General features: G+C 73.4%; 43 protein-coding genes and 1 pseudogene (1 of these 44 cut by a window edge). 27 read left to right on the top strand and 17 right to left on the bottom strand.

The window, feature by feature from the left end; all coding sequences use genetic code 11:
- Together H1A17_RS03575 and H1A17_RS03570 are read left to right on the top strand one after the other, a co-directional pair.
- A pseudogene (locus H1A17_RS03575) lies at nt 1-518 on the top strand (hypothetical protein); the annotation flags it as partial.
- Nucleotides 519-698: 180 nt separating this feature from the next.
- Nucleotides 699-1280, top strand: a complete 582-nt coding sequence (locus H1A17_RS03570) for a phosphatase PAP2 family protein (RefSeq protein WP_309236689.1) — start codon at nt 699-701, stop codon at nt 1278-1280.
- Between the two features lie 37 nt (nt 1281-1317).
- Here the strand turns inward: H1A17_RS03570 and H1A17_RS03565 are convergent, their stop codons facing one another.
- Entirely contained in the window at nt 1318-2004 is a 687-nt protein-coding gene (locus H1A17_RS03565; protein WP_145917267.1) for an NUDIX domain-containing protein, read from the bottom strand.
- Nucleotides 2005-2079: 75 nt separating this feature from the next.
- On the opposite strand from H1A17_RS03565, the gene H1A17_RS03560 reads away from it, so the two are divergent.
- A complete protein-coding gene (locus H1A17_RS03560; RefSeq protein ID WP_145917268.1) occupies nt 2080-3189 on the top strand; it encodes an SPFH domain-containing protein in 1110 nt (369 codons plus the stop codon).
- Nucleotides 3186-4097, top strand: coding sequence for a hypothetical protein (locus H1A17_RS03555; RefSeq protein WP_145917269.1), 912 nt, complete (start codon nt 3186-3188; stop codon nt 4095-4097). The genes H1A17_RS03560 and H1A17_RS03555 overlap by 4 nt, the downstream gene beginning before the upstream one ends.
- A gap of 15 nt (nt 4098-4112) precedes the next feature.
- On the opposite strand, the gene H1A17_RS03550 is transcribed toward H1A17_RS03555, so the two are convergent.
- From H1A17_RS03550 to H1A17_RS03540, 3 genes are all read right to left on the bottom strand, one after another.
- Nucleotides 4113-5339, bottom strand: coding sequence for a hypothetical protein (locus tag H1A17_RS03550; protein WP_145917270.1), 1227 nt, complete (start codon nt 5337-5339; stop codon nt 4113-4115).
- A gap of 117 nt (nt 5340-5456) precedes the next feature.
- A complete protein-coding gene (locus tag H1A17_RS03545) occupies nt 5457-7118 on the bottom strand; it encodes a GTPase (RefSeq protein ID WP_194821050.1) in 1662 nt (553 codons plus the stop codon).
- 17 nt (nt 7119-7135) lie between these two features.
- Nucleotides 7136-8989, bottom strand: coding sequence for a GTPase domain-containing protein (locus H1A17_RS03540; protein ID WP_194821045.1), 1854 nt, complete (start codon nt 8987-8989; stop codon nt 7136-7138).
- Between the two features lie 208 nt (nt 8990-9197).
- Between H1A17_RS03540 and dnaK the strand changes: the two genes are divergently transcribed.
- From dnaK to H1A17_RS03515, 5 genes are all read left to right on the top strand, one after another.
- On the top strand, nt 9198-11066 hold the full coding sequence (gene dnaK, locus H1A17_RS03535) for a molecular chaperone DnaK (protein ID WP_194821044.1): 1869 nt from the start codon (nt 9198-9200) through the stop codon (nt 11064-11066).
- A 36-nt stretch (nt 11067-11102) separates the two neighbouring features.
- Nucleotides 11103-11846, top strand: a complete 744-nt coding sequence (grpE, locus tag H1A17_RS03530) for a nucleotide exchange factor GrpE (protein ID WP_145917273.1) — start codon at nt 11103-11105, stop codon at nt 11844-11846.
- 81 nt (nt 11847-11927) lie between these two features.
- Nucleotides 11928-13115 (top strand): molecular chaperone DnaJ, encoded by a 1188-nt coding sequence (gene dnaJ, locus H1A17_RS03525; protein WP_145917274.1) that lies wholly within the window; start codon nt 11928-11930, stop codon nt 13113-13115.
- Nucleotides 13116-13143: 28 nt separating this feature from the next.
- Nucleotides 13144-13587, top strand: a complete 444-nt coding sequence (locus H1A17_RS03520; protein ID WP_145917275.1) for a heat shock protein transcriptional repressor HspR — start codon at nt 13144-13146, stop codon at nt 13585-13587.
- A 218-nt stretch (nt 13588-13805) separates the two neighbouring features.
- A complete protein-coding gene (locus tag H1A17_RS03515) occupies nt 13806-14015 on the top strand; it encodes a hypothetical protein (RefSeq protein ID WP_145917276.1) in 210 nt (69 codons plus the stop codon).
- Nucleotides 14016-14097: 82 nt separating this feature from the next.
- Here H1A17_RS03515 and H1A17_RS03510 read toward each other — a convergent pair whose 3' ends face one another.
- From H1A17_RS03510 to H1A17_RS03495, 4 genes are all read right to left on the bottom strand, one after another.
- Complete coding sequence (locus H1A17_RS03510) at nt 14098-14529, bottom strand: hypothetical protein (RefSeq protein WP_145917277.1); 432 nt, start codon at nt 14527-14529, stop codon at nt 14098-14100.
- A gap of 175 nt (nt 14530-14704) precedes the next feature.
- The gene (locus H1A17_RS03505; protein WP_145917278.1) at nt 14705-15910 is read right to left on the bottom strand and encodes a cation:proton antiporter; all 1206 of its coding nucleotides are present in this window, start codon (nt 15908-15910) and stop codon (nt 14705-14707) included.
- A gap of 5 nt (nt 15911-15915) precedes the next feature.
- Entirely contained in the window at nt 15916-16416 is a 501-nt protein-coding gene (locus H1A17_RS03500; protein ID WP_088641912.1) for a cation:proton antiporter regulatory subunit, read from the bottom strand.
- A 130-nt stretch (nt 16417-16546) separates the two neighbouring features.
- On the bottom strand, nt 16547-16777 hold the full coding sequence (locus H1A17_RS03495) for a winged helix-turn-helix domain-containing protein (protein WP_145917279.1): 231 nt from the start codon (nt 16775-16777) through the stop codon (nt 16547-16549).
- Between the two features lie 542 nt (nt 16778-17319).
- Between H1A17_RS03495 and H1A17_RS03490 the strand changes: the two genes are divergently transcribed.
- The 15 genes from H1A17_RS03490 to H1A17_RS03420 all read left to right on the top strand — a co-directional run bounded on the left by H1A17_RS03490 (nt 17320) and on the right by H1A17_RS03420 (nt 30301).
- On the top strand, nt 17320-17601 hold the full coding sequence (locus tag H1A17_RS03490; protein WP_194821043.1) for a hypothetical protein: 282 nt from the start codon (nt 17320-17322) through the stop codon (nt 17599-17601).
- A 124-nt stretch (nt 17602-17725) separates the two neighbouring features.
- Nucleotides 17726-20317, top strand: coding sequence for an ATP-dependent chaperone ClpB (clpB, locus tag H1A17_RS03485; protein ID WP_194821042.1), 2592 nt, complete (start codon nt 17726-17728; stop codon nt 20315-20317).
- A gap of 235 nt (nt 20318-20552) precedes the next feature.
- Complete coding sequence (locus H1A17_RS03480; protein ID WP_145917282.1) at nt 20553-20957, top strand: hypothetical protein; 405 nt, start codon at nt 20553-20555, stop codon at nt 20955-20957.
- 96 nt (nt 20958-21053) lie between these two features.
- Nucleotides 21054-21680, top strand: a complete 627-nt coding sequence (locus tag H1A17_RS03475; RefSeq protein WP_194821041.1) for a DUF4178 domain-containing protein — start codon at nt 21054-21056, stop codon at nt 21678-21680.
- A 2-nt stretch (nt 21681-21682) separates the two neighbouring features.
- Nucleotides 21683-22282: a DUF2617 family protein gene (locus H1A17_RS03470; protein ID WP_145917284.1), complete on the top strand. Its 600-nt coding sequence runs from the start codon at nt 21683-21685 to the stop codon at nt 22280-22282.
- A 114-nt stretch (nt 22283-22396) separates the two neighbouring features.
- A complete protein-coding gene (locus H1A17_RS03465; RefSeq protein ID WP_145917285.1) occupies nt 22397-22822 on the top strand; it encodes a DUF4247 domain-containing protein in 426 nt (141 codons plus the stop codon).
- Between the two features lie 40 nt (nt 22823-22862).
- On the top strand, nt 22863-23285 hold the full coding sequence (locus H1A17_RS03460; protein WP_145917286.1) for a DUF350 domain-containing protein: 423 nt from the start codon (nt 22863-22865) through the stop codon (nt 23283-23285).
- Entirely contained in the window at nt 23285-24037 is a 753-nt protein-coding gene (locus H1A17_RS03455; RefSeq protein WP_228542844.1) for a hypothetical protein, read from the top strand. Before H1A17_RS03460 ends, H1A17_RS03455 begins: the two co-directional genes overlap by 1 nt.
- Nucleotides 24034-25626: a polyamine aminopropyltransferase gene (locus H1A17_RS03450; RefSeq protein WP_145917287.1), complete on the top strand. Its 1593-nt coding sequence runs from the start codon at nt 24034-24036 to the stop codon at nt 25624-25626. The genes H1A17_RS03455 and H1A17_RS03450 overlap by 4 nt, the downstream gene beginning before the upstream one ends.
- A 34-nt stretch (nt 25627-25660) precedes the next feature.
- Nucleotides 25661-26644, top strand: a complete 984-nt coding sequence (locus H1A17_RS03445; protein ID WP_168222603.1) for a hypothetical protein — start codon at nt 25661-25663, stop codon at nt 26642-26644.
- Nucleotides 26645-26750: 106 nt separating this feature from the next.
- Nucleotides 26751-27611, top strand: a complete 861-nt coding sequence (locus H1A17_RS03440) for a hypothetical protein (RefSeq protein ID WP_228542843.1) — start codon at nt 26751-26753, stop codon at nt 27609-27611.
- Nucleotides 27612-27684: 73 nt separating this feature from the next.
- Nucleotides 27685-28353 carry a hypothetical protein gene (locus H1A17_RS03435; RefSeq protein ID WP_145917289.1) on the top strand — a complete coding sequence of 223 codons (669 nt, stop codon included), beginning with the start codon at nt 27685-27687 and terminating at the stop codon, nt 28351-28353.
- Nucleotides 28350-29159 (top strand): SDR family oxidoreductase, encoded by an 810-nt coding sequence (locus tag H1A17_RS03430; protein ID WP_145917290.1) that lies wholly within the window; start codon nt 28350-28352, stop codon nt 29157-29159. Before H1A17_RS03435 ends, H1A17_RS03430 begins: the two co-directional genes overlap by 4 nt.
- Before the next feature lie 167 nt (nt 29160-29326).
- Nucleotides 29327-29866, top strand: a complete 540-nt coding sequence (pyrE, locus tag H1A17_RS03425) for an orotate phosphoribosyltransferase (RefSeq protein ID WP_088641922.1) — start codon at nt 29327-29329, stop codon at nt 29864-29866.
- Between the two features lie 57 nt (nt 29867-29923).
- Nucleotides 29924-30301: a helix-turn-helix transcriptional regulator gene (locus H1A17_RS03420; protein ID WP_007454255.1), complete on the top strand. Its 378-nt coding sequence runs from the start codon at nt 29924-29926 to the stop codon at nt 30299-30301.
- Nucleotides 30302-30480: 179 nt separating this feature from the next.
- Here H1A17_RS03420 and H1A17_RS03415 read toward each other — a convergent pair whose 3' ends face one another.
- The 6 genes from H1A17_RS03415 to H1A17_RS03390 form a co-directional block, all read right to left on the bottom strand.
- Complete coding sequence (locus H1A17_RS03415; protein WP_194821040.1) at nt 30481-31416, bottom strand: VTT domain-containing protein; 936 nt, start codon at nt 31414-31416, stop codon at nt 30481-30483.
- A 142-nt stretch (nt 31417-31558) separates the two neighbouring features.
- On the bottom strand, nt 31559-33169 hold the full coding sequence (locus H1A17_RS03410) for a cell wall anchor protein (RefSeq protein WP_194821039.1): 1611 nt from the start codon (nt 33167-33169) through the stop codon (nt 31559-31561).
- 121 nt (nt 33170-33290) lie between these two features.
- On the bottom strand, nt 33291-35804 hold the full coding sequence (locus H1A17_RS03405; RefSeq protein WP_194821038.1) for a polynucleotide kinase-phosphatase: 2514 nt from the start codon (nt 35802-35804) through the stop codon (nt 33291-33293).
- Entirely contained in the window at nt 35801-37255 is a 1455-nt protein-coding gene (locus H1A17_RS03400; RefSeq protein WP_194821037.1) for a 3' terminal RNA ribose 2'-O-methyltransferase Hen1, read from the bottom strand. Before H1A17_RS03400 ends, H1A17_RS03405 begins: the two co-directional genes overlap by 4 nt.
- Nucleotides 37256-37336: 81 nt before the next feature.
- On the bottom strand, nt 37337-38119 hold the full coding sequence (locus H1A17_RS35460; RefSeq protein WP_194821036.1) for an LPXTG cell wall anchor domain-containing protein: 783 nt from the start codon (nt 38117-38119) through the stop codon (nt 37337-37339).
- Between the two features lie 2 nt (nt 38120-38121).
- Nucleotides 38122-38334 carry a hypothetical protein gene (locus H1A17_RS03390; RefSeq protein WP_194821035.1) on the bottom strand — a complete coding sequence of 71 codons (213 nt, stop codon included), beginning with the start codon at nt 38332-38334 and terminating at the stop codon, nt 38122-38124.
- A gap of 124 nt (nt 38335-38458) precedes the next feature.
- On the opposite strand from H1A17_RS03390, the gene H1A17_RS03385 reads away from it, so the two are divergent.
- Both H1A17_RS03385 and fbaA read left to right on the top strand, forming a co-directional pair.
- The gene (locus tag H1A17_RS03385) at nt 38459-38842 is read left to right on the top strand and encodes a phage holin family protein (protein ID WP_145917296.1); all 384 of its coding nucleotides are present in this window, start codon (nt 38459-38461) and stop codon (nt 38840-38842) included.
- 144 nt (nt 38843-38986) lie between these two features.
- The gene (fbaA, locus tag H1A17_RS03380; RefSeq protein WP_088641929.1) at nt 38987-40009 is read left to right on the top strand and encodes a class II fructose-bisphosphate aldolase; all 1023 of its coding nucleotides are present in this window, start codon (nt 38987-38989) and stop codon (nt 40007-40009) included.
- An 81-nt stretch (nt 40010-40090) separates the two neighbouring features.
- Here fbaA and H1A17_RS03375 read toward each other — a convergent pair whose 3' ends face one another.
- Nucleotides 40091-41296, bottom strand: a complete 1206-nt coding sequence (locus tag H1A17_RS03375) for an LOG family protein (RefSeq protein ID WP_194821034.1) — start codon at nt 41294-41296, stop codon at nt 40091-40093.
- Nucleotides 41297-41604: 308 nt separating this feature from the next.
- On the opposite strand from H1A17_RS03375, the gene H1A17_RS03370 reads away from it, so the two are divergent.
- The gene (locus H1A17_RS03370; RefSeq protein ID WP_145917298.1) at nt 41605-42033 is read left to right on the top strand and encodes a DUF3151 domain-containing protein; all 429 of its coding nucleotides are present in this window, start codon (nt 41605-41607) and stop codon (nt 42031-42033) included.
- A gap of 106 nt (nt 42034-42139) precedes the next feature.
- Here H1A17_RS03370 and H1A17_RS03365 read toward each other — a convergent pair whose 3' ends face one another.
- Together H1A17_RS03365 and H1A17_RS03360 are read right to left on the bottom strand one after the other, a co-directional pair.
- The gene (locus H1A17_RS03365; RefSeq protein WP_375372786.1) at nt 42140-43879 is read right to left on the bottom strand and encodes a chromosome partitioning protein; all 1740 of its coding nucleotides are present in this window, start codon (nt 43877-43879) and stop codon (nt 42140-42142) included.
- A gap of 1014 nt (nt 43880-44893) precedes the next feature.
- Nucleotides 44894-45269, bottom strand: the 3' portion of a protein-coding gene (locus tag H1A17_RS03360) for a hypothetical protein (RefSeq protein ID WP_145917299.1). Its footprint extends 638 nt past the window's final position; the window shows 376 of its 1014 coding nt (coding positions 639-1014); its start codon lies beyond the right edge, outside the window; its stop codon occupies nt 44894-44896.

Genomic DNA, 45269 nt, shown 5'->3' with positions numbered 1-45269 from the left:
CCCCCGCCGTCACCCCCCGTCCCGTCCGCCGGACGCACGCGCCGGCCGCCCCGGTCCGCCCCACCCCCACCCCCACCACCTCGCCGAGCGCCGGACCGAGCCCGAGCGCCGAACCGACGGCCACCTTCTCCGAACCGCCGCCGGACCCGTCACCGACCTCGGCCCCCTCCGACACCCCGACGCCGGTACCCACCCCCGGCCCGACGTCGACCCTGGAGCCCGACCCGACGCCGGGGCCCACCGTCGGACCGTGCCCCACCGTCACGGTCACCGTGGTCCCCACCCCGCGTCCCCGGCCCACCGTGACGGCCATCCCGACCCGCGCCCCCCGTCCCGCCCGGCTGCGGGACGACACCCGCCCCGTGCCGCGCGTCGGACCGGCCCCCGCCCGGGCGTCGGCCCCGACCGGCCGCCCGTCGGCCACCCCGGCCCCAGCGCCGCAGACGCCCGCGTTACCCGCGCCGACCAGCCACGACAGCACCGACCCGGACGGTACGGTGACGAACGACGCCGGCTGAACCGCCCACGGTGCGGACGCCGACGGCCGACCACCCCGGCGCGACGGACCGGCCGGCACGACAAGCGGGGGCGGAACGCTGAGTACGCGCGACGAGGGCGGTGACCGGCCGGCGGACGACCCCGGACCCTCCCCGACCCGCGACGGCCCGTCCTCCCCCGACCCGGCCCCCGTCGGGCCGGTGGGGGCGGCGACCCGGGTGGCCCGGTGGGTGACCGAGGTGACCGCGCCGGCCGTCCTGGTCACCGGGCTGACCGTGGTGATCGGCTGGCACGGCGCGGGTGGCGTACGGGGGCTGGCCTGGGGGCTGCTCGCCACGGTGTTCGCCGCCGGCATCCCGTTCGCGTACATCCTGGGCGGGGTACGCCGGGGCCGGCTCACCGACCATCACATCGGTCGACGTGAGCAGCGCCGGGTGCCGCTGCTGTTCGGGCTGGTGTCGGCCGCCGCCGGGCTGGCCCTGCTCGCGGCGCTCGGTGCGCCGCGCCCGGTGCTGGCCCTGGTCGCCACCGGGGTGGTCGGTCTGGTGGTGGCGGTGTCGGTCAGCCACTGGTGGAAGATGTCGATCCACTCGGCGGTGGCCGCCGGCACGCTGGTGGTGCTGGTGCTCACCTTCGGCCCCCGGCTGCTGCCGGCCGTTCCGCTGCTCGGCCTGGTCGGCTGGTCCCGGGTCCGGCTGCGCGACCACACCGTCGCGCAGGTCGTGGCCGGCGGGCTGGTGGGGGCCATGGTGGCCGGGCTGGTCTTCGCGGCGCTCTCCTGAGCACTCCGCCGCCCCGGGTGGCCGTCGGCGGGGGCCGTCAGGGCTCGGGGCGGAGCATCGGTGGGTGGAGCCGGGTCGCCGGACCCCGGCGGAACAGTTGGGCGGGCCGCCCCCGGTCGCCCTCGGTGGCGCGGCCGACGGGGCTGACGAAGCCGGGGGTGCCGGTGACCTTGCGGTGGAAGTTGCGCGGGTCCAGCCGGGTCCCCCAGACCGTCTCGTAGACCGCCCGCAGTTGGGCCACGGTGAACTCGGGCGGGCAGAACGCGCCGGCCAGTGGGGTGTACTCCAGCTTCGCGCGGGCCCGTTCCAGGCCGTCGGTGACGATCAGGTCGTGGTCGAAGGCGAGCTGGCCGGGAGCGAGCCGGGTGACCGGCACCCACTCGGCCGAGGCGGCGTCCGAGCCGGCGACCGGGGCGGGCAGGTCGGGTAGCAGCGCCAGCCAGGCCACGGTGACCACCCGCCCGCGCGGGTCCCGGCCGGGGCGGCCGTACGTGCCGAGCTGTTCCAGGTGGCCGGCCGGCTCCGGCAGCCCGGTCTCCTCGGTCAGTTCCCGGGCGGCGGCGTCGGGCAGGTCCTCGTCGATGCCGACGAAGCCGCCCGGCAGCGCCCACCGGCCCTGGTCCGGCGGGATGCCCCGGCGGACGAGCAGCAGGTGCAGCGCGTCGGCGCGCACGGTGAGCACCACCAGGTCCACCGTCACGGCGAAGGGCGGGTAGTCGGTCATCGCTTTATCACCACCTTGACGATAACCTACCAGAGCGGTTATCGTCGTAGCGACGAAAAAGGGGAGGGTGAAGCCATGGCCGACGTGACACGACGACTCTTCCTGCGCCACCTGCGCGGGACACCGACCAACTGGGTACGGCTCCACGTCGCCGGGCGGGTCCGGCGGGAGGGCACCGGCCAGTCGTTCTGGTACCGGCCGCTGACCGCCGTCCTGAGCGAGGTGCCGGTGGACGACCGGGAACTGCCGCTGCTCTTCCACGCCCGTACCGGCGACTTCGCCGACATCACCGTCCAGGCCACCGTGACCTACCGGGTGGCCGACCCGGCGCTCGCCGCCGCCCGGCTCGACTTCTCGGTCGACCCGCGCACCGGCCGGGCCCGCTCCCGCCCCCTCGACCAGGTGGCCACGCTGCTGGCCGAGCTGGCCCAGCAACCCGCCCTCGACCTGCTCGCCCGGGTGCCGCTGGCCGAGGCGCTGACCACCGTGGCACCCGTGCGGGAGGCGGTCTCCGCCGCGCTCGGCACCGAGCCCCGGCTCGCCGACATCGGCGTCGCCGTGGTCAGCGCCCGGGTCGTCGCCGTCCGGCCCGAACCGGAACTGGAACGCGCCCTGCAGACCCCCACCCGGGAGGCCGTGCAGGTGCAGGCCGACCGGGCCACGTACGCCCGCCGGGCCCAGGCCGTCGAACAGGAACGCGGCATCGCCGAGAACGAACTCCAGAACAAGATCGAGCTGGCCCGTCGGGAACAGCAGCTCGTCGAGCAGCACGGGGCGAACGCCCGCCGCCGGGCCGAACTCGACGCCGCCGCCGAGCTGGCCGCCGCCCACGGCAAGGCGGAACGGGAACAGGTCGCCAACACCGCCGCCGCCGACCGGGCCCGGGTGCTCGCCACCGCCGAGGCGGAGAAGGAGCGCCTGCTCGCCGCCGGCACCGCCGACAAGGAACGGACGCTCGCCCTGGCCAAGGCCGAGACGGTACGCGCCGTCGGCGCCGCCGAGGCCGAGGCGGAGGCGGCGAAGCTGGCCACGTACGCCGAACTGCCGCCGGCGGTGCTCCAGGCACTCACCGTGCGGGAACTCGCCGGCCAGCTCCCCCCGATCGGCCAGCTCACGGTCACCCCCGACCTGCTCGCCGACCTGCTCGGCCGGCTCACCGGCCCGACCGGGACGGTCGACCGGTGAGCACCACCCTGGCCCCCCGGGTGGTGGTCGTCCGCCGCCCCAGCGAGCTGGACGAACTGCTCGCCCGGCACGGCACCCGCGCGGCGGCCCAGTGGTACCTGCGCGCCCGGGGGCGGGACCTGGCCGAGGTGGTGGACCGGCACGAGGCACTCCAGTCGGCGCTGACCGCCGTCGGGGCCGCCGTCCCCGCCGACTGGCGACGCGGCACGGTGGACCGGGACGACCTGCCCCGGTTCCTGTTCGGGCCGGAGGACGTCGTCGTCGCCGTCGGGCCGGACGGACTGGTCGCCAACGTGGCGAAGTACCTCAGCGGGCAACCCGTCCTCGGCGTCGACCCGGAGCCGGGCCGCAACGCCGGGGTGCTGGTCCGGTGCACCGGCGACCAGGTGGCCGCCCTGCTGCCGGCGGTGGCGGCCGGGGCCGCGCCGCTGCGGCACCGGGCCATGGTCCGGGCCACCCTCGACGACGGCCAGGAACTGGTCGGCCTCAACGAGGTGTACGTCGGGCACCCCTCCCACCAGTCGGCCCGCTACCTGCTCGACGTGACCTCCGACGGCCCGCCCCGCCGGGAACGGCAGTCGTCCTCCGGGGTGGTCGTCGGCACCGGCACCGGGGCGACCGGCTGGTGCGCCTCGATCGCCCGGGGCCGGCCGGCCGCCGTCGCGCTCCCCGCCCCGCAGGAGCCGGCGCTGTGCTGGTTCGTCCGGGAGGCGTGGCCGTCCCCGGTCACCGGGGCCGACCTGGTCGCCGGCCGCCTCGACGGCACCGGCACGCTGGAGCTGACCGCCGAGTCCGACGGCCTGGTGGCCTTCGCCGACGGCTTGGAGACCGACCGGTTGACGCTGCGCTGGGGCCAGCGCATCCGCGTCGACGTCGCCCCCGGCCGGCTGGCCCTGGTCGAGCCCTGACCGGCGGCCGGCCGGTCAGGGGGTGTCGTCGCCGAGGCGCTGCCGGTTGGCCTCGATCCAGGCGTCCAGCGCGACCGGGTCGTCCGGGTCGACGCCGTCGGCCATCAACTGGGCCACCGCCGCCGTCGCCGGGCTGCGCCGCTCACCTGTCGAATAGAGCCGGGCGAACTCCGGCACCAGTTCCTCGATCGCCTCGTCGGTCTGGGTGACGGCCCGCTCGGGCAGCCCCCGTCGCCGCGCCGCGAACGCCGTCCAGGCGCGCAGCACCCGGGGCAGCAGCGCCGCGTCGTCCATGTCCAGCACCGCCCGCCGGTGCACCCAGTCGAGCAGGAACAGCCCGGCCACCGCCGGACTCCAGCGCAGCGGGTCGGCGTCCGGGAAGCTCGCCGAGTGGTCGAAGAGCAGCCCCAGGCAGAAGTGCAGCGAAGCCAGCTCGGCATCGCCGTCGAGGGTGTTCAGCCCGTACCGGGCCGCCTCGGGGGCGGCCAGGAAGGCCCGGACCAGCGCGGTGCGCTCGTCGGTGGAGAGCGGTTCGGCGGGCCAGCCGGTGGTGTCGGCGCTCGCCTGCGGCAGCACCGCCAACCGCGCCCCGACCAGCGCCCGGTCGGTGGCGAGCGAACCCTCGGCGGGCAGGTCGCCGAGGTCGTCGGTGATCTCCAGGTGGCGGCCAACCTCGCCGTGCATCCGGGCCGGGTCCTCCTCCCGGAACCAGGTCAGGTCGTCGTCGGCGCACATCTGCCGGACCTGCGCGAGGATGCGCTCGGCCGGACCGCCGACGAAGACGTCCTTGGTGATCCCGATGTTGTGGTCGACCAGCGCGACCAGGGCGTGCTCCGGGCCACCCGACTCGTCGTCGTAGGCGAAGGTGGCCAGGTAGGAGGTCTGGTCGCCGTACACGTCGCCGTAGGACCAGGTGCCGGTGAGGTGGACCCGGCCGAGCTGGCCGGCCCAGGCCGGCGCCTGCGCGCCGGGGCGGACCTTCGCCGCGCCCTCGGCGGTCGGGACCAGCGCGGCGAAGACCTGACGGATGGTGGTGGCGGCGGCCGTGCGGCGGCGGGAGGTGGCGGCGAGGAAACCGGAGACGAATTCCCGGACCGCCGCTTCCCGGTCGGTCTCGGCGATCGCGTAGACGCTGCCCAGCAGCGCCGTGCCGAGCATCTCGGCGTCGAGCGCGCAGTCCAGCCTGGTCACGTCGCGGGCGGCGGACAGCACCGCGTCGTAGGGGGTCTGTGGCGTGGCCATGGCACGACCCTACGCCGCCGCGCCGCCCCGGACACCCGTGCCGACGCCCGCGTTCACCGGCCGGTGGCCGGGCGTCCGTCGATGGCCGCCGGGGCGGGCCACGTTTCCCGCCGGAGGTCAGCCGGCGGCGTCCTGCCAGGCGCGGCGGGCGAGGGCGTACCGGTCGATCAGGTCCCGTACGGGGGTGAGGACGTACTCCGCGCCGACCCGGGCGACCTCCTCGGTGAGCCGCCGTTCGGCCCGCTGCCGGGCACTTCGGGCCGCCCACCGGATCACCGGCCCGGTCACGGCCGCCACCAGCAGGCCGGCGAGCAACCCGCCGAGCAGCAGCACGGTGGGCAACGGCGTCTCGCCCACCCGGGGGTACTCCAGCGCCGGCAGCCCGAGGGCGCGCAGCGCGTACCCGAGCACCAGCCAGCCCAGCCCGACCACGGCGGCGAGGGTGACCAGCCACTGGACGCCGCCCACCAGCCGCCACCACAGCGGCCGGCGCTCAATGCCCAGGTCGGTGCCGGCGACCGCCGCGTCCAGCGCGTCCGGCAGGTCGGCCAGGCGGGACCGGGCGGCGGCGGTCACCGCGGCCGGCCAGGGGGCGGGCAGGCCGTCGCCGGAGCGGTCGCCGACCGCGCGGATGGCCAGCCCGAGGGCGGACTGCTGGGCGACCGTCGGTTCGGGCACCGACGTCGCGGCGAGCGGGGTGTGCGCCGGCTGCTGCGGGTCGGTCGCCGGGCCGGGCAGGTGCAGCCGGCGCAGCGGGTCGGGGCGCAGCCGCCGCCAGCCGCGGACCAGCGGCCAGCCGGTCGCGGCACCGGCCCGCTGCCGGTACGCCCCCTCGACCGCGCCCGTCACCGTGGGCACCCCGGCCGCGTCGGCCAGCGCCCGGTCCAGGGTGCGGATCGTCTCCGCGTCCGGGGTGTGCCCCGGGGCCTCGACGGCGACCAGTTCCCCCAGCGCGGCCGTCACCGTGTCGGCGTCGCCCCAGAGCCGGCGCAGCGCGGCCTGCCGGTCCGACACCGCCCGTTCCAGCGCCTCCCGCAGCCCGGTCATCCCGTCCGGCTCGACCGCCGTGGTGGCCAGCAGCGGCACCCCGTCGAGCCCGTCGACGTCGAGCAGCCGACGCAGGTCGGCCAGCACCCGGGGCAGCTCGGCCGGGGGCAGTCGGTCGGCCTGGTTGAGCACCACCACCGTCACGTCCCGGTGCCGGTGGAACTCGCGCAGGTAGCTGGTGTGGATCACCCGGTCGGCGTACTTCTGCGGGTCGACCACCCAGACCACCAGGTCGACCAGGCCGAGCAGGCGGTCCACCTCCAGCCGGTGGGACCGCTGCACCGAGTCGAAGTCGGGCAGGTCGAGCAGGATCAACCCGTGCAGGGCGGACTCGTCGTCGCCGTCGAGCGCGCTCTCCCGGACGAACCGGTGCCGGGGCAGCACGCCGACCCAGTCGAGCAGCCGGGTGCCGCCGTCCAGCGGGCCCCACACGCAGGCGTGCGCGACGCCGGTGGTGGGCCGGCGCACCCCGACCGGGGAGAGTTCCAGCTGGGCGAGGGCGTTGAACAGGCTGGACTTGCCGCTGCCGGTGGCCCCGGCCAGCGCGACCACGGTGTGGTCCCGGGACAGCGACAACCGGGTGCCGGCCCGCTCGACCAGGGTGTGCGCGCCGACCAGTCGGGTGTCGGGCACCTCGCCGTCGACCGCGTCGAGGAAGCGGCGCACCGCGTCGAGCCGGGCCACCAGGGCATCGGCGTCGACACGCTGGTCACCCCGGAGCGCCTCGCGCATCCGGCCGACGATGTTGGTCACCGGATGCCGTCCTCGGGGGTCGGGGTCGGGGTCGGTAGCGCCGGGCCGGCCCGGTCGGCGAGGCCGCTGCGGTGCCGGGCCACCTCGACCCGGCCGGCGGCCCGGCGCAGGCCGGCGGCGGCCTCCGGGCCGGACCGGGCGGCGTCGGTGCGGGCCAGGTAGCGGGCCGCCTCCTCGTCGAGCAGCGTGCCGACCCGCTCCAGCAGGTCGGCCCGGGCCTTCGCGGCGAGGGTACGCACCGCCTGGTCGCCGAAGATCGCCTGGAGCACGGCCTGCGCGGCGACGGTGGTGCCCGCCCCCGTGGCCACCTCCAGACCGGTGGGGATGAACGCGGTGGAGGCGAAGACGGCGATCATCACGGCCAGCCCGGTGGCGTTGACCGCGTACGCGGCCGTACGGGCCACGAACCGCCGGTCGCCGCCCTCGTCGCGGACCAGCTCCAGCACGGCACGCTGCCAGTCCCGGACCAGCCGTTCGGCCCGTTCGGGCAGGTCGGCCGAGGCGTGCGCCAGCGGTGGTTCGAGCAGCGCGGCCCCGGCCGGGTGCGCCTTCCAGGCGGTGTACGTGTGCTCCGCCGCCTCGGCGGCGACCCCGCGCAGCAGGGTGACCAGTTGCGACTCGATGGCGTTGCGCAGCTCGGTGGCGGGGGTGGCGGGCCGGCCGGTGACCGCGGCGACGAGCCGGTCGCGCAGCCGGCCGATCCGGGCCTCCAGCGTCCGGAAGAACTCGCCGGTGCCGACGAACTCCTGCCAGCGGGCGAGCACCTCGCCGCGCAGCAGCCGGCCGTCCTTCAGCCCCTCGGTCACGGTGCGTTGCGCGCCCTGGTAGGCGGCCCGGACCCGGTCGTCCAGCGCGTCGGCGGCGGCCACCTGCTCGTCGGCGGCGTCGGCGAGCGCCTCCACCGTGGGGTGCAGCGAGGCGAGCGCGCCGTCCAGGGTCTGCCGGACCACGGCGGCGCGGGCCTCGGCGTCGGCGGCGAGCCGGGCGAACCAGCCGCCCAGCGGCGCGGTCACCCGGTCGGGCAGCAGGCCCTGGCCGTCGACCCAGGTCTCGGGCAGGACGAACAGCGGCGCTGCGCCCAGTTCCTGGGCGGCGAGCATCTCGGACAGGTGGGCGGCGATCTCGTCGGCGGCCTCGGGCGGCACCCGGTCGAGCACCATGGCGATCGCGGCCCCCCGGGAGCGGGCGGTGCGCAGCAGTTCCCAGGGGACGGCGTCGGCGTACCGGGCAGCGGTGGTGACGAAGAGCCAGAGATCGGCGGCGGCGAGCAACTGACCGGCGAGGGCGCGGTTGGCGTCGACCACCGAGTCGATGTCGGGGGCGTCGAGGAAGGCCAGCCCCGGTGCGAGGGCGGGGGCGGTGACCAGGTGCAGGGTGCCCGGGTCCTCGCTGGGCTCGTTGGTGCGGGTCAGGCCGGGCAGCAGCTCGCCCTGGCGGAACCAGGCGGCGTCGGCGGGGTTGCAGACCAGCACCGGGGAACGGGTGGTGGGGCGGAGCACCCCGGCGGCGCTGACCCGGGCCTGGACCAGGCTGTTGACCAGGGTGGACTTGCCCGCGCCGGTGGAGCCGCCGACGACCACGAGCAGCGGGGCGTCGAGCCGGGCCAGCCGGGGCAGCAGGTAGTCGTCGAGCTGGTCGGTCAGCGCCCGGCCGGTGTGCCGCGCCGGCTCGGCCGAGGGCAGCGCCAGCGGGAACCGGGCCGCGCCGATCGCGGCCCGCAGGCCGGTGAGGGCGGCGGGCAGGCCGTCTCCGGTGGGGCCGGGCGGCGTCTCGTCGGTCTCCGACGACCCGGTGCGGGCGGCGACGGTGGGCGCGCCGGACCGGGTGGCGGGATCGCCGTGCGTCGTCACCGCTAAAGCGTGCCCGACCGATGCAACAGAGACAACCGGAGGGTAGTAACGGTCAGGTTGCGTCGGGTCGGCTCAACTCGACTTGCGCTTTGGCGATCGCGTGGCACTATTGAGTCAAGTTCACTCAACTTGTGGTGCGGTCGCTCCGGGCGGCCCGCCGGGCAGGCCCTCTGACCTGCCCCATCCGTTACGAAGCGAGGAAGCGAAGATGGCACGTGCGGTCGGTATCGACCTCGGCACGACGAACTCCTGCGTCAGCGTTCTCGAGGGCGGTGAGCCCACCGTCATCGCCAACGCTGAGGGCTCGCGGACGACCCCGTCGATCGTCGCGTTCGCCCGCAACGGCGAGGTGCTCGTCGGTGAGGTCGCCAAGCGCCAGGCGGTGACCAACCCGGACCGGACCATCCGCTCGGTCAAGCGGGAGATCGGCACCAACTGGACCGTCGACATCGACGGCAAGAAGTACACCCCGCAGGAGATCTCGGCGCGCACGCTGATGAAGCTCAAGCGGGACGCCGAGGCCTACCTGGGCGAGCAGATCACCGACGCGGTGATCACCGTGCCCGCCTACTTCAACGACGGCCAGCGCCAGGCCACCAAGGAGGCCGGCGAGATCGCCGGCTTCAACGTGCTGCGGATCGTCAACGAGCCGACCGCGGCGGCCCTGGCGTACGGGCTGGACAAGGGCTCCAAGGAGCAGACCGTCCTGGTCTTCGACCTGGGTGGCGGCACCTTCGACGTGTCCCTGCTGGAGCTGGCCGAGGGCGTCGTCGAGGTCAAGTCGACCAGCGGTGACAACCAGCTCGGCGGCGACGACTGGGACCAGCGCATCATCGACCACCTGGTGAAGACGTTCCGGGGCGAGCACGGCATCGACCTGGGCCAGGACAAGATGGCGCTCCAGCGGCTGCGCGAGGCGGCCGAGAAGGCCAAGATCGAGCTGTCGGCGGCCACCACCACCAACATCAACCTGCCGTACATCACCGCCGGGTCTGCCGGCCCGCTGCACCTGGACGTGACGCTCAGCCGCGCCGAGTTCCAGCGGATGACGCAGGACCTGCTGGACCGCTGCAAGGGCCCGTTCGAGCAGGCCGTGAAGGACGCCGGCATCAAGATCGCCGACGTCGACCACGTGATCCTGGTCGGCGGCTCCACCCGGATGCCGGCCGTCACCGACCTGGTCAAGCAGCTCACCGGCCGCGACCCGAACAAGGGCGTCAACCCGGACGAGGTCGTCGCCGTCGGCGCCGCGCTCCAGGCCGGTGTGCTCAAGGGCGAGGTCAAGGACGTCCTGCTGCTCGACGTGACCCCGCTGAGCCTGGGCATCGAGACCAAGGGCGGCATCTTCACCAAGCTCATCGAGCGCAACACCACCATCCCGACCAAGCGCTCCGAGGTCTTCACCACGGCCGACGACAACCAGCCGTCGGTGCTGATCCAGGTGTTCCAGGGCGAGCGGGAGATCGCGGCGTACAACAAGAAGCTCGGCACCTTCGAGCTGACCGGCCTCCCGCCGGCCCCGCGCGGCGTGCCGCAGATCGAGGTCACCTTCGACATCGACGCCAACGGCATCGTCAACGTGCACGCCAAGGACCTGGGCACCGGCAAGGAACAGAAGATGACGATCACCGGCGGCTCCTCGCTGCCGAAGGACGACATCGAGCGGATGCGCCGGGACGCCGAGGAGCACGCCGACGACGACAAGCGTCGCCGGGAGGAGGCCGAGACCCGCAACGTGGCCGAGGCGCTCCAGTGGCAGACCGAGAAGTTCCTCGCCGAGAGCGGCGACAAGCTGCCCTCGGAGAACCGGGAGCAGCTCAACGAGGCTCTCGGTGAGCTGCGCGGCGCGCTCGGCGGCCAGGACATCGAGAAGATCAAGTCGGCCCACGAGCGGCTCGCCCAGGTCTCCCAGCAGGCCGGTTCGCTGCTCTACTCGCAGCAGGCCGAGCAGGGGGAGCAGCCGGGCGCGGCCGGTGCGGGCGCGGGTGCGGGTGCCGCCGGTGCCGCCGGGGCCCCGAAGGCGGGCGGCCCGGACGACGTGGTCGACGCGGAGATCGTGGACGAGGACAAGAAGTGACGGTCCGCGCCACCGCACAGGGAACGAGGTAGTCGTATGACGGAGAAGCCACGAGCCGCCGACCCGGGCACCTCCGGGTCGACGCCGGGTGGCTCCGCGCCCACCGACGACGGGCCGCGGGTCGTCATCCGGGACAACCGCAAGCTCGGCAAGACCGAGGAGACGCCCGCCGCCGCCGACGCCGGGGCCGACGTCCCGGCCGAGGGGCTGGTCGAGGAGTCCGAGGTGGTGGTCGACGAGATCGAGGCCGAGGCCACCACCCTCGACGACCCGGCGCCGACCGGTCCGCCGGTGGTGGACGCCCCCGCGCAGCCGGTCGACGGCAGCGCCACGGGCTCCCCGCTGGGGGCCGAGCTGGAAGCCCTCCGGGCCGAGCTGGACGAGCGGACCCGGGACCTGCAACGGGTGTCGGCGGAGTACGCCAACTACCGCAAGCGGGTGGACCGGGACCGGGGCGTGGTCCAGGAGCAGGCGACCGGTTCGGTGCTCGCCGCGCTGCTGCCCATCCTGGACGACCTGGACCGGGCCCGGGAACACGGCGACCTGGTCGGCCCGTTCGGCACGGTGGCCGAGCAGCTCACCACGGCGCTGGGCAAGTTCGGCCTGACGCCCTTCGGTGAGCAGGGCGACCCGTTCGACCCGACCCGGCACGAGGCGGTCGCGCACCAGACCTCACCGGACGTCGACGAGCCCACCTGCGTGCAGGTGATGCGTCGGGGTTACCTGCTCGGCGAGCGGCTGCTGCGGCCGGCCATGGTCGCGGTCGCCGACCCGGAATAGTGCACGGCCATCCGGTCGCCCCGCCCGCCCGCAACGGTGGGCGGGGCGACCGGGCCACATCTCACGGAAGGGGGTGGACCGGTGAGTTCCAAGGACTGGATCGAGAAGGACTTCTACGCCACGTTGGGCGTGGAGAAGTCCGCCTCCTCGGACGAGATCAAGAAGTCGTACCGGAAACTGGCCCGGGAGTCGCACCCGGACCACAACCCCGGTGACCCGAAGGCCGAGGAGCGGTTCAAGGCCGTCTCCGAGGCGTACGCGGTGCTCGGCGACGACGCCAAGCGCCGCGAGTACGACGAGATGCGCTCGCTGTTCGGCTCGGGCGCGTTTCGTCGGGGCGCGCGCGGCGCGGGTCAGCCCGGCGGGGCCCCGTTCGACGTCTCCGACCTGTTCGGCGGCGGTGGCGGCGGGGACAGCCGGTTCGGTGGCGGCGGCTTCACCGACCTGTTCAGTTCGATCTTCTCCGGTGGCGGTGGCGGTGGCGCCGGCCCGACCCGGGCGCGTGGCCCGGCCCGGGGCCGGGACGTGGAGGCCGAGGTCGCGCTCGACTTCGGCGACGCCGTCCGGGGTGTCACCCTGCCGTTGACGTTGCGCGCGCCGGGGGTGTGCGACACCTGCCACGGCAACGGCGCGAAGCCGGGCACCCAGCCGACCGCCTGCCCGGTCTGCCACGGCGCCGGGGTGACCACCCGGGACCAGGGGTCGTTCAGCTTCTCCGAGCCGTGCCGCAACTGCCAGGGTGTCGGGACGGTCGTCGAGGAGAAGTGTCCCGAGTGCCAGGGCACCGGCGGGGTCACCAAGACCCGCACGCTCAACGTCCGGTTCCCCGCCGGGGTGGCGGACGGCCAGCGGATCAGGCTGGCCGGGCGGGGCGAGCCGGGGCAGCGCGGTGGGCCGGCGGGCGACCTGTTCGTGCAGGTGAAGGTCCGGCCGGACGACCTGTTCGGGCGTACCGGTGACGACCTGACGCTGGCCGTGCCGATCACCTTCGCCGAGGCGGTGCTCGGCACCGACCTGCGGGTGCCCACGCTGGACGGCGCGGTGACCCTGCGGGTCCCCCCGGGCACCCCGTCCGGGCGGGTGCTGCGGGCCCGGGGCAAGGGTGTCGTACGACGGGACGGGCGGGCCGGTGACCTGCTGGTCACGCTGGACGTGGTGGTGCCGGCGACGGTGTCGGACGAGGCGCGGGCGGCGCTGGAGTCGTTCGCCGGGGCGACGCCGCCGGCGGCCCGGGAACATCTCGACGCGCGGGTGCGTCGGGTCGGTTGACCGGTGGACGGGTGCGGAGGTGAGTGGGATGTCGGACGGGTTCGTCGGTTCGGGTGACCCTGCCTACGAGGCCAAGGTGCTGATGATCTCGGTTGCGGCACGGATGGCGGGAATGCACCCGCAGACGCTGCGCCAGTACGACCGGCTCGGCCTGGTGCAGGCCGGCCGGGCGGCCGGTGGCGGTCGACGCTACAGCGTGCGGGACGTCGTCCTGCTGCGCGAGGTGCAGCGGCTCAGCCAGGACGAGGGCGTCAACCTGGCCGGCGTGAAGCGGATCATCGGGCTGGAACGCCTGGTGGAGGAGGCCCAGCAGCGGGTGGCCCGGCTGGAGGCGGAGCTGGACGCCGCGTACCGGCGGATCGCCGAGCTGGAGACGTTGGCCAGCGGCTTCTCCCGGGGCGACCTGGTGCCGACGAACCGCACCTCGACGGCGCTGGTGGTGTGGCGTCCCCGCCGTGCCCCCGGGCGCTGACCCCCGGCGTTCCGCCGCACCGTTCGGGGCCGGCCCGGCATGATCAACACTTCTGGCCGCGAATAGCGGTGTCCCCTCGACGGGATGCCGCTATTTGGCGTATCTAGTGCGAATTCCCTGCGGGGATTACGCATTCCCCCGCCGTGGGGAGGGGTGTCCCGTTAACCTGTGAATCAGGCGTAAGCGGACCAATCCGGACTCCGAGGGTGGGGGGAACCGTGGCGGAATCGGCGAAGAAGGTGGCCCGGCAGGCGGAGGAACGGCTCGACCGGGTGGCCGAGAACGTCCGGGAGAAGTTCGACCGGGTCACCGAGGGCAAGTTCTCCGACACGGTGAAGGACGGCAGGTTCGCCGATCGGCCCACCCCCGGGAAGGACCGGGAGCAGACCGAGGCGAAACGCCGTGAGCAGGGCGGATCGCAGCGCTGACGATCCGCCGACGTGCGGGCCGGGACCCACGGGGGGTCCCGGCCCGTTCGCCGTCCGGGCGGGTCCGGCGCGGACCGTGACGTCAGCCGAGGCGACGGTTGTCCCGGACCAGGCCGCCCTCGCACCAGTCGTGGTAGGTGAAGAGTTCCTGCCGGGCCAGCAGCATCCGGCTGTTGTGCGCCCAGTTGCGCACCAACTCGTCGCCGTCGCGCTCGGCCTGCTCCACCAGCTTGCGGAACCGACGCCGGGGATGGGCGCGGAACTTCGTCCGGATGCCGTCGGCGGCGTAGATGTAGAGGCAGTGCAGGGCGAAGCGGCGGGCCGGACAGGCCGGGTCCCGGGCCAGCTCGAAGAGGGTGAGCACCAGGTGGTCGCCCGCCACCAGCAGGTCCCAGTCCTGCGGCAGCGAGGTCAACGGCACCGAGTCGGGTTGGTACGCCCAGGCCCGCAACTCCGCCGGTGACGGATCGACGGGGTTGGCGAAGCCGCGGAACGTCGGACCGTGCGCGCTCACCGGCAACCTTCCCGCTCACGCCCGCGGGATGCCTCCGTCCCGCCCGCGAGCCCCTGGCCTGCTGGGGCGCAACGCTAGCCGCCGCCCCCGGCCGGCGGAAGACCTGCCGGGAAGCAATTCGGCAACGGATGCCCCGGCCAGGCCGACCCGTGCGGTCGACCTGGCCAGGTGAAACTCAGTCCGTGGCGGGTACCGGTCGGGGCTGACGGGCGGCGATCCTCCGCCGGAGCCGCTGCTTGAACCAGGGCATGTCGGGCAACCGGGCGAGCATCGGGCCGGTGACCACGGTGATCAGCACGTACGCCGTGGCGAGCGCCGCCAACCGGGGTTCGACGGTGCCGGCGGCGACCGCGAGACCGGCGATGACGATGGAGAACTCACCACGGGGCATCAGGGCGAAACCGGCCCGCCAACGACCGGGCTCGGCGATCCCGGCCCGCCGGGCCGCCAGGTAGCCGGTGACCAGCTTCGTCCCCATGGTGACCACGGCCAGCAGCAACGCGGGCAGCAGCACCGGCGGCATGTCCCGGGGGTCGGTGACCAGGCCGAAGAAGACGAAGAAGACGGCGGCGAACAGGTCCCGCAGCGGGGAGAGCAGCTCGGTGGCGTGGTGCGCCACCGGCCCGGACAGGGCGATGCCGACCAGGAACGCCCCGACGGCGGCGGAGACCTGGAGCCGGGCGGCGATCCCGGCCACCAGCAGGGTCAGGCCGAGCACCCCGAGCAGCAGCGCCTCCGGGTCCTTCGCCGACAGGGCCGCGGAGATCAGGTGACCGAAGCGGATGGCGACGACCAGCACGACCACCACGGTGAGCACCGCGATGCCCAGCGCCATCCCACCCTTGACCAGGCCCACGCCGGCCAGCAGCGCGGTCACCAGCGGCAGGTAGAGCGCCATCGCCAGATCCTCGATGACCAGCACGGAGAGGATGACCGGGGTTTCCCGGTTACCGACCCGGCCGAGGTCGCCGAGCACCTTGGCGATCACCCCGGAGGACGAGATCCAGGTGATGCCGCCGAGTACCACGGCCGCCACCCAGCCCCAACCGAGCAGCAGCGCGAAGCCGAACCCGGGCAGGGCGTTGAGGACCGCGTCGATCAGGCCGGCCGGGGCCGCCGAGCGCAGGTTGCCGACCAGCTCGTTGGCGCTGTATTCCAGGCCGAGCATGACCAGCAGCAGGATGACGCCGATCTCGGCGCCGACGGCGAAGAACTCCTCGCTCGCGGCCAGCGGCAGCAGACCGCCGTGGCCGAAGGCGAGGCCGGCGAGCAGGTAGAGCGGGATGGGGGAGACGCCGAACCGGCGGCTGAGCCGACCGAGCAGCCCGAGCAGCAGGAGGAGAGCGCCGACCTCGACCAGTAGAGTTGTGGTTTCGTGCATCCGCCTCAGCCGTCCGGGTCACTGTCGGCGAGGATGGCGGTCACCCCGTCGAGACCCTGCCGGGTGCCGACCACGACCACCACGTCACCGGCCGCGAAGCGGAAGGTGGGATCGGGCGAGACGTTGACCTCGCCCTGCCGGAGCACCGCCACGATCGAGGCGCTGGTCCGGGTACGTGCCTTGGTGTCACCGAGCCGCTTGTTGACGTACTTCGACCCGGCCGGGATGGCGATCTGCTCGGTGAGCAGCCCGGCCGCCTGCTCGCGCAGGCCGGAGAGCTGACCCAGCATCAGCGACGCGCCGAGGATGTCGGCCAGCGCCTCGGCCTCGTCGTCGGTCAGCGGGATGTCGTGCTGACAGGAGTCGGGATCGTCCGGGTCGTAGAGGACCAGGTCGCGGCGGCCATTGCGGTGGGAAACCACCCCGAGCCGGCGGCCGGACTCCGTCATCAGGTCATGACGGACGCCGATTCCCGGTAGGGCGGTCTGTTCGACACGTACTCGCACGGACGAGAGGCTATACCCTGTCCTCCACCTCGGCCCGACGGATGTCTGCCCTGCTCGCGAGCGTTCTACGGCCCGGCACCGGCTGTGGTCGCCGGCTCGCCGGTCGGTAACCGCGACCCGCGCTGCGGGATCAAGGGGTGGTTCTGCGCGGTGTGACGTAGGTTCCCTTGCCCTGATGACCTTCGATGAGGCCCTCCGCCTGAAGGATCAGCAGTGCGGAGCGCACGGGCTCGGCGGAAACCTCGTAGTGCGCGATCAACTCACGCAGGGATGGCAACTTGTCGCCTGGCGAATACTCGCCGGAGGCGATCTTGTCGCGGATGTCCTGGGCAATGCGCTGACGGTCGGAAACTCGGGGCATGGCGGCAACTCCTGGTAGGCCCCAAGATCCTCTCATGGCAGCACATGACCCGCCAAGACTTCGCGTGCTTTGCATGGCGAGTGATTGCCTTCCAATGGTTTGCATTGTATGTTGCTTCGGCGGGGCCTTCAGTGGAAAGCCTGGTAGGCAAACCGGCCTCCGGTTGGCATCCGTGGGCTGGCACGACTGGGCCAGAAGATGCGTCAGTCGTGCCAGCCCTGAGATCGACATGGACCTCGTCGGTGGCGTCCATGCGAAAGCGGCCCTGTCGTCGTACTGCCGAAGTGGGCTGCGACGGCAGGGCGGGCAGTCCGGCCGAGCCGACAGCGCGGCCGGGCTGCCCTTCCAGCACCGCGACACCGAACTGTCCAGCGAAGGAGCGCCATGGCGTACGAGTCGCCGCACCCACCGTCGAAGCTCGACCTTGGTCAACTCAGGTGGGGCGATATTGCGGTGTCCGAGCCATCGCTATACCGCCATTGGGCCGATACTGCTTCGGCCCGCCCGGGGTGGCGTGAGCCGGGTCGGACGGGTGAGGAGGCGTGACCGGGCGGTATGTCGTACACCTGCCGGTGGTCGCTGCGGATCTGGCGCGGGCCAAGATGCTCGCCCGGACGGCGGCCCGCTCGCTGGCCTTCCTCGCTCACGTCGACCCCGGCGAGACCACCGTCTCCGCCGAGGATGACCAGGGGCTACGCCACCGCGTCTTCTGCGACAACCGACTGGAGACCGGCCGCCGGTGTGTGCTCCGGGCCGACCATGAAACCCCGTGCACCTCCCGCCTGCCCCGCCGGCCACCGAACGCCACCCGCCTGCCCCGTTGATCCCACCTCAGCCCACCCCGACCGGTCGGCAGTGTGACCCACGCCACGTTGGCAGAGTTGAGCGGAATAGGCTCAACTCTGGTGGTGTCTCTTACTAGTGGACACGCCGATCCCGGGGGAGCCCATGAACACCGAACGACTCACCACCAAGAGCCGCGAAACCATCACCGGTGCGGTCGCGCTGGCCAACCAGCGTGGTCACGCCACCGTGGAACCCTGGCACCTGCTGCTGGCCCTGCTCGACACCGACGGCTCCACCGCCGCCGGCCTGCTGCGCGCCGTGGGTGCCGACCCCGCCGAGCTGCGCCGGGTCGCCCAACGCTCGGTCGACGCGCTGCCCGCCGCGCGTGGGTCCAGCATCGCCGAGCCCACCCTCGCCCGCGAGTTCGTCAACGCCATCGGTGCCGCCGAGCAGATCGCCCGGCCGCTCGGCGACGAGTACACCTCCACCGAGCACCTGCTCGCCGGCCTGGCCCGGGTGGGTGGCGCGGTGTCCAACGCGCTGAAGTCCGCCGGGGCCACCGAGGAGAACCTGGTCGCCGCGTTCCCGACGGTGCGCGGCGGCGACCGGCGGGTCACCACCGCCGACCCGGAGCAGACCTACCAGGCGCTGGCCAAGTACGGCGTCGACCTCACCGCCAGCGCCCGGGACGGCAAGATCGACCCGGTGATCGGGCGGGATTCCGAGATCCGTCGGGTGATCCAGGTGCTCTCCCGACGTACCAAGAACAACCCGGTGCTGATCGGCGAGCCCGGCGTCGGCAAGACCGCGATCGTCGAGGGCCTGGCCCAGCGGATCGTGGCCGGCGACGTACCGGAGTCGCTGCGGGACAAGAAGCTGGTCTCGCTCGACCTCGGCGCGATGGTCGCCGGTGCGCAGTACCGGGGCCAGTTCGAGGAGCGGCTCAAGTCCGTCCTGGAGGAGATCAAGAACTCGAACGGGCAGGTCATCACGTTCCTCGACGAGCTGCACACCGTGGTCGGCGCGGGCAAGGGCGAGGGCTCGATGGACGCCGGCAACATGCTCAAGCCGATGCTCGCCCGGGGTGAGCTGCGGATGGTCGGCGCGACCACCCTCGACGAGTACCGCGAGCACATCGAGAAGGACCCGGCCCTGGAGCGCCGGTTCCAGCCGGTGCTGGTCGGTGAGCCGACCATCGAGGACACCATCGGCATCCTGCGCGGCCTCAAGGAGCGCTACGAGGTGCACCACGGCGTCCGGATCACCGACGCCGCCCTGGTCGCCGCCGCGTCGCTGTCCGACCGCTACATCACCGACCGGTTCCTGCCGGACAAGGCGATCGACCTGGTCGACGAGTCCGCGTCCCGGCTCCGGATGGAGATCGACTCCCGGCCGGTCGAGGTGGACGAGATCGAGCGGGCGGTACGCCGGCTGGAGATCGAGGAGATGGCGCTGGCCAAGGAGCCGGACGCCGCCTCCGCCGAGCGGCTGGACCGGCTGCGCAAGGAGCTGGCCGACAAGCGGGAACAGCTCACCGCGCTGTCCGAGCGCTGGCAGACCGAGAAGAGCCACATCACCAAGCTCTCCACCGCCAAGGAGGAGCTGGAACGCCTGGGCGGCGAGGCCGAGCGGGCCGAACGCGACGGCGAGCTGGAACGCGCCGCCGAGCTGCGCTACGGCCGGATCCCGGCGCTCAAGGCCGACCTGGCGACGGCGGAGCAGGAACTGGCCCGGCTCCAGGCCGACGGCGCGATGCTCAAGGAGGAGGTCGGCGCGGACGACATCGCCGCCGTCGTCGCCTCCTGGACCGGCATCCCGGCCGGTCGGCTCCTGGAGGGCGAGACCGCCAAGCTGCTGCGGATGGAGGAGTCGCTGGGTGGCCGGGTGGTCGGCCAGGCCGAGGCCGTGGGCGCCGTCTCCGACGCGGTACGCCGGGCGCGGGCCGGCGTCGCCGACCCGGACCGCCCCACCGGCAGCTTCCTCTTCCTCGGCCCGACCGGCGTCGGCAAGACCGAGCTGGCCAAGGCGCTGGCCGAGTTCCTCTTCGACGACGAGCGGGCCATGGTCCGCATCGACATGAGCGAGTACGGCGAGAAGCACTCCGTCGCCCGCCTGGTCGGTGCCCCGCCCGGCTACGTCGGCTACGAGGAGGGCGGGCAGCTCACCGAGGCGGTGCGCCGCCGGCCGTACTCGGTGATCCTGCTGGACGAGGTGGAGAAGGCCCACCCGGACGTCTTCGACATCCTGCTCCAGGTGCTCGACGACGGCCGGCTCACCGACGGTCAGGGTCGTACGGTCGACTTCCGCAACGCGATCCTGATCCTGACCTCCAACCTGGGTTCGTCGGTGATCAGCGATCTGACGCTCGCCGACGAGCAGCGCCGCGAAGGGGTGCTCGCCGTGGTCCGTTCGCACTTCAAGCCGGAGTTCCTCAACCGGCTCGACGACATCGTGGTCTTCGCCGCGCTGCGCGGGGACGACCTGCGGTCGATCGTCGACATCCAGCTCGACCGGCTGCGTCGCCGGCTCGCCGACCGCCGGCTGGCGCTGGACGTCAGCGAAGCCGCCCGGACCTGGCTCGCCGAGCACGGGTACGACCCGATCTACGGCGCCCGGCCGCTGCGCCGCCTGGTCCAGTCGGCCATCGGCGACCAGCTCGCCAAGGCTCTGCTGGGCGGCGTGGTCCGGGACGGCGACACGGTACGGGTCGACCTGTCCGACAACAAGGACGGCCTGGCGGTCACCGCCGCCTGACCCCCGCACCCACCGGGCCGACCCCGCCACCCCGGCGGGGTCGGCCCCTCCACCGCCCCCTCTCCCCTCCCTGCCGACCGCCCCGGTGATCAAGAGGTTTACGTCACCGGGAGCGCTCTCCGGTGGCGTAAACCTCTTGATCACTGCGGTTGGGCGGGGGCTGAGTGCGGGGGCGCGGTGGGTTGGGCGGGGGTGGGGTGGGTGGTCAGTGCCGGGGCGGGGAAAGGAAGGGGGCATGTTCGGGATGCGGAAGAAGAGTGGCGATCCGGAGCTGGACGCCGCCGTGCGGGAACTCGCCGGGGCGGACACCGTCGCCTTCGGCGGGGTGGGGTTCGCCGGCACGCTGCTGCCGGCGACCGAGGCGTACCGGCGGGTCGAGGAGGCGTTCGCGCAGCGCCCCCGGCAGGCCCGCGAGCAGGTCGACTGGCTGCTGCGGCACGGGTCGCCGGCCGGGCGGGCGTACGCGGCGACGCTGCTGGAACGGGTCGACCCGGCGGCGGCCCGGGCGGCCTGGACAGCACTCGGCGACGACGACGGCGAGTTCACCACCTTCACCGGCTGCACGATGGGTGCCACCACCCTGCGCGGGTACGCGGCCGACCGGTTGGCCGGCCCGCACCCCGACGAGAACTCTCGGTAACTGACCGCTCACTCAGAATTCGCTGAGTTTCCCCAGGTGCGCGGGGTGCGCGGGGTTGTTACCGTCTCCGCCGATGCACTTGGGGAGGTGGTCGGGGTGAACGGTCCGGTCGCGTACGTCGTGGCGACGTTGGGATGTCTGATCGGGGTCGCCGGGATCGTGGTGGCGGCGGTGGCCCTCAGCCGGAGTCGGAAGCCGAACCGCCCGACGCCCGCGAAGGACCCGTTCCGCGACACCGACTCCGACGCCCTGCGCGGTGACCCCCGCAAGCTCAAGCCCGGCGACATCGTCGAGATCCGCGGCGTCTCGTACGCGGTCCGCGGCTCGGTGCACCTGGTCGAGGGCGGCTGGAGCTGGGCCGAACACCTGCTGGACACCGTCGAGGGTGACAAGCGCTGGCTCTCCGTCGAGGAGGACCCGGACCTGGAACTGGTCCTCTGGACGGCCGAGCCGGCCGCGACGATCACCCCGGGCGCGCCCACCCTCGACTTCGCCGGCCGCCGCTACTCCTGGGAGGAGTCCGGCCAGGCCCGCTACTCGGCCACCGGCAGCACCGGCCTCGACCCGTACGGCACCGTCCGCTACCAGGACTACCGGGGCCAGGGCGGCGAGCGGCTCTCCTTCGAGGCGTACGGGGAGGCCGGCTGGGAGGTGGGCCGGGGCGAGCGGCTGCACCGCGCGGACGTGATGGTGTACCCGCAGGCTGGCCCGATGGGGTCCTGATCGTGCTGGTCAGCCTGGACACCCCGTACGTCGACACCTGCGCCGCCGACCTGAGCCTGGCGCTCGGTGGACCGGAACGCCCCGCCCTGCACATCCGTGACCTGACCCTGCCCGGCGACGTCCGGCTGCGGCTGCGCCTGCTCGGCGCGTCCCACCAGGTCGTCCTCACCGTCCCGGCCGGTGCCGACGCGACCGCCCCCGACCGGCCCGGCGGGGCGGACGGGCTGGTCGAGACGGTCGCCTGCCTGCCCGGAAGGCCCCCGCACCTGCCCGGCGACCTGCACGACGAGGCGGGCGGCTACCGGTTCACCGCCACCGTGCTGCGTCCCGCCGAGGGGGAGTTGCACACCCGGATCGCCGCGCTCCGCGTCGAGCTGACCGACGACCCGTACGCCCTGGTCGGGGTCTTTCCCGGGGACCCGGACGCGGTCACCGCGCTGGCCGTACGCCCCGACGCGCCGGACGGGACGGTGGGCTGGCGCACCTGGCACGCGTACCCCCAGACCAACGAACTGGTCCTGACCGAGACGGTGGTGACGCTCCCGCGCACCCCACAGCCGGTTCTGCGAGCCCCGCAGTCGCGAACTGAGGAGACACCGTGAGCGTGAGGAGTGAGCCGGTTTTGCGAGCCCCGCAGTCGCGAACTGAGGAGACACCGTGAGCGTGAGGAGTGAGCCGGTTCTGCGAGCCCCGCAGTCGCGAACGAAGGAGACACCGTGACCTACCGACGCTGGTTCGTGGTGGGGGTGGCCTTCGCGGTCGTCGGCGCGCTGGTCGCCGCCTTCGCGATCTTCTACGGCAACTTCTCGCCCCGGGGCTACATCGAGGACCGCTACACCCGGGCGGCGAGCCGGGACATCGGGCGGGACGCCGTCGCGTACACCTCGAACCGGACCCCGAGCCAGGTGGCCAAGGACGTCACCGACGCCTGGAAGCCGGCCGACCAGTACGTCGACGGCAGCGGCGTCTACCTGCGCTACGACGACGACTCGCTGGTGATCCTGCCGATCGCCGCCGGCTCGGTGATCCTGCTGGAACGGATGCGCACCGCCTACCCGCGGTACCACTCGACGGTGGGCAACCACTGGGGCTGGGGGCGGGGCAGCACGGTACGCGGTGGCGGCCCCGGCTCCGGCAAGTGACGCGCACCGATCCCGACCGAACGAACCCCTGGAGCACGCTGTGCAGAACCTGGTCACCGACCTGCTGGTCACCCTCGCCTACGGGGTGGTCGGTGTCGTCCTGATGGCCGTCGGCTACGTGCTGGTCGACGTGGCCACCCCGGGCAAGCTCCACGAGCTGATCTGGACCGAACGCAACCGTAACGCCGCGCTGCTGCTCACCTCGAACCTGGCCGGCGTCGGCATCATCGTGGTGGCCGCGATCGCCGCCAGCGAGGACGACTTCGTCCTCGGCCTGGTCGGTGCCGCCGCGTACGGGATCGTCGGGCTGGTCATCATGGCGTTGGCGTTCGTGCTGCTCGACGCGCTGACCCCGGGCAAGCTGGGCACGCTGCTGGTCGACCCGCAGCCGCACCCGGCGGTCTGGGTGTCGGCGGTGGTGCACCTCGCCACCGGCGCGATCATCGCCGCCGCCATCAGCTGATGACCACGGCGAAGCAGCCGGCGAAGGCGAAGCAGAACACGGGCACCTGGGTCGTCTGGCTCATCCTCGGCCTGTTCGTGCTCTGCTGCGTGGGAAGCAGCATCTTCAACCGGGACTCCGGCGGCACGGCCGTCCCCGCCCCGGCGGCCGACGAACGGGCCGACACCGTGCCGCTCCTCGCCCAGGCCGCCACCAGCCAGGGCATCTGCTACGGCTGGCGGCTGGAGAAGTCGTACGACTCGACGGTCAGCGTCGGCTCCAACCTCGGCGACGGCGTCGCGGTGAGCGAGGACGCCCGCTGCCCGCGCTGGGTCGAGGCCCGCGCCCGGATCACCTACACCGCGGAGAGCAGCGAGAGCAGCGACTCGGCGTACGTCACCGTGGTCGGCTCGCCCGACCTCGCCCCCGCCGACCTGGCCTCGGTGCAGGCCGGGCTGACCCGGTTCGGCCTGGAAGAGGACGTGTTCGTCGACGACCCGGGCTGGGCGATCTGCCGGGCCGCCGTGGCGTTGCCGCTGCTGGTGGCCGAGGCCGGCGTCGCCTCGCCGGCCCCCACCCCGACCGCCGACCCCGGCGCGACGGCGGCTCCGCTGCCGGACGCCGGCAGCGACTTCTGGCGGGACCGCTGGGGTTCGCTGCTCGCCGCCGCCGGTCTGCTGCTGGTCGCCGCGCTGCTGCTCACCGTCGGGTTCGTGCAGCGCGGCCGGCAGCGCGCGGCGGCCCCGGCCGGGCGTACCCGGGGAACGCCGTGACCACCGAGGTGCCGACGGCGGTCGACGGCGGCCCGGCGGCCCGGCCGCACTGGCGGTGGGCCCGCGCGGCGGTGCTGGTCGCGGTCTTCGTCTGCGCCGCCTGCGGCCTGGTGTACGAGCTGGCCCTGGTCGCGCTCGGCAGCTACCTGATCGGCGACACGGTCGGGCAGGCGTCGATCGTGCTCGGCGTGATGGTCTTCGCGATGGGCGTCGGCGCGCTGGTCGCCAAGCCGTTGCAGCCCCGGGCCGCCGCCGCGTTCGCGGTGATCGAGCTGACCCTGGCCCTGCTCGGCGGCCTGTCCGTGCTCGGCCTCTACGCCGCGTTCGCCTGGCTCGACCTGTACGGCCCGGCGCTGGTCGGCACCGCGTTCGTGCTCGGCCTGCTGATCGGCGCGGAGATCCCGCTGCTGATGGTGATGCTGCAACGCATCCGCGAGCAGGCCGCCGGCAGCGCGGTCGCCGACCTGTTCGCCGCCGACTACGTCGGCGCGCTGCTCGGCGGGCTCGCCTTCCCGTTCCTGCTGATCCCGGTCTTCGGCCAGCTCAAGGGCGCGCTGGTGGTCGGCGCGGTGAACGCGGTGGCCGGCCTGGCCCTGGTCTGCACGGTGTTCCGCGGCGAGCTGAGCCGCCGGGCCCGGCTCGTGCTGGGCGCCGGCTCCGTGGTGGTCGCCCTCTGCCTGGGGTACGCCTGGGTCACCGCCGCCGACTTCGAGGTGACCAGCCGCCAGCAGCTCTACCGGGACCCGGTGGTGCACGCCGAACGCTCCCGCTACCAGGAGATCGTGCTGACCCGGTCGGTACGCGAGGTCGGCCATACCGACACCGACCTGCGGCTGTTCCTCAACGGCGACCTCCAGTTCAGCTCGATCGACGAGTACCGCTACCACGAGGCGCTGGTGCACCCGGCGATGCGCGGCCCGCGCGGTGAGGTGCTGGTCCTCGGTGCCGGCGACGGCCTCGCCGTCCGCGAGATCCTGCGCTACCCGGACGTACGCCGGGTGACCGTGGTCGACCTCGACCCGGCGGTGGTGGCGCTGGCCCGCTCCGAGCCGCAGCTACGCGCGCTCAACGGCGGCTCCCTCGACGACCCCCGGGTCCGGGTGCTCAACACCGACGCCTTCGGCTGGCTGCGTACCGCCGCCGAACGCTTCGACGTGGTCGTCGCCGACCTGCCCGACCCGGACGAGACGGCCACCGCCAAGCTCTACACCGTCGAGTTCTACGCCCTGATCCGTTCGGTGCTCGCCGAGGGCGCCCGGCTGGTGGTGCAGTCCGGGTCGCCGTACTTCGCGCCCCGGTCGTACTGGTCGATCGAGGCGTCGGTACGCGAGGCGGGCTTCGCCACCGTGCCGTACCACGTCGACGTGCCGTCGTTCGGTGACTGGGGATTCGTGCTCGCCGCCCCGGGCGGGACCCCGCCGCCGCTGGAACTGCCGGCCGACGCGCCCCGGCTGCGTTTCCTCGACCCGGCGGTGCTGCGGGCGGCGGCGGCCTTCCCCGCCGACCGGGGTCGCCTCGACGTGCCCGCCTCCACCCTGTTGCGGCCCAGGGTGCTCGACTACGCCCGCAGCGAGTGGCGCGGCTACTAGCCTCGGGATGATGTCACCGTCGCTGCGCCGCCGGCTGCCACCGCGTGCGGTGGACGCCGCCGCGTACCTCCAGGCGTTCGTGCTGTCCGGGGTGGCGACGGTGCTGGTCACCCGGGCGTTCCTGCGGGCGACCGGCTACCCGCAGCTCGGCGGCGGCGGCCTGCACATCGCGCACGTGCTCTGGGGTGGCCTGCTGATGACCGTCGGCCTGGGCGTCGCGCTGGTCTTCCTCGGCGGGGCCGCCCGGATGACCGGCGCGGTGCTCGCCGGGATCGGCTTCGGGCTGTTCATCGACGAGGTCGGCAAGTTCGTCACCGCCGGCACCGACTACTTCTACCGGCCGGCCGCCGGCATCATCTACGCCGTCTTCGCCCTGCTGGTGGTGATCACCCAGGCGTTGCGCGAACGGATGCGCCTGACCTCCGGCGAACGGGTGGCGAACGCGTTGGACGTGATCGTCGGCGGGGTCGGCCGGGGGCTCACCGACCGGCGACGGATCGCCACCCTGCGACTGGTCCGGGGTGCCGGCCCGGAGGTCGAGTCGGCGGTGTCCGCGCTGCTGGACGTGGTGCCGCGCCGGGAACCGCCGCCGCGGCGGTTCTGGCAGCCCTGGGTGGCCCGGCTGCGCGACGCGTTGGTCCGGTTGACCGCCCAGCGCTGGGTGGTCCTGCTGGTGGTGGCCTACCTGGTCGTCGAGCCGGTGGCGACGGTGGTGGCGGTGGCCACCGAGGGGGTGACCGGCGAGTTGGACCAGGCCGGTGAGTGGGGCGCGGTGCTGGGGGTGTCCGCCTCGGCGGTGGTCGCCGGGGTGCTGAGCATCCGCGCCGCGTTTCTGCTCCGCAACGACCGGCGGGCCGCGTTCCGGCTGTTCAAGCTGGCGCTCCTGGTCGACCTGCTGTTCGGGCAGATCTTCAACTTCACGGTCAACCAGTTCGACGCGGTGACCGGGCTCGCGGTGGACCTGCTCCTGCTCGCCGTGGTGACCGCCGAACACCGCCGGTTGGTCCGCCAGTCGTGACCGGGGCCGGTGATTCGGCAGTCCGACCAGCGGGTACGGCTCCGTCGTACCCGGTGCGACGGGACTGCGGACGTTACCGTGGTGCGGTGATCTAGGAAGGAGAATCATGGTCGATTCCCACAGCACGCCCGCCCGGACCCGTCCGGGTCTGGTGACGCTCTCCAGCTACCTGCTGATGTTCTTCGCGGCGCTCCAACTGATCGGGCTGATCCTGACCCTCGCGATCAGCGGAAAGCTGCGCCAGGCGTTCGAGGACGCCTTCGAGGGGACCGCGAGCGAGGTCGAGGGCCTCGGCACCGCCGTCGTGGTCTTCGCCGTAGGCGCGTCCGCCGTCCTGCTGCTGATCGCGCTCGCCCTCGTCGTCCTGGCGATCTTCAACAACCGGGGCAAGAACGGCAGCCGGATCGCCACCTGGGTGGTCGGCGGCATCATGGTCTGCTGCGTCGGCGGTGGGCTGGTCAACGGTGCCGCGGGGTTCAGCGGCTCCACCGGCTCCACCTCCGGGGACGCGCCGAGCGCCGAGGAACTGGAACGCAGCATGAACGCCGTGCTGCCGTCCTGGTACAACCCGGTCAGCACCCTGCTCGGGGTGGTCAGCCTGCTCGCCCTGCTGGCGGCGCTGATCCTGCTCGCCCTGCCGCAGTCCAACGAGTTCTTCCGCAAGCCCAAGGCGGGCTGGGAGCCGCCGGTCCCGGGTGCCACCTACCCGGCCGCGCCCGGCTACCCGCCCACCCCCGGCTACCCGGCGACGCCGGACTACCTGCAGCCCGGTGCGCCCGGCCAGCCCGGTGCCCCCGGCCCGTCGTCGGCTCCGGGCCAGCCCGGCCCGTCGTCGGCCACCCCCGGCGTGCCGGACCAGCCGCAGTCGTCCGACGGCCCGTCCTGGTCGCCGCCGTCGGGCGGGGAAACCGACCGGCCCACCGGAGGCAGCGGCCCGGACGACCCGCAGCGGCCCGCCGGCAGTTGACGGGCGCGTAACAGCGACACCGACGATTCCCTCCGAGTAGGTTGCACACCGACGCCTACCGGAGGGAATCGTCGTGTCGTACCCGGATCAGGTGCCGGACCGCCGCCCGCCGGTCGTCACCGTGGCGGCGGCGCTGCTCGGGCTGATGGCGCTCGCCGCCGGGGTCTACGCCGTCACCAGCCTGCTCGCCCTGGGCGGCACGATCGACCGGTTCCGGGGCGCCGTCGCCGGCACCGCCGCCGACCCGGGTGACGTCGACGGGGTGGTCCGGCTGCTGCGGATCAGCACGGTCGGCGCGGCGGTGTGGACGGTGCTGGTGGCGCTGCTGCTGGTCGGCCTCGCCGGTGGACTGCTCGCCCGGCGTCGGGCGGCCCGGGTCGGCGTCTGGGTGGTCTGCGGGCTGGGCCTGCTCGCCGGAGGGTGCGCCCTGGTCGTGCTGGTCGGCCAGCGGGTCAGGCCGCTGCGGCTGGGCAGCGGCGACCAGGGGGTGGCCGACCTCTTCACCACCCTCGACGACGCCTACCCCTCGTGGTGGGTGCCGGTGAACGCGGGCGTCTCGGTGGCCCAGGCCCTCGGCTACCTCGTGGTGGCCGTGCTGCTGGCCCTGCGGCCGGCGAACACCTGGTTCACCGGTCGGCGGCCGGCGCGACCCGGGTACGGGCCCTCCTCGTTCACCGCCGCGCCCTATCCGTCCCCGGTGTCCGCGCTGCCGCCGGAGCCCGGCCCCGAGGAGCAACCGTGACCGTCGACCGAACGACGCCCGGCCGGTGCGCGTTGATCACCGGTGCCACCGCCGGCATCGGCGCGGCGTTCGCCCGGCAGCTCGCCGCCGAGGGTTGGGACCTGGTCCTGGTGGCTCGGGACGCCGCGAGGCTCGACGCCACCGCCGCCGAGCTGACCGGCCGGTACGGCAACCGGACGGAGGTCGTCTCCGCCGATCTGTCCACCGACGACGGTTGCGCCCGGGTGGAACGGCGACTGGCTACCGGTGACCCGGTGGACCTGCTGGTCAACAATGCCGGATCGAGCCTGAACCAGCCGTTTCTGCGGTCCACCGTCGCCGACGAGACGCGGTTGCTCCGGTTGAACGTGCACGCGGTGCTACGCCTGACCCACGCGGCACTCGGACCCATGACGAGGCGCGGTAATGGGACAGTGATAAATGTCTCTTCGGTCGCCGGCTTCGGCCCGGTGATGCCGGGCTCCACCTATCCGGCCAGCAAGGCATGGGTCACCAGTTTCAGCGAATCGATCGGGCAGTCGACCCGCGCGGCAGGGGTGCACGTGATGGCGCTCTGCCCTGGCTACACCCGCACCGGCTACCACGAACGCACCGGCATCGACATGTCCGGCATGCCGCGGTGGATCTGGCTCAAGGCCGACGACGTGGTCGCCGAAGCCCTGCGTGACCTGCGAAAAGGCAAGACCGTGAGCGTTCCCGACTGGAAGTACAAGCTGGCCGTGGCGAGTCTGCGGCACGTGCCGCGCCGGCTGCTGCGCGGCGCCTTCCGGGACCGGCGCGGGCAGGTCGACCCGGCGGGGCAGTGAACGGCACGCGGTGCAGGTCGACGCGCCGGTGACCCGGCGTGGCAGCGCAACTCTGCCGGTGCGGTCGCGCAGCGTAGCCGTCCATCGCCAGTCATCGAGCGCCCGCGTGGTCGATCCGGGTGGGCCGCACACACGACCCACAGACTTGCGCAGTACCCTCTATCGCCATGGGGGACCACGACGACCTGCGTAAATTCATCACTGACCTGGCTGTGGTCCATGGCCGGGTCGTGCTCTCCTCGGGGCGGGAGGCGGAGTGGTACGTCGATCTGCGTCGCGTGACTCTCCATCACCGGGCCGCTCCCCTGGTCGGTCGGGTGATGCGGGAGCTGACCGCCGACTGGAATTACGACGCGGTCGGTGGGTTGACCCTGGGTGCCGATCCGATCGGCATCTCGATGTTGCACGCCGCCGCAGAGACCGATCGACCCCTGGACGCCTTCGTCGTCCGCAAGGCCGGCAAGGCGCACGGTCTCCAACGGCGGATCGAGGGTCCTGAGGTGGCCGGCCGGCGGGTACTGGCGGTGGAGGACACCTCGACGACGGGCGGCAGCGTGTTGACGGCCGTCGAAGCTCTACGCGAGGCCGGGGCGGAGGTCGTGGGCGTGGCGGTGATCGTCGACCGTGGCGCCAGCGACGTGGTACGCGCCGCCGGACTGCCGTATCGGGCGGCCTATACGTTGGCTGACCTCGGCCTTGTGGCGTAAAAATTTGCCGATTCGGATCTGCTGATATGCAGGCGGATCGATGCTGCTGGTGGAAGGATGGAATACGTGGGAACTGCGTTGGCTGAAATGACCATGCCTCAGATCTCGCCGCTTGCCGGCGAGCCGATCGAACGTGCCGACGCCGAGCGGCTGGCGGGGGTCCTCAAGGCCCTCGCCGACCCCGCCCGGCTGCGGCTGCTCAGCCTGATCCAGTCGGCGCCCGAGGGCGAAGCGTGCGTGTGTGACCTCACCGCGCCGCTCGGCCTCTCGCAGCCGACGGTCAGCCACCACCTCCGCATCCTCACCGAGGCCGGCTTGCTGGAGCGGGAGAAGCGTGGTGTGTGGGCCTACTACCGGCTGGTGCCGTCGGCGATCGCCACGATCGCCGACCTCCTCACGCCGCCGCGCAAGCGGGCCACCAAGAAGGCCCGCTGACTGAACCCGTTCGTCCCGTCCAGGGGCGACGTCCGATGACGGACCAGGGGTGGCGTCATCGGGTGGTGACGGCTGTCCGTCACCGGTCAGTTCGCTGATCCACCACCGTGCCCGCGGTGGCGTACGCGTACGCAACGGCCGGTCCTCTCCCCGAGGGCCGGCCGTTGGTCGTCCGCCGGTCAGTGGCCCGGACCGTGTTCCGGGTACCGCCCACCGTCCTGCGGCGGGCGCTGCCCGTACGTCTGCGGCGGGAACCGCTGGTCGTGGCCGGGCTGCTGGCCGTACGGCTGCTCGCCGCCGGAGGGCTGCCCGGGGTGCGGCTGCCGGGGCTGGTCGTGATGGTGGTGCTCGACGGCGTCCCGGACGGCCTCCACCGTGCCGACCGCGGTCGCGGCGGTGATCACGGCGACGGCCTCACCGCGCCGACGCGCCCGGCGGTCGCGGAGGAACTCGAAGAAGATCGGCAATACCGAGAGCAGGATGATCAGCGCGACGACCGGCAGGATGTACCTGTCGATCTTGTCGCCGATGGCGTTGTAGATCTGGTCGGCGAGCAGGTAGCCGATCAGCAGGATGCCGTCCACCCAGAGGATCGCGCCGACGACGTTCCAGAGGAAGAACTGCTTCGCCGGCATGCCGAGCACACCGGCCACCGGGTTGAGGAACGTCCGCACGATCGGAATGAACCGGGCCAGCACGACGGCCTTGGCCGGGCCGAACTTCTGGAAGTAGAACTCCGCCTTCTCCACGTACTCCTTCTTGAAGAGGCGGGAGTTGGGGCGGTCGAACATCCGCCGGCCGTACCTGGCACCGAGCCAGTGCCCGAGCTGGGCCCCGACGATCGCGCAGATCGGCCCGCCGATCAGCAGCCCGGCCAGCGAGAGCCGGGTGCCGTCGCCGAAGATCGCGTCGGCCACCGGCGAGGCGGCGACCCCGGCCAGGAAGAGCAGTGAGTCACCGGGGAAGAAGAACCCCACCAGCAGACCGGTCTCGGCGAAGAGGATCACCCACACGCCGATCAGCCCGAAGGTCTGGAGCAGATCCTTGGGGTCGAGCGGGTTCAGCGCGACCGTCTCGGCGACCACCCGCGTCTTCTCACCTGTGTCCACGGCCACACACCATACCGAGCCCACGAACCGCCGGTCGCGGCACGCGCCCCTTCGACCGTGATCTCACCCCCGGACGCCCCGGTTCAGGCCACGGGGTGCCCGGGTCGGGCCCCGATGCGCCCGGGTCGGGCCACGAAGCTGTCCCGGGTCAGGCCACGAAGCGCGACCGGAGACGCCGGGCCGCCAGGTAGCTAACGATCCCGGCCACCAGCAGCAGGCCACCGACGGTGACCAGCAGGCCGGTCGGAGAGCCGGTGATCGGCAACGAGCCGTCGTCGCCGCCCTGACCACCCGAGGTGGGGTTCACCAGGATCTTCGCGGTGTCGTTGCTCGGGTCGAGATCCTTCGCGCCCACCGGGCCGTTGCTCAGCTCGACCTTGCCCGTCAGGGTGCCCGCCCGATCGATGCGGAACGAGAACGGCAGGGCGACCTTTCCGCCCTTGTGGATGAGGTCGTACTGGTAGCAGGAGTACGCGCGGGCACCCGGCCGGCCGCCCTCCTCGTCCTGGATGTCGGCGTCGAGGCAGTTCTTGGGCACCTTGACGGCGGTGACACCCTTCGGCACGGTCATCTCGATGATGGTGTAGAAGTCACGGCCGCCATTGGACGACGAGGCCGGCCCCCGGTTGGTGTAACCGATTGTGACCGGCACGGTCTCGCCCACCTTGGCGGTGATGCGCACCTCGTCGGCGGCCAGGTCGGCCCGCTGGTCGCCGGTGACGGTCAACTCGACGGGCGTTTCGTTGTCGGCCGGCTTGACGTCGGTCTGCGGTGCCCGGGACGCGCCGACGGGCAGCTTCCCACCGGTCGGCTCCAGCCGCAGCACACCGCCGGTGCCCTGCTGGTCGAGCGTGTACTTGGGCCGCTCGTCCGCCCAGTCCTGCGGGGTCAACCAGGTGGCGGTGCCGGTCTGGATGTTCGGTGCCGAGACGTCGCCGGGCACGGTGACACCGAAACCGCCACCGACCCGGAACACCCGGCCCGGCGCGATCTCGTCGTCGAAGGTGCAGACGAACAGGTTCGGCGTCCAGTGGTTCAGGCCGCCCTTGCTGCCGTAACGGCAGTTCTGGTAGCGCTTCGACGGGGTGAGACCGTACATGGCCGACACGAGGAGCACCGCGCCCTGGGCGGTCTCCTGCCCCTGGTTGCCGACCGACAGCCCCACCGGCACCGTGGCACCGGGACCACCGGTCAGCGTCACCGCGGGACCCGCCACCAGATCGACCCCCTCGCCGATGGTGACGGTCGAGGTGGTGCTGCTCGTACCGAACCTGGAGCTGGTCACGGTAAAGCGGATCTTGCCATTCTGACCCACCTTGGCACCCGCGCGTGGCAGCACCGGAATCAGGAGCAGGTCATGGCTCTCGCTGTCGATGGCCGAGCAGGTCAGGACGGTGCTCTCGCGGGTGCAGGCCGAGCCCAGCGGATCGCGCACGTCGGCGAAGGCATCGACGGCGCTGTAGTCCACGGTGACGGTGTGCTCAAGCGGGGGCTGATCGCCCCGCCAGACGAGGGACACCCGTCTGCCCGACCCGCCCGGGGCCAGGGTGATGCTGTCGGCGACGATGTCGAACCCTGCCGCCGCGACCACCTCGGGAGAAGCGCCGGGAATGGCGGGGGCGGCCAGGGCAGGGCCGGTGGAGGCGGTGACGAACGCGCCCACCGCAGCGAACCCGGCCAGCCAGCGTCGCATCGTGTGCTTCCGCATCAATGTTCCTGTCCTGGAAGGGGCGCAGTCGTGACGTAGCGTACGGAACAACTCGGGCGGTGACCGCCCCGCTCGGCCGGGCAGTGGGCCGAACGGGCCGAACGATCGGCGACTCCACCGCAACGGCCACGGTCTGCCGAGCCGTCGGGACGACGGTGGGCGTCGCCCACCGTCAGAGCCGGGGGTCGACCGGCTCCGACTCGCAGGCCAGGATCGCGAATACCAGCTCGTGCCGACGCCACAGCGGCGCGTCGGCGGCGTAGGCGTCCAGGGCGGCCAGGCCGAGCGCGTGCTCGCGCAGCGCCAGGCCCCGCTTGCGCCCCAGCGACCGGCGACGCAGCGCGGTGAGCTGGGCCGGATCGGTGTAGCCGGGACCGTAGATGATCCGCAGGTACTCCCGTCCCCGGCACTTGATGCCCGGCTGGAGCAGCGAACCGCGCGCCGACCGGGCGGCCGGCCCGGCGTACGGCTTGACCACCATCCCCTCGCCACCGGCCCCGGTCAGCGTCAACCACCACCCGGTGGCTACCGCCACCGACGCCTCGTCGGCCAGCTCAACCACCTGCCGCCGGGTCGGCGTGAAGAACTCCGGGTCGGCCGCGCAGAGCCGGTCGGCCAACGCCAGGTGCCAACCGTGGTCCCGGCCGGTGAAGGTCAGCGTCGCCCCGGCCAGCACCGCGAACGGCGCCAGGGTCACCCCGCGCAGCCCCTCGGTGGGTGCCACGTACGCGCGGTACGCCGCCGAGTAGCCCTCGACCTCGACCCGCCGGGCCGCCATCCGGTCCCGCAGCGCGGCCACCGGCAGGCCCCGGGCCGCCGCCGCGTCCAGCGCGGCGAGGGCCGCCGGCAGCGCCGCCCGACCGGCCGCCCCGACCCCGGCGTACTGCTCACGGATCAGCCCACCCGCCTTCGCCGACCAGGGCAGCAGCTCACAGTCCAGCAGCAGCCGGTCGGTGCCCAACTCGTCCCACAACCCGGCCGCGCCGACCGCCGCCCGGACCCGGTCCAGCAGCTCCCCGTCCAGCGGCGGACCGAAGAACGGCCGGCCGGTACGGGTGTGCACCACCCCACCGCCGAACGGGCCCGGTTCCCGCTCGACCAGCACCACCGCGCGGGAACCCATGTGCTTCTCCTCGCACACCACCCGCTGCACGCCGGCCGACCGGTAGTCGTCGAACGCCTGCGTCGGGTGCTCCAGGAACCCCGGCACGGTCGACGTCGAGCAGGGCGCCATCGTCGGCGGCAGCCAGACCAGCCGACCCGGGTCCACCGCGAACCGGCTCATCACCTCCAGCGCGGCGGCGGCGTTCTCCGCCGGCACGGTCAGCTTGCCGTAGGCGTGTTCCAGGTGCCGCCGCCCGGTCACGTCGGCCAGGTCGAGCACCGTGTCCGAGCGGCTCGGGGTGCTGACCAGCGGCCGGGCCGGGGCGTACCACTCCCGCTGGGCGTCGACCGAGATCAGCTCCCGCTCCGGGTAGCGCAGCGCGGTGAGCTTCCCGCCGAAGACGCAGCCGGTGTCGACGCAGATGGTGTTGTTGACCCATTCCGGGGTCGGGGTCGGGGTGTGCCCGTACACGACCGTCGCCGAGCCCCGGTAGTCGCGCGCCCACGGGTAGCGCACCGGCAGGCCGTACTCGTCGGTCTCGCCGGTGGTCTCGCCCCAGAGCGCGAACGAACGGACCCGGCCCGACGCGCGGCCGTGGTAGGCCTCCTTCAGGCCGGCGTGCGCCACCACCAGCCGGCCGCCGTCCAGCACGAAGTGGCTGACCAGGCCGTCGATGAAGGTCGCCACCCCGGCCACGAACGCCGGGTCCTCGGCGTCGAGCTGCTCCATCGTCTCGGCCAGGCCGTGGGTGAGCTTGACGTCCTGGCCACGCAGCTTGCGCAGCAACTTGTGCTCGTGGTTGCCCGGCACGCAGATCGCGTGCCCGGCCGCCACCATGCCCATCACCAGGCGCAGCACGCCGGGGGAGTCCGGGCCGCGGTCCACCAGGTCACCCACGAAGACGGCGGTACGACCAGCCGGGTGCACCGCGTCCACCGGGCGACCCGCGTCGTCGCGGTGCAGCACGAAGCCCAGCCGCACCAGCAGCGCCTCCAGCTCCGCCCGGCAGCCGTGCACGTCACCGACGATGTCGAACGGCCCGGTCAGCTCCCGCCGGTCGTTGAACAGCCTCTCCAGGCGGATCCGCGCGGCGTCGATCTCCTCGACCCCGCGCAGCACGTGCACCCTGCGGAACCCCTCCCGGGTCAACTGCCCGTACGACCGGCGCAGGTCACGCTGCATCCGGGCCAGTACCTGCCGGCCGTGCGTCCGGTCGGCGCGGGCCTGGGTCCGTTCCCAGGCCAACGCCTCCGGCACGTCCAGCACGATCGCCACCGGGAACACGTCGTGGTCCCGGGCCACCTGCACCAGCCCGGCGCGGGCGTGCGGCTGGAGGTTCGTCGCGTCGACCACGGTGAGCCGGCCCCGCCGCAGCCGGACCCCCGCCACGTGGTGCAGCGCCCCGAACGCGTCGGCCGAGGCGGACTGGTCGTTCTCGTCGTCGGCGACCATCGCCCGGAACGCGTCCGAGGCGAGCACCTGACTGGGCGCGAAGTGCCGGGCGGCGAAGGTGGACTTGCCCGAGCCGGAGACGCCGACCAGCGCCACCAGGGCGAGTTCGGGAATGTCGAGGATGGTCATCGGGTCGTCTCCTGGCTGCCCACGGCGGTGAGGACGGCGAGCTGGGTGGGGTGGCCCAGCTCGGGGTCGTGGTCACCGATCCCGCTGATCGTGGCCGTGTAACCGTGGTCGGCGGCCACCCGCCCGACCCACGCCGCGAACTCGGCACGGGTCCACTCGAACCGGTGGTCGGGGTGCCGGAACCGACCCGCCGGCAGCCCCTCGTAACGCACGTTGTACTCCGCGTTCGGGGTGGTCACCACGACCGTGGCCGGCCGGGCGTGACCCAGCACGGCGTCCTCCAGCGCGGGCAGCCGGGCCGGGTCCAGGTGCTCGACGACCTCCATCAGCACCGCCGCGTCGTAGCCGCGCAACCGGTCGTCCCGGTAGGTCAGCGCCGACTGCCACAGCCGGACCCGGTCCTGCTGCCGCTGCGGCAACCGGTCCAGCCGCAGCCGGCGGGCGGCCACGGTCAGCGCCTGGGCGGAGACGTCCACGCCCACCACCTCGGTGTAACGCCGGTCGGCGAGCAGCCCGGTGAGCAGCGCGCCGCCGCCACAGCCCAGGTCCACCACCCGGCTCGCCCCGCTGGCCGCCAGCGCGGCGAGTACCGCCTCACGCCGCCGTACCGCCAGGGACGCCCGCCGGGGGTCGGCCACCGCCGTCGCGCCGTCCGCCGGGCCGGTGGACCCGTCGACACTGTCGTCCGGCACGGGCACGTCGGCCAGCCGCAACTCGGCCAGCCGGGCCATCGCCTGCCCGGCCAACGCCCGCCGGTGGGCCAGGTAACGCCGGGTGATCAGCGCCCGCTCCGGGTGGTCGGCGAGCCAACCCGCCCCGGCCCGCAGCAACTTGTCGATCTCGTCCGGGGCGACCCAGTAGTGCTTGGCGTCGTCCAGCACCGGCAGCAGGACGTACAGGTGGTTGAGGGCGTCGGCGAGCCGGACCGTGCCGGACAGGCAGAGGTCGACGTACCGGCTGTCACCCCATTCGGGGTGCTGCTCGTCGAGCGGGAGCGGGGCTGCGGTGACCGCCCAGCCCAGCGGGGCGAACAGCCGTACCGCCAGCTCCGCGCCGCCCCGGCAGCGCAGCACCGGCACCCGGATGCTCAGCGGGATCGCCGAGCCGGCCAGCTCCGGACGGTCCCGGGACACCCCGCGCAGCGCGGACCGGAACACCGTCGACAGCGCGGAGGAGAGCAGGCTGGACGCGGCGTAGGCGCGGTCGTTGACGTACTGCCCGAGGGTGAAACTCTCCGGTGTGGACGCCGCCCGCTTCCGACCCACCCCGAGACGCTGTGGGTCGACCTCGACCAGCAGGGCGGCCGTGCACCGCCGCGCTGTCGCCTCCGGGTAGAAGACGTGCGCGGTGCCCGTCGGCAGGTCGAACTCCTGCACCCGGTCGGGGTGCTTGACCAGCAGGTAACCGAGATCGGTCGCCGGCTGGTGGGTGGTGGTCAGGGTGAGCAGCACGCGCCCATGATCCCAGCGCGGCCGATCCGGCGTCGTCCTGATTCCCCTCGGGCCGCTCGCAGCCAGGGGTACCGGCGGGGGTCAGGCCGTGAAGCGGGTCCGGCGGCGACGGGTCACCACGAAGCCGGCGACGCCCGCCGCGACCAGCAGGGCACCGGCACCGGCGACCAGGGTGACGGACTGACCGGTGATCGGCAGGGTGCCACCGTCATCCTCACCGTCACCACCGCCGACTCCGCCCGGTCCGGCGACGCCGGACTTGACGACGAGCGTGGCCCGGTCGTTCGCGGCCGGGTCGCCTGCGGCGAGGCAGCCGTAGAGGTCCGCCCCGGGTTCACCGCCGTGCTCCCACGGGTTCCACGACTTCTCGTCGTTCCGGTCGTACGGGGCGCACTCCCCGGAGACCTCGACCGCCTCGGTGCCCTTCGGGATCTCGACCGTCACGAACGGTCCGCTGAGCCGCCACGTCTGGACGGTGGCCGGGCCCAGGTTGGTCCAGCCGACCCGTACCTCGACCCGGTCGCCCACCTTGCCGCTGGCGCTGGCACCGTTGGCGGCCACATCGGCCGGATTGTCACCGCCGACGTTCAGGCCGACGACGGTGAAGCTGTTCCACCGGTCGACGTCGGTCTGCGGCACGGACGCCTGCCGGGCCGTCCGCACCTCGACCAGTTCCAGCTTCCCTCCGGTGCCGGGCCTGCCCGGCGGAAGTGGATAGGCGGGGTTGTCGATGATCAGCTTCCAGTCGTCCCTGGTCCACCAGTCGACGTAGCTGTCGATCCTGCTGCCGGAGCGGGCCTGCCGGTCCAGGGTCACCGGAAGCCTGCTGGAGAGCCGTCCCTGCCCGGCCGGTCGGGCCCGCACCGTCAGCGGTAGTCGTCCTCGTCGGCGGTGACCACCCGGGCCTGCTCCATGGCGTCCCAGTCGTCGACCTCCAGGCCCCGGTGCGGCTCGGCGTCGGTCTCGTCCGGGCCGATCACGGCGGCCTGCTCGACCGCGTCGGCCGGCTCGGCCTCCAGGTCGCGTTCCTGCGGGTCGAGGTGGTCGCTCGGGGTGAACTCCTCGTCGGGCTGACCCATCGTCCCTCCCTGGATGCGGCGGCCTGTCCACCCCACCGTACGGGCTGGTGCGGGAGGTCGCCCGGTGGGCGCGGGAACGCGGGAACGTCCCACCGGGGACGCCGGGCGGTGTCAGGATGGGTCGGTGGGCTTCCTGATCCGGTTGGTGATCACGGCGATCGCGCTGTGGGTCACCACGCTGATCGTGCCGGGGGTCGACGTCTCCGGGCGCAACGGCGCGAACACCGCGTTCACCCTGCTCGTGGTGGCGCTGATCTTCGGCGTGGTCAACGCGGTGCTCAAACCGGTGATCAAGGTGGTCGGTTGCGTGTTCTACCTGCTCACCCTCGGGCTGTTCGCGCTGGTGGTGAACGCCCTGCTGTTCCTGCTGACCGACCGGATCGCGCGCGCGGTCGACCTGTCGTTCCGGGTGGACGGTTTCTGGGCGGCCTTCTGGGGGGCCATCGTGATGGCCGTGGTGACCTGGCTGATCAGCGTCGCCGTGCCGGACGGCCGGGAGGCCCGGTGAGGCCGACCGGTGGACGGTCACCGGGGCGGTTGTGTCCGCCGACGCCTCCTACGGGATACTGCCGACGGTGGACAGCGCGGTCCGGCGCACCCATGGAAGACAGCGGCCAGCGTGGCCGAGAGCGGTAAGTAAGGAGCGTTCCCCATGCCCATCGCTTCCCCCGAGGCTTACGCGGAGATGCTGGACCGGGCCAAGGCCGGCCGGTACGCGTACCCCGCGATCAACGTGACCTCGTCGCAGACCCTGAACGCGGCGCTGAAGGGCTTCGCCGACGCGGAGAGCGACGGCATCATCCAGGTCTCCACCGGTGGCGCGGAGTACCTGTCCGGCCCGTCGGTCAAGGACATGGTGACCGGCGCGGTGGCGTTCGCCGCGTACGCGCACGAGGTGGCCAAGAAGTACCCGGTCAACATCGCGCTGCACACCGACCACTGCCCGAAGGACAAGCTGGACGGGTTCGTCCGGCCGCTGATGGCCATCTCCCAGGAGCGGGTGAAGGGCGGCCAGGAGCCGCTGTTCCAGTCGCACATGTGGGACGGTTCGGCCGTGCCGGTGGCGGAGAACCTGGAGATCGCCGCCCAGCTCCTCGACGAGGCCGCCAAGGGCAAGATCGTCCTGGAGATCGAGGTCGGCGTCGTCGGTGGCGAGGAGGACGGCGTCGAGAACGCCATCAACGACAAGCTCTACACCACCGTCGAGGACGGCCTGGCCATGGTCGAGGCGCTCGGCCTGGGCGAGAAGGGCCGCTACATGGCGGCGCTGACCTTCGGCAACGTGCACGGCGTCTACAAGCCGGGCAACGTCAAGCTCCGGCCGGAGATCCTCAACCAGATCCAGGAGGCGGTCGGCGCCAAGTACGGCAAGGACAAGCCGCTCAGCCTGGTCTTCCACGGCGGCTCCGGCTCGCTGCTTGAGGAGATCCGGGAGGCGCTCGACTACGGCGTCGTGAAGATGAACATCGACACCGACACCCAGTACGCCTTCACCCGGCCCGTCGCGGACCACATGTTCCGCAACTACGACGGCGTACTCAAGATCGACGGCGAGGTCGGCAACAAGAAGCAGTACGACCCGCGTACCTGGGGCAAGCTGGCCGAGGCCGGTCTCGCCGCCCGGGTCGTCGAGGCGTGCGAGCACCTGCGCTCCACCGGCACCCGGATGAAGTGACCCTGACGTACCCCGTCGACGGCCGGCTCCCCACCCGGGGGCCGGCCGTCGCCGTCGGAGCCCGGCCAGCCGGGCCGGACGTCAGGCGGTCGCGGTGAGCACCCGGACGGCCTCCCGTACGTCGTCGGTGAGGTGGATGCTGCCGGACAGGTCACCGAACGGCGACCCGGCGAACAACGGCCGCAGCAACGACTCGATCGGCAGCTCCCGCGTCCAGTACGCCCGGTCCAGGAAGACGTACGCCCCGCTCGCCCCGTCCGTGCCGTAGTACGTCTTCGTGGCCGCCTGGAACACCTCCTGCACGGTGCCGGCCCGGCCGGGCGCGAAGACGATCCCGCCCCGGGCCAGCCGCAGGATGGTGTCCTCCCGGATGGCGTTGGAGAAGTACTTCGCGATCCGCCCGGCGAACAGGTTCGCCGGTTCGTGCCCGTACAGCCAGGTGGGGATGGCCAGCCCACCGGAACGGGCCCAGTCCAGCCCGGGGCCGCGCTGCTGCGGCACGGTCGCCGTGTAGCGGTCCCGCACCGCCAGCGCGGCGGCCGTGTAGCGGTCGTGGTCGGTGAAGTCGGGGGCCACCGCCAGCAGGTCGATCGCCGTGTTCAGCTCCTGGGCCGGCCAGGCCGACAGGAACGCGCCCAGGTTGGCCGCCTCCATCACCCCGGGCCCGCCGCCGGTCACCACCAGCCGGTCGGCCCGCGCCAGCTCCCAGCCCAGCACCGCCGCCATCCGGTACGGCACACTGCCGCGCGGCACCGCGTGCCCGCCCATCACCCCCACCACCGACTGCGGCCCGTGGGTGGACAGCCAGGTCCGGGTCGCGTCGGCCAGTGCGTTGTCCACACCGTGGTCGTGCAGCCGCTGGCCGAGGGCCTCCTTCACGTCGGGCAGGGCGCCACCGTGGGCGCGGAAATGCTCGTAGACCCGGGTGTCGTACATCCCGGCGAACCCGGCGGCGGCGAACCCCTCGGCCAGGTCGGTCGGGGTGTAGAGGTGGGCCGGCTGGGTCGGGTACGGCAGGCCGGAGAAGGGCGGCACCACGTTCGCCCCGCGCCGGACCAGGTCCGCGCCGACCTCCCGGCCGGCGAAGCGGCAGCCCACGAAGAGGGTGCCGGTCACGTCGGAGGCGGTCAGGTCGGGCACCGGGTCGAGGTCGAGGCGGAGCCCCTGCACGGTCAGCCCGGCGAGGCTGTCGGCGGCCAGGTGCCTGTCGAACTCGGCCCGGGTCTCGATCTCGTCATGACTGGTGTCGTGCGGCGCGATGACGTCCGCCGGAGGTGGGGTGGGCACCCCGCCATCCTGCCCCCACCCCGCCACCGTGCACCGGGGCAGGGGTACCGACGACAGAAGCCCGGCGACCGAGGTCGCCGGGCTCCTGCGTAACCGGGTCCTGGGGAGGCTCCGGACCAATAGTTGTAGTGGAAAATATCTTCGGGTGGCATGGGCCGCAGGGCCGGTACGGTCCGCCGAGGGTTCACCCGACGGGGCCGAGGGTTCACCCGCCAGGGTCCCCGACGTGGCGTAGACCTCCACCGTTCAGCCAGCGTACCCACCCGACCCCCTCGCGCCCCCCGGGGCGAAGCGGGTTGAATGGGGCGATGCAGAACCTGTTGCCTGAGCCTCCGGCCACCCTCCTGCCCGCGCACGACGACGCGGACGCCGCGCTGGCCGCCGCCGCGGAGCAGGGCACCGACGAGGCGTACGCCGAGGTCGCGGCCCGCTTCCCGACCCACAGTGCGGCCTGGGCGGCGCTGGCCACCCGGGCCCTGGACGGTGGCCAGGTGGTCGCGGCGTACGCGTACGCCCGTACCGGTTACCACCGTGGCCTGGACCAGTTGCGGCGCAGCGGCTGGAAGGGGCACGGCCCGGTCCCCTGGTCGCACACCCCGAACCGGGGCTTCCTGCGCTGCCTCTACGTCCTGTCCCGGGCGGCCGGGGAGATCGGCGAGGCGGACGAGGCCGCCCGCTGCGCCCAGTTCCTCCGCGACTGCGACCCGGCCGCCGGGGACGCCCTCGCCAGCGCCTGACCGACCGGTCGACGCCGGCCCGCCCCGACAGTTCGTGCGGGGTGGGCCGGCGTCGCCGTTTCCTGCGTGGTGCCGCCGTTTCCCGTGTCGCCGTTTCCCGGGCCGGTCAGAGCCCCTCGGCCACCGCCGCCGCGATCTTCAGCCAGGCGTCCCGGGTGGCCGAGGAGAGCCCGCCGTACCGGATCGGCTCGCCGGTGTCGATCAGCCGCTCGTACGGCGCGAGCAGCACCGCCCTCGTCCGGGCGGCGAAGTGCTCCTGGATGGCCGGCAGGTCGATCTCCTTGCGCGACGGGGGCATCGACACCACCGTCACCGCCTGCCGGACCAGCCGGTGCCGGCCGCTCTGCTCCAGGTGGTCGAGCATCCGGGCGGCCGTCTCCGCCGAGTCGTTACGGGCCGACATGGTCACCACCAACTGGTCGGTGGCGTCCATCGCGGCCTGCCAGTTCTGCGCCCGGACGTTGTTCCCGGTGTCCACGAAGATCAACTTGTAGAACCGGCTCACCACCTCGCGGATCTCGGCGAAAGCCGCCGCCGTCAGCATCTCGCCCCCGGTGGCCGACTCGTCCGAGGCGAGCACGTCGAACATCCCCTCGCCCTGCGAGCGGACGTACTGCGACAGGTCGCCGATCCGGCCGTGCGGCCCCTGGAACTGCCCGAGGTCCCGCAGCATGTCGCGCACCGTACGGGAGTGGAAGTCCTGCTGCGCCCGCATCCCCAGGGTCCCCTGGGTCTCGTTGTTGTCCCAGGCCAGCACGTAACCCCCGCGCTTCTGCCCGAAGGTCATCGCGAGCAGCAGGATGGCCACCGTCTTGCCGGCCCCACCCTTGGGATTGACCACGGTCACCTGGCGCAGCCCGCCGAAGTTGCGGCGCACCATCTCGATGTCCCGCTTCACCTCCTGCTCGTGCTGCCCCGGGGGGAGCTTCACCAGGCCGATCTTGTTCACCATGGCCCGGACGCCCATCGTGGCGATCGGCTCGGCCGGTCGGATCTGCCGGCGGCGGGCGAAGTCCTCGGCGGTCGGCGCGATCCCGCTCTCCGGCGACCATCCCATCTCGGGGTAGCCGGCCGGCGAGAGCGGATCGGGATAGACCGGCGTGGGCGGGGGCGTCCCGCCGGAGGTCGACGGCTCCGGCCAGGACGGCCGGTACCACCCACCGGCGACCTGCTGCCCCGGCGCGGGTGGTTCCGCTGCCGGTTGCGGCCCCGGAGCCGCCTGGCCCGCCGCCTGCTGGGGTCCGGTCTGCTGCCCTGCTGCCTGGTGCGGTCCGGGCACCGGCTGGCCGGGTCCGGGTTGCTGTCCCGGTGCCGGGTACCCGTGGACCGGCTGTTCGGGCAGCGACAGGCCGGATTCCCACGGCTCGGGCAGCGACAGGTCAGGCGCTGGCGGCTCGGGCCGGGAGAGACCAGGCTCCGGCCGTTCGGGCAGTGGCAGGCCGGCTTCCGGCGGCTCGGGCAGGGACAGGCCGGGTGCCGGCTGGGTGGGCAGCCCGGGGCCGCCGGGGTCCGTCGACTCCGGTCGGAGCGGGCCGGGAACTGCCGACCCGGTTCCGGGCGGATCGAACCGGGTGTCGGCCGGTCCCGCTGCGGTCGGCTCGGGCCGGCCCGGTGCCGTCGGTTCGCCCGGTTCGGTCCAGCCCGGTGCCGTCGGTTCCGGTCGGTCCGGGCCGGTGTCCTCGGGTCGGAACCCTCCCGGGACGCCGGGGCCGGCGGCGGCCGGAGGGGGCGGTGGCGGTCCGGCGGGTGCCGGGTGGGGCGTGCCGTCGGCTGCGGTCGGATGCTCCGGGGCCGGCTGCGGCCCGACGGCGGCGCGGCCCGTGGGCTCGTGCTGTCCACCGGGCAGGTGCGTCGACCCACCTGGCTCCTGTTCCCGCCCACCGGGCACGTGCACCGGCCCGCCGGGTCCAGGGGCCGCTGCCTGCGGATGGCCGACCCCGCGTACCGGTGCGGTGGCCGGACCGGTGGCCCGGTCGGGCTCGTCGATACCGGTGGAGAGCCGTTGGGGCGGCAACGCCCAGGGCGACTCGCCCCGCCCCGTGGACTGTGCCGGCACCGCCGCCACGACTGCCGGGTCGGCCTCCGGCATCTTGGAGGATTTCGGCCCCGCCGGGGGCCCGAACTTTCCAAGATTCAACTCGGTCGGGTCATCTCCGTGGGCCACGACGCTCCCGTTGCGCGGAGGGGATGGTGGGGCGGGGTGGGACGGGCTGTTCGGCGGGGGCGTCGGAGCAGCCGACGTGGACGGTCCGACCCCGTGACCACCCCCGGCCGGCGGTGCGGCAGCGGTCGACGGGGCGACGGGGGCCGGCGGTGCCGGTGGACCGGCGAGCGACGGGTCCAGCGTGAACGGCAGGTCGAGATCCACCCGCCCGGTCCGCCCCGGGCCCGTTCCACCGGCCGGTGCGGTCGGCCGGCCCGCGCCGCCACGATCCGCCGGGGCGGCGTACCCGGGAGAGGCGTAGCCGGGTGGGGGGTCGTAGCCGGGGGAGCCGTCGTACCTCGAGGAGTCGTCGTACCGAGGGGGAAGATGGGTCGGGGGGGTCGGCTCGGGCAGGTCGGGCACCCAGCCGTCACCGGGCGGGCCCCAGCCGCCGTCGGGCGGCAGGGGCGCGACCTCCGCCGCGAGCGACGGGTACGCCGTCGGCGGGTAGACCGGCGTGGGCTCGGCGGCCCAGTGCGGCACCGGCTCGACGGGATCGGGCGGCCAGAGTGGTTCGATGTCCCGCTCCGGCCCCGGCTGCTGGCCGGGCTGCCCCGCCCGGTCGGCGTTGTCGTCCACCACGGATCCTCCCCACTCCTCCCGCCGAGGATAGGCCGTCCCGTTCCCGTTACGCCGGGTGACGGACGCGGGGAGCGGTCAGCCGGTGAAGACCGCCCAGGCCCCGGGCTCGGTCCACCAGGACCGCTTGCGGCTCAGCTCACCCTCGACGCCGTCGTCGAGGAAGGGCACCCGCTCGTCCCGGGGGATCACCGCCACCGCCCGGCCCCGGGCTCGACGGACCTCGTACCTGATCTTCTTCTTCCTACCCAACGTCCGGCGGGTCGGCACGGGAACGGCCACCGCGACCTCCACCCGACCGTCGGCCGGGTCGGGGGCGGTGAGCAGCGGCAGCGAGTCGAGGGTGGCGTAGCCGCCGGCGTTGCCGATCGCGCAGGCCAGGATCGGGTCCGCGCCGTCGGAGAGCACCGCGTCGTCCACCTCGACCCGGCCACGCCAGTGCAGCGGGCGGCCC

The organism is Micromonospora sp. S-DT3-3-22 (genome assembly GCF_015354745.1).
GTDB lineage: Bacteria > Actinomycetota > Actinomycetes > Mycobacteriales > Micromonosporaceae > Micromonospora > Micromonospora wenchangensis.
The sequence above is the reverse complement of the archived record's forward strand: the minus strand, read 5'-3'. Positions and strand labels throughout refer to the sequence as shown.

What these genes read in the sequence shown, in the direction of transcription:
- H1A17_RS03565 (WP_145917267.1), bottom strand. Translation starts at nt 2,004, where the DNA reads ATGACCGACTACCCGCCCTTCGCCGTGACGGTGGACCTGGTGGTGCTC.
- H1A17_RS03560 (WP_145917268.1), top strand. Translation starts at nt 2,080, where the DNA reads ATGGCCGACGTGACACGACGACTCTTCCTGCGCCACCTGCGCGGGACA.
- H1A17_RS03550 (WP_145917270.1), bottom strand. Translation starts at nt 5,339, where the DNA reads ATGGCCACGCCACAGACCCCCTACGACGCGGTGCTGTCCGCCGCCCGC.
- H1A17_RS03545 (WP_194821050.1), bottom strand. Translation starts at nt 7,118, where the DNA reads ATGCGCGAGGCGCTCCGGGGTGACCAGCGTGTCGACGCCGATGCCCTG.
- dnaK (WP_194821044.1), top strand. Translation starts at nt 9,198, where the DNA reads ATGGCACGTGCGGTCGGTATCGACCTCGGCACGACGAACTCCTGCGTC.
- grpE (WP_145917273.1), top strand. Translation starts at nt 11,103, where the DNA reads ATGACGGAGAAGCCACGAGCCGCCGACCCGGGCACCTCCGGGTCGACG.
- H1A17_RS03520 (WP_145917275.1), top strand. Translation starts at nt 13,144, where the DNA reads ATGTCGGACGGGTTCGTCGGTTCGGGTGACCCTGCCTACGAGGCCAAG.
- H1A17_RS03505 (WP_145917278.1), bottom strand. Translation starts at nt 15,910, where the DNA reads ATGCACGAAACCACAACTCTACTGGTCGAGGTCGGCGCTCTCCTCCTG.
- H1A17_RS03495 (WP_145917279.1), bottom strand. Translation starts at nt 16,777, where the DNA reads ATGCCCCGAGTTTCCGACCGTCAGCGCATTGCCCAGGACATCCGCGAC.
- clpB (WP_194821042.1), top strand. Translation starts at nt 17,726, where the DNA reads ATGAACACCGAACGACTCACCACCAAGAGCCGCGAAACCATCACCGGT.
- H1A17_RS03480 (WP_145917282.1), top strand. Translation starts at nt 20,553, where the DNA reads ATGTTCGGGATGCGGAAGAAGAGTGGCGATCCGGAGCTGGACGCCGCC.
- H1A17_RS03455 (WP_228542844.1), top strand. Translation starts at nt 23,285, where the DNA reads ATGACCACGGCGAAGCAGCCGGCGAAGGCGAAGCAGAACACGGGCACC.
- H1A17_RS03440 (WP_228542843.1), top strand. Translation starts at nt 26,751, where the DNA reads ATGGTCGATTCCCACAGCACGCCCGCCCGGACCCGTCCGGGTCTGGTG.
- pyrE (WP_088641922.1), top strand. Translation starts at nt 29,327, where the DNA reads ATGGGGGACCACGACGACCTGCGTAAATTCATCACTGACCTGGCTGTG.
- H1A17_RS03420 (WP_007454255.1), top strand. Translation starts at nt 29,924, where the DNA reads ATGGAATACGTGGGAACTGCGTTGGCTGAAATGACCATGCCTCAGATC.
- H1A17_RS03405 (WP_194821038.1), bottom strand. Translation starts at nt 35,804, where the DNA reads ATGACCATCCTCGACATTCCCGAACTCGCCCTGGTGGCGCTGGTCGGC.
- H1A17_RS03390 (WP_194821035.1), bottom strand. Translation starts at nt 38,334, where the DNA reads ATGGGTCAGCCCGACGAGGAGTTCACCCCGAGCGACCACCTCGACCCG.
- fbaA (WP_088641929.1), top strand. Translation starts at nt 38,987, where the DNA reads ATGCCCATCGCTTCCCCCGAGGCTTACGCGGAGATGCTGGACCGGGCC.
- H1A17_RS03370 (WP_145917298.1), top strand. Translation starts at nt 41,605, where the DNA reads ATGCAGAACCTGTTGCCTGAGCCTCCGGCCACCCTCCTGCCCGCGCAC.